General features: G+C 28.3%; 54 protein-coding genes, 3 tRNA genes and 1 pseudogene (2 of these 58 running past the window's edge). 27 read left to right on the top strand and 31 right to left on the bottom strand.

The annotated features are described in order from the left end of the window. A protein-coding gene (locus bpSLO_RS01110; RefSeq protein ID WP_025407473.1) for an insulinase family protein crosses the window boundary here: on the bottom strand, positions 1-106 show its 5' portion. 2813 nt of this gene lie to the left of the window's left edge; the window shows 106 of its 2919 coding nt (coding positions 1-106); its start codon is at positions 104-106; the stop codon falls past the left edge of the window. Between the two features lie 12 nt (positions 107-118). Then, complete coding sequence (locus bpSLO_RS01105; RefSeq protein WP_025407474.1) at positions 119-835, bottom strand: hypothetical protein; 717 nt, start codon at positions 833-835, stop codon at positions 119-121. A 150-nt stretch (positions 836-985) separates the two neighbouring features. On the opposite strand from bpSLO_RS01105, the gene serS reads away from it, so the two are divergent. Continuing rightward, a complete protein-coding gene (serS, locus tag bpSLO_RS01100) occupies positions 986-2260 on the top strand; it encodes a serine--tRNA ligase (protein ID WP_025375261.1) in 1275 nt (424 codons plus the stop codon). Here the strand turns inward: serS and dusA are convergent. Further along, on the bottom strand, positions 2250-3257 hold the full coding sequence (gene dusA / locus bpSLO_RS01095) for a tRNA dihydrouridine(20/20a) synthase DusA (protein ID WP_025407475.1): 1008 nt from the start codon (positions 3255-3257) through the stop codon (positions 2250-2252). The genes serS and dusA overlap by 11 nt on opposite strands. A gap of 80 nt (positions 3258-3337) precedes the next feature. On the opposite strand from dusA, the gene bpSLO_RS01090 reads away from it, so the two are divergent. From bpSLO_RS01090 to bpSLO_RS01070, 5 genes are read left to right on the top strand one after another with little or no spacing between them, the layout of a single operon-like run. Continuing rightward, positions 3338-4030 carry an SIMPL domain-containing protein gene (locus bpSLO_RS01090; RefSeq protein ID WP_025407476.1) on the top strand — a complete coding sequence of 231 codons (693 nt, stop codon included), beginning with the start codon at positions 3338-3340 and terminating at the stop codon, positions 4028-4030. Between the two features lie 20 nt (positions 4031-4050). Continuing rightward, positions 4051-4752 (top strand): 6-phosphogluconolactonase, encoded by a 702-nt coding sequence (locus bpSLO_RS01085; protein WP_025375258.1) that lies wholly within the window; start codon positions 4051-4053, stop codon positions 4750-4752. Then, positions 4739-5950: a flagellar motor switch protein FliG gene (locus bpSLO_RS01080; RefSeq protein WP_025407477.1), complete on the top strand. Its 1212-nt coding sequence runs from the start codon at positions 4739-4741 to the stop codon at positions 5948-5950. Before bpSLO_RS01085 ends, bpSLO_RS01080 begins: the two co-directional genes overlap by 14 nt. After that, entirely contained in the window at positions 5950-7731 is a 1782-nt protein-coding gene (locus bpSLO_RS01075) for an alanine--tRNA ligase (protein ID WP_025407478.1), read from the top strand. Before bpSLO_RS01080 ends, bpSLO_RS01075 begins: the two co-directional genes overlap by 1 nt. A 16-nt stretch (positions 7732-7747) precedes the next feature. Beyond that, positions 7748-8569: a ZIP family metal transporter gene (locus tag bpSLO_RS01070; RefSeq protein WP_025375255.1), complete on the top strand. Its 822-nt coding sequence runs from the start codon at positions 7748-7750 to the stop codon at positions 8567-8569. On the opposite strand, the gene pstB is transcribed toward bpSLO_RS01070, so the two are convergent. The 4 genes from pstB to bpSLO_RS01050 form a co-directional block, all read right to left on the bottom strand. Continuing rightward, positions 8570-9334, bottom strand: coding sequence for a phosphate ABC transporter ATP-binding protein PstB (pstB, locus tag bpSLO_RS01065; protein ID WP_011772173.1), 765 nt, complete (start codon positions 9332-9334; stop codon positions 8570-8572). After that, positions 9335-10876, bottom strand: coding sequence for a phosphate ABC transporter permease PstA (gene pstA / locus bpSLO_RS01060; RefSeq protein WP_038447935.1), 1542 nt, complete (start codon positions 10874-10876; stop codon positions 9335-9337). Continuing rightward, positions 10873-11781, bottom strand: a complete 909-nt coding sequence (pstC, locus tag bpSLO_RS01055; protein WP_025407480.1) for a phosphate ABC transporter permease subunit PstC — start codon at positions 11779-11781, stop codon at positions 10873-10875. Before pstC ends, pstA begins: the two co-directional genes overlap by 4 nt. An 83-nt stretch (positions 11782-11864) precedes the next feature. Then, complete coding sequence (locus tag bpSLO_RS01050) at positions 11865-12716, bottom strand: substrate-binding domain-containing protein (protein WP_172797960.1); 852 nt, start codon at positions 12714-12716, stop codon at positions 11865-11867. A 119-nt stretch (positions 12717-12835) separates the two neighbouring features. Between bpSLO_RS01050 and efp the strand changes: the two genes are divergently transcribed. After that, entirely contained in the window at positions 12836-13414 is a 579-nt protein-coding gene (gene efp, locus bpSLO_RS01045) for an elongation factor P (protein ID WP_025407481.1), read from the top strand. Continuing rightward, entirely contained in the window at positions 13392-14048 is a 657-nt protein-coding gene (locus tag bpSLO_RS01040; protein WP_025375250.1) for a hypothetical protein, read from the top strand. The genes efp and bpSLO_RS01040 overlap by 23 nt, the downstream gene beginning before the upstream one ends. 2 nt (positions 14049-14050) lie before the next feature. On the opposite strand, the gene bpSLO_RS01035 is transcribed toward bpSLO_RS01040, so the two are convergent. The 7 genes and pseudogenes from bpSLO_RS01035 to bpSLO_RS01005 form a co-directional block, all read right to left on the bottom strand. Then, a tRNA-Ile gene (locus bpSLO_RS01035) sits at positions 14051-14124 on the bottom strand. Between the two features lie 99 nt (positions 14125-14223). Beyond that, positions 14224-15264, bottom strand: coding sequence for a hypothetical protein (locus tag bpSLO_RS01030; RefSeq protein WP_246989725.1), 1041 nt, complete (start codon positions 15262-15264; stop codon positions 14224-14226). 20 nt (positions 15265-15284) lie between these two features. Further along, positions 15285-17123 (bottom strand): DNA mismatch repair endonuclease MutL, encoded by a 1839-nt coding sequence (mutL, locus tag bpSLO_RS01025; protein WP_025375248.1) that lies wholly within the window; start codon positions 17121-17123, stop codon positions 15285-15287. Continuing rightward, positions 17120-19477, bottom strand: a complete 2358-nt coding sequence (locus bpSLO_RS01020) for a tetratricopeptide repeat protein (RefSeq protein WP_246989723.1) — start codon at positions 19475-19477, stop codon at positions 17120-17122. The genes mutL and bpSLO_RS01020 overlap by 4 nt, the downstream gene beginning before the upstream one ends. Before the next feature lie 919 nt (positions 19478-20396). Beyond that, a pseudogene (locus tag bpSLO_RS08060) lies at positions 20397-21056 on the bottom strand (tetratricopeptide repeat protein); the annotation flags it as partial. 76 nt (positions 21057-21132) lie between these two features. Beyond that, a complete protein-coding gene (locus tag bpSLO_RS01010) occupies positions 21133-22818 on the bottom strand; it encodes a BB_0208 family protein (RefSeq protein ID WP_038447941.1) in 1686 nt (561 codons plus the stop codon). Then, positions 22819-23649, bottom strand: coding sequence for a UTP--glucose-1-phosphate uridylyltransferase (locus tag bpSLO_RS01005; RefSeq protein WP_025375244.1), 831 nt, complete (start codon positions 23647-23649; stop codon positions 22819-22821). An 85-nt stretch (positions 23650-23734) separates the two neighbouring features. Here bpSLO_RS01005 and rsmD point away from each other — a divergent pair, with 85 nt between their 5' ends. After that, entirely contained in the window at positions 23735-24280 is a 546-nt protein-coding gene (rsmD, locus tag bpSLO_RS01000; RefSeq protein WP_025375243.1) for a 16S rRNA (guanine(966)-N(2))-methyltransferase RsmD, read from the top strand. 5 nt (positions 24281-24285) lie between these two features. On the opposite strand, the gene bpSLO_RS00995 is transcribed toward rsmD, so the two are convergent. From bpSLO_RS00995 to bpSLO_RS00970, 6 genes are all read right to left on the bottom strand, one after another. Then, positions 24286-25830: a hypothetical protein gene (locus tag bpSLO_RS00995; RefSeq protein ID WP_025407483.1), complete on the bottom strand. Its 1545-nt coding sequence runs from the start codon at positions 25828-25830 to the stop codon at positions 24286-24288. 210 nt (positions 25831-26040) lie between these two features. Further along, positions 26041-26113: transfer RNA gene (locus bpSLO_RS00990), tRNA-Phe, on the bottom strand. Between the two features lie 333 nt (positions 26114-26446). Continuing rightward, on the bottom strand, positions 26447-27418 hold the full coding sequence (hflC, locus tag bpSLO_RS00985; protein WP_025375241.1) for a protease modulator HflC: 972 nt from the start codon (positions 27416-27418) through the stop codon (positions 26447-26449). A gap of 1 nt (position 27419) precedes the next feature. Further along, positions 27420-28352, bottom strand: a complete 933-nt coding sequence (hflK, locus tag bpSLO_RS00980) for an FtsH protease activity modulator HflK (protein WP_025375240.1) — start codon at positions 28350-28352, stop codon at positions 27420-27422. A gap of 25 nt (positions 28353-28377) precedes the next feature. Further along, positions 28378-29619, bottom strand: a complete 1242-nt coding sequence (locus tag bpSLO_RS00975) for a hemolysin family protein (protein WP_025375239.1) — start codon at positions 29617-29619, stop codon at positions 28378-28380. Between the two features lie 93 nt (positions 29620-29712). Further along, positions 29713-29785: transfer RNA gene (locus bpSLO_RS00970), tRNA-Cys, on the bottom strand. Positions 29786-29932: 147 nt separating this feature from the next. Here bpSLO_RS00970 and bpSLO_RS00965 point away from each other — a divergent pair. Both bpSLO_RS00965 and bpSLO_RS00960 read left to right on the top strand, forming a co-directional pair. After that, positions 29933-31447: a UDP-N-acetylmuramoyl-L-alanyl-D-glutamate--2,6-diaminopimelate ligase gene (locus bpSLO_RS00965; RefSeq protein ID WP_025407484.1), complete on the top strand. Its 1515-nt coding sequence runs from the start codon at positions 29933-29935 to the stop codon at positions 31445-31447. Positions 31448-31451: 4 nt separating this feature from the next. Beyond that, the gene (locus tag bpSLO_RS00960) at positions 31452-32546 is read left to right on the top strand and encodes a D-alanine--D-alanine ligase (protein ID WP_025375237.1); all 1095 of its coding nucleotides are present in this window, start codon (positions 31452-31454) and stop codon (positions 32544-32546) included. Here bpSLO_RS00960 and bpSLO_RS00955 read toward each other — a convergent pair. The 4 genes from bpSLO_RS00955 to prfA are packed head-to-tail and all read right to left on the bottom strand — an operon-like array spanning position 32543 to position 38680. Then, positions 32543-34786, bottom strand: a complete 2244-nt coding sequence (locus bpSLO_RS00955; RefSeq protein WP_025407485.1) for a hypothetical protein — start codon at positions 34784-34786, stop codon at positions 32543-32545. The two genes, bpSLO_RS00960 and bpSLO_RS00955, sit on opposite strands and share 4 nt — an antisense overlap. After that, positions 34776-36779, bottom strand: a complete 2004-nt coding sequence (locus tag bpSLO_RS00950) for a RelA/SpoT family protein (RefSeq protein ID WP_025407486.1) — start codon at positions 36777-36779, stop codon at positions 34776-34778. The genes bpSLO_RS00955 and bpSLO_RS00950 overlap by 11 nt, the downstream gene beginning before the upstream one ends. Next, positions 36763-37596 (bottom strand): peptide chain release factor N(5)-glutamine methyltransferase, encoded by an 834-nt coding sequence (gene prmC, locus bpSLO_RS00945; RefSeq protein ID WP_025375234.1) that lies wholly within the window; start codon positions 37594-37596, stop codon positions 36763-36765. Before prmC ends, bpSLO_RS00950 begins: the two co-directional genes overlap by 17 nt. Before the next feature lie 10 nt (positions 37597-37606). Beyond that, positions 37607-38680: a peptide chain release factor 1 gene (gene prfA, locus bpSLO_RS00940; RefSeq protein ID WP_246989718.1), complete on the bottom strand. Its 1074-nt coding sequence runs from the start codon at positions 38678-38680 to the stop codon at positions 37607-37609. Positions 38681-38976: 296 nt separating this feature from the next. Between prfA and bpSLO_RS00935 the strand changes: the two genes are divergently transcribed. Continuing rightward, a complete protein-coding gene (locus bpSLO_RS00935; RefSeq protein ID WP_246989715.1) occupies positions 38977-40119 on the top strand; it encodes a tetratricopeptide repeat protein in 1143 nt (380 codons plus the stop codon). Continuing rightward, positions 40116-40913 (top strand): TatD family hydrolase, encoded by a 798-nt coding sequence (locus bpSLO_RS00930; RefSeq protein WP_025407488.1) that lies wholly within the window; start codon positions 40116-40118, stop codon positions 40911-40913. The genes bpSLO_RS00935 and bpSLO_RS00930 overlap by 4 nt, the downstream gene beginning before the upstream one ends. 90 nt (positions 40914-41003) lie before the next feature. Here bpSLO_RS00930 and bpSLO_RS00925 read toward each other — a convergent pair whose 3' ends face one another. Both bpSLO_RS00925 and bpSLO_RS00920 read right to left on the bottom strand, forming a co-directional pair. Then, a complete protein-coding gene (locus bpSLO_RS00925) occupies positions 41004-41750 on the bottom strand; it encodes a hypothetical protein (RefSeq protein WP_025375230.1) in 747 nt (248 codons plus the stop codon). After that, positions 41750-42412 (bottom strand): hypothetical protein, encoded by a 663-nt coding sequence (locus bpSLO_RS00920; RefSeq protein ID WP_038447947.1) that lies wholly within the window; start codon positions 42410-42412, stop codon positions 41750-41752. The genes bpSLO_RS00925 and bpSLO_RS00920 overlap by 1 nt, the downstream gene beginning before the upstream one ends. 176 nt (positions 42413-42588) lie before the next feature. On the opposite strand from bpSLO_RS00920, the gene infC reads away from it, so the two are divergent. From infC to tsaB, 6 genes are all read left to right on the top strand, one after another. Beyond that, a complete protein-coding gene (gene infC / locus bpSLO_RS00915) occupies positions 42589-43149 on the top strand; it encodes a translation initiation factor IF-3 (protein WP_025375228.1) in 561 nt (186 codons plus the stop codon). 16 nt (positions 43150-43165) lie between these two features. Then, entirely contained in the window at positions 43166-43363 is a 198-nt protein-coding gene (gene rpmI, locus bpSLO_RS00910; RefSeq protein WP_025375227.1) for a 50S ribosomal protein L35, read from the top strand. 21 nt (positions 43364-43384) lie between these two features. Continuing rightward, complete coding sequence (gene rplT, locus bpSLO_RS00905) at positions 43385-43732, top strand: 50S ribosomal protein L20 (protein ID WP_025375226.1); 348 nt, start codon at positions 43385-43387, stop codon at positions 43730-43732. A 202-nt stretch (positions 43733-43934) separates the two neighbouring features. After that, a complete protein-coding gene (locus bpSLO_RS00900) occupies positions 43935-44195 on the top strand; it encodes a hypothetical protein (RefSeq protein ID WP_025375225.1) in 261 nt (86 codons plus the stop codon). Next, on the top strand, positions 44192-44620 hold the full coding sequence (gene tsaE, locus bpSLO_RS00895) for a tRNA (adenosine(37)-N6)-threonylcarbamoyltransferase complex ATPase subunit type 1 TsaE (protein WP_025375224.1): 429 nt from the start codon (positions 44192-44194) through the stop codon (positions 44618-44620). Before bpSLO_RS00900 ends, tsaE begins: the two co-directional genes overlap by 4 nt. After that, positions 44598-45263, top strand: a complete 666-nt coding sequence (gene tsaB, locus bpSLO_RS00890; RefSeq protein ID WP_025407490.1) for a tRNA (adenosine(37)-N6)-threonylcarbamoyltransferase complex dimerization subunit type 1 TsaB — start codon at positions 44598-44600, stop codon at positions 45261-45263. The genes tsaE and tsaB overlap by 23 nt, the downstream gene beginning before the upstream one ends. On the opposite strand, the gene csrA is transcribed toward tsaB, so the two are convergent. Genes csrA through bpSLO_RS00865 form a run of 5 tightly spaced genes read right to left on the bottom strand, consistent with a single transcriptional unit; the run spans position 45248 to position 49555 of the window. Continuing rightward, positions 45248-45484 (bottom strand): carbon storage regulator CsrA, encoded by a 237-nt coding sequence (csrA, locus tag bpSLO_RS00885; RefSeq protein ID WP_025375222.1) that lies wholly within the window; start codon positions 45482-45484, stop codon positions 45248-45250. The two genes, tsaB and csrA, sit on opposite strands and share 16 nt — an antisense overlap. A gap of 2 nt (positions 45485-45486) precedes the next feature. After that, on the bottom strand, positions 45487-45879 hold the full coding sequence (fliW, locus tag bpSLO_RS00880) for a flagellar assembly protein FliW (RefSeq protein WP_025375221.1): 393 nt from the start codon (positions 45877-45879) through the stop codon (positions 45487-45489). 1 nt (position 45880) lies between these two features. Next, complete coding sequence (locus tag bpSLO_RS00875; RefSeq protein ID WP_025375220.1) at positions 45881-47155, bottom strand: flagellar hook-associated protein 3; 1275 nt, start codon at positions 47153-47155, stop codon at positions 45881-45883. 3 nt (positions 47156-47158) lie between these two features. Further along, positions 47159-49042 carry a flagellar hook-associated protein FlgK gene (flgK, locus tag bpSLO_RS00870; protein ID WP_025407491.1) on the bottom strand — a complete coding sequence of 628 codons (1884 nt, stop codon included), beginning with the start codon at positions 49040-49042 and terminating at the stop codon, positions 47159-47161. Between the two features lie 18 nt (positions 49043-49060). Beyond that, the gene (locus tag bpSLO_RS00865) at positions 49061-49555 is read right to left on the bottom strand and encodes a hypothetical protein (protein WP_025375218.1); all 495 of its coding nucleotides are present in this window, start codon (positions 49553-49555) and stop codon (positions 49061-49063) included. 135 nt (positions 49556-49690) lie between these two features. Between bpSLO_RS00865 and mnmE the strand changes: the two genes are divergently transcribed. From mnmE to bpSLO_RS00825, 8 genes are all read left to right on the top strand, one after another. Continuing rightward, positions 49691-51085 carry a tRNA uridine-5-carboxymethylaminomethyl(34) synthesis GTPase MnmE gene (mnmE, locus tag bpSLO_RS00860; RefSeq protein ID WP_025407492.1) on the top strand — a complete coding sequence of 465 codons (1395 nt, stop codon included), beginning with the start codon at positions 49691-49693 and terminating at the stop codon, positions 51083-51085. A gap of 8 nt (positions 51086-51093) precedes the next feature. Further along, the gene (mnmG, locus tag bpSLO_RS00855) at positions 51094-52956 is read left to right on the top strand and encodes a tRNA uridine-5-carboxymethylaminomethyl(34) synthesis enzyme MnmG (protein ID WP_246989811.1); all 1863 of its coding nucleotides are present in this window, start codon (positions 51094-51096) and stop codon (positions 52954-52956) included. After that, entirely contained in the window at positions 52953-53576 is a 624-nt protein-coding gene (gene rsmG, locus bpSLO_RS00850; RefSeq protein ID WP_025375215.1) for a 16S rRNA (guanine(527)-N(7))-methyltransferase RsmG, read from the top strand. Before mnmG ends, rsmG begins: the two co-directional genes overlap by 4 nt. A gap of 70 nt (positions 53577-53646) precedes the next feature. Then, entirely contained in the window at positions 53647-54639 is a 993-nt protein-coding gene (locus tag bpSLO_RS00845) for an AAA family ATPase (RefSeq protein WP_025375214.1), read from the top strand. Positions 54640-54654: 15 nt separating this feature from the next. After that, positions 54655-55536 carry a DUF58 domain-containing protein gene (locus tag bpSLO_RS00840; protein WP_025375213.1) on the top strand — a complete coding sequence of 294 codons (882 nt, stop codon included), beginning with the start codon at positions 54655-54657 and terminating at the stop codon, positions 55534-55536. After that, the gene (locus tag bpSLO_RS00835) at positions 55533-56435 is read left to right on the top strand and encodes a hypothetical protein (protein WP_025375212.1); all 903 of its coding nucleotides are present in this window, start codon (positions 55533-55535) and stop codon (positions 56433-56435) included. The genes bpSLO_RS00840 and bpSLO_RS00835 overlap by 4 nt, the downstream gene beginning before the upstream one ends. After that, a complete protein-coding gene (locus bpSLO_RS00830; protein ID WP_025375211.1) occupies positions 56419-57420 on the top strand; it encodes a vWA domain-containing protein in 1002 nt (333 codons plus the stop codon). Before bpSLO_RS00835 ends, bpSLO_RS00830 begins: the two co-directional genes overlap by 17 nt. Continuing rightward, on the top strand, positions 57417-57671 hold the 5' portion of the coding sequence (locus tag bpSLO_RS00825; RefSeq protein WP_025375210.1) for a vWA domain-containing protein. It continues 735 nt past the right edge of the window; 255 of the gene's 990 nt are visible here — the first part of the coding sequence; its start codon is at positions 57417-57419; its stop codon lies off the right edge, out of view. Before bpSLO_RS00830 ends, bpSLO_RS00825 begins: the two co-directional genes overlap by 4 nt.

The following is a 57671-nucleotide window of genomic DNA, read 5'->3' as shown; positions in this document are numbered from 1 at the left end:
GTTCAAATATTTCTAGTCCACTTTCATGTTTAAAATAACACCCTTCAGTGTCATATTCTTCTAGGTAAGTTTTTGAAATTAAGTTGAAAATTTTTTTTCTTTTCATTTATGATTTATTTTATCCTTGTTTTATATATTTTTGTGCTTCTTCTTCACTAAATTCGAATATGTTTTCGGTATCTTTTGTGTCGTCTAAATTAAATACATAAAATGGGAATTTTATTATGATTTTTTTATTTTCAAAGTAAATTACTGCTTGCTGTAAATCAAATAGTAGTTTATTTGAGTATGTTTGTTCAATTTTTTCTTTAATCCTTTGAGTAAAGTAGGGAAATGCTTCTTCTACATTAATAATTTCATCTATATTATAAATATAATCTCCATTATCTCTAATATAATAGCTTCTATGGTTTGTGATAGATGTATCATTAATTGTTTGAGTGGCACTTACTATTATTGTATAAATACCATATCCATGGTAGATCTCATAATCTATGTTTAAACTTGGTTTTTTAGACTCTTGTTTAATATTTTGAGCAGCACTCTCTAGGTTGTTGACTATTTCATTTGAATAATTTTCAACTTCATCATTGAATGTTTTTATTTTATTGTTTTTTGTTCTGTCATCTATTACTTTGGGTATTCTAATTTTATATTCAAAAAATTCGTTTTCTTCTTCTGCTAGAATTGATTGAATTATTATTTCATCTTTTTCGTTATAGAGTGTGTCAATTTCATTAAAGCTTATTTTCTTTGTTTTTTTTGTACACCCTATAAAAATCATTAGTAATGATGTTAAAATGAATAGTTTTTGAGATATTGACACTTTTACCATAAAGATATTTTTCTCCGTATATAAGTTTATTCTACTATTATTATAATTATTATATAATATTTATAATAATAATAATTGATGTGATTTGTTTTTCATTTTATTTTATTTGACTTCAATTATTTTTAGTTAAATCTATGTGGGAGTTCTGTGATGCTTGACTTGAAGTTTATAAGAGATAATTTAGAGCTTATTCAAAAAAATATTAAAGATAGAGGGCTTGAGTTAGATATCGATCTGTTAATTTCTCTTGATGATGAGCGCAAAAAACTTGTTACTAAGATAGGGGAGTTAAATGCTATAAGGAATGAAAATGCTAGCGCTATGAAAGGAAAAATAGATGATTCTAGTAGGCATTCTTTAATAGAGACTGGAAAGGTTTTAAAGTCTGAAATTGCGATATTGGAAGAAAAATTGAGTCATATAACATCTAAACTTTTGATTGAGCACAAGCGGATTCCAAACATTTCTGCTCCTGATGTTCCTGTTGGTGAGGGTGAGGATGGAAATATTGTGTTAAAAGTATCAGGAAGTATTCCAAATTTTGATTTTAAACCAAAGGATCATTTGGAAATTGGAATTGATTTGGATCTTTTTGATTTTGAAAGGGCACGTGAGGTTAGCGGTAATAAGTTTTATTATCTTAAAAATGAAGCTGTTTTTTTAGAGCTTGCACTTATTAATTTTGCTTTAAATAAACTTAAACTCAAGGGTTTTGATTTATTTATCACACCTGATGTTGCAAGGGAATTTATAGTTGATGGAATTGGCTTTAATCCGCGTGGCACTGAAAGTAATATTTATAAAATTGAAGATACAGATAAATATCTTATTGGTACAGCTGAGATTACTCTTGGTGGATATTATTATAATACTATATTAGATCTTAAATCTCCACTAAAGATGGCAGGACTTTCTCATTGTTTTCGTAAAGAGGCAGGAGCAGCTGGACAATTTTCTAAGGGACTCTATAGGGTTCATCAATTTAGTAAAGTTGAAATGTTTTGTTTTTGTAAGGGTGAAGATTCTGATCGTGTTCATAATGAGTTTTTGGCATTAGAAGAAGAAATTTTTACTGAACTTGAGATCCCGTATAGAGTCTTAAATGTTTGTTCTTTTGATCTTGGTGCACCAGCTTATAAGAAGTACGATATTGAAGCTTGGATGCCGGGTAGGGGAGATAAGGGCGAGTATGGAGAGGTTACTTCAACTTCAAACTGTACAGATTATCAGTCAAGGCGCCTTAAAATTAGATATAAGGATGATGGTCAGAGTAAGTTTGTACATATGATAAATGGTACAGCCTTAGCCTCAACAAGAACTATCATTGCTATACTTGAGAACTTTCAGGATGCAAAAGGCGGCGTACGAATACCTAAGAATTTGGTCAAATATACAGGTTTTGATTATATATCTCCTAAGAATTAGATTTTAAAGTATCTTCTCTTAAGTGTTCAATTGCGCTTAAGAGAATTTCATGATTTTTAAGATTTTTAGGAAAAGGTGCACTTAAGATTTGTCTAAATTTGCGAGCATTTTCTTTTGCAAATACTATTCTCATTATGTGTTTTAGTGTGGTATTAATTGAAAGGTGTTCGTTATATTCTTTGATATATTCTACCATTTTTAATAATACTTCTTCTCTTGTTGGAATTTTTTCTTTTTCTTCTAAGAATTCTCTTGAAATTTTGGCAATGAAATATGGATCTTTTGCTGCAGCTCTTCCAATCATGACAGAATCCACATAAGATAGATGTGTTTTTATGTGGTTACTACTGATAATTCCTCCATTTATTTCAATAAATATATTTTTATGATCTTGCTTCAATTGATATACAAGTTCATGTCTGAGTTTTGGAATATTTTGATTATCTTTAGGAGAATATCCATTTAGTATGGCTACTCGTGCATGAACGGTAAAATTTTTTATTTCATATTCTATAATTTTTTCTACAAATTGTTTGAGTTCGCTATAGTTTGTTTCATGATATTCTCTTTTATTATATCTTATGCCTATTCTGTGTTTGATTGAGACAGGTTTATTTGTGTTTTTTTTCATGGCTTGCAGGATTTTGCCTACCTGAGTTGGAGTTTGCATTAAACATGCCCCATATTTTGCATCTTGGACACGAGATGATGGGCAGCCAACGTTGAGATTATATTCATCAAAGTTAAATTTGTTTTCAAGAATTTCTATGGCTTTTGCGGCGTCGTTTTCACAGTTTGTTGCTATTTGAATTGCAATTGGTGAATCAGTGGGAGTTTGTTTTACAATTGTGTTTAACTTACCCATAATAATTGATTTTGCAGAAATCATTGGGGTATATAGAGTAACTTTTTTTGATAATAATCTTATGATATATCTAAAGTGTTCGTCAGTAATTGCTACCATTGGTGCTATTGCGATTTTTCGGTTTATTAACATGGCATAATATGTTAAAATAAATTGTTTAATTTGACAATATATTTGTTTATGGGTTTATAAAAAATTAGGAGTTGAAAATTATGTTGGCAAAAAAGTTATTATTTTTATTGTCATCTTTAGTTTTTGTGATAGCCTCAGTTATCATGTCTAGTGGTATAAAGAATATTGGAATAAAAAATGGAAATTACATTACTGTTAAGGGTTTAAGTGAAAAAGAGGTACTCTCAACTTCTTCAAGTTGGAATTTACGGTATGAATTAGGTGGAAATACTATAGATGAGATTAATAAGTTAAATAATGCAAATTTTTTGGCGATAAGAGATTTTTTTGTTAGCTATGGGTTTCATGAAGATGAGATAAGCATGAAAAATATGGATTTTCATATTGCAAACTATAGTGATACTCTTTATAAGTACAATGCGTATGTATCTTTAGGTATTTATACTAAAGATATTGATAAAATGGAGCAAGTAAGCAAAAATATTATTAAACTTTACAATAAAGGAGTACTCTTTACTGGTAATGGTGGACCAAGTTATTATTTTGATAAAATTAATGATGTTAAACCTGAAATGTTAGCAGATTCTATTAAAAATGCCTTGGATGCGGCTTTAGAGTTTGCACGTAATTCTGGTGCTGTTTTAGGAAAAATTAAGACTGCAAATCAAGGATACTTTGAATTTCTTCCAGTTGATAGAAGTTCCGAAAATCATGAGCGTTATTCAAAAAAGATATTAAGGGTTGTTACTACAGTTTCTTATTATTTAGATTAAATTTGTTGAAAGGAATGGTGATGGAATTTTTGTGTTCTAATAAAGAGAGTGATTTAAAGGGAAAATTTTTTGATTTTTTTTTAAAAAATATTAGTCAAGATGATTTTACTAGTATTGGGGTTTGTGGTGGTCGAAATATTATTTCTTTTCTCAATGTCTTTGATGAGCAAAATTATCCTCTTAAAAAATCTCATTTTTTTTTAGTAGATGAGCGTTGTGTTGATTTAAATAGCGAGTACAGTAATTTTAGGCTTTTAAGTGAAGGATTTTTTTCTAAGATGATGAATAAAAATTTAATCTGTGGTTCTAATTTTCATCCATTTATTTACAGTGAGTTCGATGAAACATCGTCTATTTATAATTATAATGTTGAATTTAATTCTAGATTTACAAGATTGGATCTTAGCATTTTGTCTGTTGGTGAAGATGGGCATATTGCTTCTCTTTTTCCTTCAAGGAAACTTTTATTTTCTGAGATGGAAGGATATCAATATGAGTATGATGCACCAAAGATTCCAAGTAAGCGAATGAGCTTAACTCCTAAGTCTTTACTTTTGTCTAAAGCTTCTGTATTACTCTTTATTGGTCATGAAAAAAAAACTGCTTTAGAAAATTTTTTAAGTTCAGAAATTTCTCTAAGAGAATGTCCAGCTAAAATTTTCAAGGATCACGCTCATTTATTGGTTCTTACAAATATTGAGGGGGTCTATGCAGGATCCTAGGCTTTCCAAATATCAGAATGCAAAAAATTTGGGAGTAAAGACCTTTAAAGAATTTGAAAAAAAAGAGTTAAATAATGATTTGCCTGAAATACAAGGTTCTCTGCTTAAGTTATGGGTAAATCTGATTAAGAGGGGCAAAAGAGAGGATTTCAGCAATTCAAGTTCTCTTAGCAAAGGAGTTGGGAAACCAGGATTTATTCGCAAAGAGAGTAAAATATCAAAAATAGCAAAATATTTCTTAGCTATTGGTCTTGAAAAATCATCAAAAATTATGGCTGAGCTTGATGATGCTGATATAATTGCAATTACTAGAGAAATTACTAAAATTAAGTACATTACCCCTGATGATAAAAAACGAATTATTCAAGAATTTGAAGATTTAGTAAAAAGTGAGAGGAAATATTTAAAAATTGATGATAAATTTACTTATGATTTATTAAATAAATCTTTAAGTAAGGCAAAAGCAAAAGAGATTTATAGAAAAGTTACAGGAGTTGATCCATTTTTGCCTTTTGATTACTTGTCTGGTATTGAGAATGAACAACTTTGGGCTTTAATTAAAGATGAAAATATTCAAACACTTTTGATAATATATAATTATTTAACCAAAGAACAGAAAAAATATGTTTTTTCTATGTTGGAAAAAGATATTAAGAAACAGTTTGTTAAGGAGCTTGCTAAGCCGAGACAGTTAAATATGGATATGATTGAGATTATCTCTGATAGACTTAAGAGTAGATTTGCAATCCAGGGTAAACTTAAGACAGAAAAACTTGATGGTTCTAAGATACTTGTTGATATTTTGAGTTATATGGATTCTGAGGATGAAAAAAATCTTTTGAGTAATATTGATATGAAAGTTTTAAATCCTGTTAAAGATAGTGAGATTAAAGAAAGAATATTTGATATTAATATAATACTTAGAATTACAGATAATGATATGCATAATATTTTAAGGGAATTTACAGATAACGATATTGCAATTATTATTAAAGATAAAAGTGATGAAATTAGAGATAAAATTCTTTTCAATGTTTCAAGAAGACGTAAAACTCTTATTTTAGAAGAAGAGTCTTTTTTGAAAGAGGTGAAAAAGAAAGATATAAAAGCAATGACTACGTCCTTTGTTAATTATATTAAGGAGTTAACTTTAAAGGGTGAATTAATGATATATAGAAAAAATGAGGAGTTTATTTAGTGAAACTTGATGAACTACGTAAAAAGTATATAGAATTTTTTAAGAGTAAGGGACATTGTGAGATTGCAGGCAAGTCTTTAATTCCTGATAATGATTCTACAGTTCTTTTTAATACAGCTGGCATGCAACCGCTTGTACCTTATCTTCTTGGCGAAATACATCCATCTGGAGATATGTTAGTTGACGTTCAGAAATGTTTAAGAACAGGAGATATTGATGAGGTGGGAGATCTGAGTCATTTAACTTTTTTTGAAATGCTTGGAAATTGGTCTCTTGGAGCTTATTTTAAAGAACTTTCAGTAAAGTATAGTTTTGAGTTTTTAACTTCACCTGATTACTTAAATATTTCAAAAGATAGGCTTTATGTTAGTGTTTTTGAAGGTGATGAGAGTATTCCACGGGATACAAAGACAGCTAGTGTTTGGGAAAGTCTTGGAATTACTAAGGATAGAATATTTTATCTCTCAAGAGAGCATAATTTTTGGGGTCCTGTTGGAAATGTAGGGCCTTGTGGGCCGGATACTGAAATCTTTGTAGATACAGGTAAAGAGAAGTGTTCTAATGAATGTGATATTACATGTTCTTGTGGTAAGTATTTTGAGATTTGGAATAATGTTTTTATGCAATATAAAAGGGATGAGAATGGAAATTATGAAGAGTTGAATCGGAAATGTGTGGATACAGGCATGGGTGTTGAGAGAACAATTACGTTTTTGCAGGGAAAGTCTTCAGTTTATGACACGGATGCTTTTAGACCGATAATTGATAAGATCGAAAAAATTTCTGGCAAAATTTATGGACAAAATTTAAAGGATGATAAATCTATTCGAATAATTGCTGATCATATTAAGGCCAGTTGTTTTATTTTGGCTGATAATTTTGCAGTTCTTCCGTCTAATATAGGACAGGGATATGTTTTAAGGAGAATCATTAGGAGAGCTATTAGGTATGCAAAAAAACTTGGGATGGAATCTCATGTTTTAGCAGATCTTGTTGATCCTGTTGAAGAGATTTATAAATCTTTTTATAAAGAATTAACAGAAAAGAAAGATTTTATTAAGGCTGAGTTAAATACAGAGGAAGAAAAATTTTTTAAAACTTTGCGTCATGGTGAACAAGAATTTATTAAATTAATTCAGCATTTATCATCGAAATTAATTCCTGGTGAGATTGCTTTTAAACTTTATGATACTTATGGTTTCCCTTATGAAATAACGGAAGAACTTGCAACTGAACATGGATTTAGTATAGATAAGACAGGTTTTGAAGAGCATTTTAGGAATCATCGAAAGGTTTCTAAGAAAGGAGGTGATAAAGTCTTTAAAGGGGGACTTGCGGATTGTACATATGAGACTACCAAGCTACATACAGCCACTCATTTGCTTCATAAGGCACTTCAATTAGTCTTAGGTGATCATGTAAGGCAAAAAGGTAGTAATATTACTGCTGAGAGACTAAGGTTTGATTTTAGTCATCCTTATAAAATGACGGATGATGAGATAAAGAGGGTTGAAGATATGGTTAATTTACAGATAAAAAATAAATTATCTGTAAAGCGAACTGTAATGAGTCTGGATGATGCCTTGGCTAAGGGTGCTATGGCTTTATTTGGTGAGAAATATGAAGAGATTGTGAGTGTGTATGAAATTGATGGTTTTTCAATTGAAGTTTGTGGTGGTCCTCATGTTAAGAACACTAGTGAACTTGGGATTTTTAAGATACAAAAGGAACAGGCTTCATCATCAGGTGTAAGGAGAATAAGAGGCATTTTGATCAATTAATATTGGAGGATACTTTATGTTTAAACATTTAGGTGATTATTTATTAACTTTACATCCTATTTTTTTAGGATTTTTAGGTTCTACTTTTACTTGGTTTACTACGGCCTTTGGAGCGGCTGCTGTTTTTTGTTTCAGAAAAGTAAACAATAAAATAATGGATGCTATGCTTGGCTTTTCAGCAGGAATTATGATTGCTGCTAGTTTTTTTTCACTTATTAAACCAGCAATAGAGATGGCGGAAGAGCTTGGTTATGTTGCATGGGTGCCAGCAGTTTTTGGTTTTCTCTTAGGAGCATTTTTTATATATATTGTGGATGTATTTGTGCCAGATCTTGATAAACTAGCATTTATTGATGAAGATTTAACAAGACATGGTAAAAAGGATTTTTTGCTTTTTACGGCTGTTACGTTGCATAATTTTCCGGAAGGACTTGCTGTTGGTGTTGCTTTTGGAGCTTTAGCTTCTTCTCCTGATATTCATACTTTAGTTGGGGCTATGATTCTTACATTAGGAATTGGTATTCAAAATATGCCAGAAGGTGCAGCAATTTCTTTGCCTTTAAGACGAGGTAATGTTCCTTTATGGAAGTGTTTTAATTATGGTCAGATGTCAGGTTTGGTAGAAATTGTTGGAGGATTTTTAGGATCTTATGCAGTTTATACTTTTACTAGGATTCTACCCTTTGCTTTATCTTTTTCTGCAGGGGCAATGATTTATGTTTCAATTGAACAATTAATACCTGAAGCTAAGAGAAAAGATATTGACAATAAAATTCCAACCATATTTGGAGTTATTGGATTTGCTTTAATGATGTTCCTTGATGTGTCTTTGGGGTAATTAGCCAAACTTGCCAGTAATATATTCTTCTGTCTTAATATTTTTAGGATTGAAAAATAATTCATCTGTTTGGCTTTCTTCTTCAATGTATCCATTTAGGAAGAATGCAGTTCGATCAGATATCCGTCCGGCTTGTTGCATATTATGAGTTACAATTATGATCGTATAGCTTTCTTTTAAATTTATTATTAGCTCTTCAATTTTGCCTGTTGAAATTGGATCAAGAGCAGAAGTAGGCTCGTCCATTAATATTACATTTGGTTCGATTGCAAGAGTTCTTGCGATGCAAAGTCTTTGTTGTTGTCCCCCTGAAAGGCTTAAGGCATTTCTATTAAGTTTATCTTTTACTTCATTCCATAGTGCAGATTTTATTAGGGATTTTTCAACTATCTCATCAAGTTTTTTTTTATCTTTAATTCCATGAATTTTAGGTCCATAACTTATGTTGTCATAAACTGACATTAAAAATGGATTAGGAGTTTGAAAAACCATTCCAATTTTTCTCCTAAGTTCCAGTACATCAAAGTTGTTTGAGTAAATACTTTTACCTTCGTACATAACTTTTCCTTCTATTTTAACGCCTTCCACAAGATCATTCATTCTGTTAAGTGTTCTAAGAAATGTTGATTTTCCACAACCTGATGGACCTATTAAGGCTGTGATGCTATTTCTTAGTATTGATATGTTAATATTATTTAATGCTTTAAAATCTGTATAAAATAAGTTTAGATTTTCTGTTTTAATAATTGCTTTGTCTTGGCTCATTTACTTAATCCTATATAATTTATTGATTAGAAATTTTGATGTTAAATTTATTAAAAGTATCATTATTATAAGTATTGATGCTGTTGCAAAACCTTTGTCTAAATATCCTTCTTGAAATAATAATAGTAGATGTACAGTTAAACTTCTTGAAGGTTCATTTAGAGAACTTGCAAGTCCTAAATTTGTTCCCATTGTAAAAAGGAGTACAGCAGTTTCTCCAAGAGCACGTCCTATTGCAAGCACTATTCCTGTCAATATGCCTGGACTAGAAGCGGGTAGTAAAATTTTGATTATAGTTTCTGTTTTATTGGCACCTAGAGCAACTGAGGCATATTTGTATGATTTAGGAATTGATTTTAGTGCTTCCTCAGTTGTTTTAATAATCATTGGTAATATCATTAAAGAACTTGTTATTGCTCCTGAGAGTATTCCCATGCCAAAGATTGGAACAAAAAAGATAAGTCCAAAAAGTCCAAAAATGATAGCAGGGATGGATGATAAAATATCAACACTCATAGATACTGTTTTATAAAATATTTTATTTGAAGTATATTCTGCAAGCATTATTCCCGTACTAATTCCTATTGAAATTGATATTATTGCTGTTAATAGTATGACGTAAAATGTGTTGAAGATTAAATAAGAAATACCCCCGTATTTTCCAGAATTTCTTGGAGTAGATAATATAAAATTTAAGTTTAAAGGCATGTCTTTTTTCATATAGTATAATTTGAGAAAAGGAGCATCACTTTTATAGAAAGAATGCCAAGGTACAACTGCAATTGTGCCTTCATGTTCTTCTACTGTTTTTATTGCATTTTGATCATAATCTGAGTATTTTATGATATTTAATTTAATATTTTTAGATATTAAGTCATTCCAGTCTGTCTTTTTGATGAGTAATTTTTTAATCTGATTAAGGCTTAGTATATTAATAATTTCATTTTCACTTTTTTGTAGTGTTTTTTTGCCTACTAAAATAGACATTGATTTAATTTTTAGGGATTTAATTTCTGAATATTTTTTAAAATCTAATTTTTCAAGCTCTTCTTTTGTTAAGTAACCAATAGCCCCTGTTGTTTTGTTGACAGTTTCTATTATCTTTTCATTTGATTCTACAAGCTTTATATACCTGTTATTAAATTTATTGTCTTTGGTAAAAGTTTGTAGTATGACTGTACTTGCAAGATTTGACTGTGAACTTGCAATTGGAACTATGTCAATACTTTGATCTGATATGCTTCCCCAATGTGAAATTTTATTATTGTATATATTGTAGATATCTTGCGTAGTAATTTCTTCCGCTTTTATGCTTTTATTAATAATAAATGCAATTTTGATTATTTTGTTTTTCAATTTGAATGGTAAAAAGTGTTTTGTTTCATCTAAAAATAATGTTTGTTTTTTGCTTGTAAAGAATAGTGAATTGTATATTATATACGATATTAGAAAAAATAATAGTGTTATTAAAAAATAAGCAATGAATTTGATTATGCAAAATGAAATTTTATTGAATAATTTATTTGTTTGAATTGTATTCACTTGATTTTTAGCCTTTTAGATGAAGATAAAATAAAGTGTTTAATTGAATTTATTATTATGACTAATAATAGCAAGACCAAAGCTGTAGAAAATAGGGCCTCTTTGTGTGTTCCAGATGCATATCCAATATCTATTGCAATGTTTACCGTTAGTGTTCTAATAGGTGAGAATATATTTTGTATAAATAGAGGTGAACCCCCACCAACCATTAAAACTGCTATTGTCTCACCAATAGCTCTTCCAATTGCTAGTATTACTCCTGCTAAAATTCCTTTTCCAGCTGAAGGAATCATCACTTTATATATTGTTTGCCAATCTGTTGCAGCTAGTGCAAGAGATGCTAGTTTATATGATTTTGGAACAGCTTTAAGTGATGTGTATGAGACGCTAATTATTGTTGGGAGTATCATTATGCTTAAAACTATTACTGAGGTTATTAAATTATATCCTAAGTTATCTTCTCTTCTAAAAGTGTTCTTTATAAGGGTGGCTATGAATGTGCTTCCAAAAAATCCATATACTACGCTTGGGATTCCTGCTAAGAGTTCTATTATGGTTTGTAATGTCTTTTGGTAAATGCCTTTGGTTTTCTCAGACAGGTAAATTGCAAAACCAAGTCCAATTGGTAGTGCAATTAGGACAGAAAAAAATGTTGTTAAAGCTGAATTTATAATAAAAGATAAAATTCCGTAAGATTTTTGTAATCTGCTAGTAGGATCCCAGTTTGTGCTGAATAGAAAATTAAAAACTTTAATTTTATTATTAAGCAAGGGTGCTAGTCCATTTTTAATGATGAATAAGACTAGTAATAATATTGTCAAGGTACTAATTGTTGCGGATGTAAAAATAAAACAGTTGAAAGCCAATCTAACAATATTTCTTTTTGTCTTTAAAGTTAATTTCATGCTTTAAAAGAGTTCCCCTATAGAAATCGAATTTTGTTAAATTTGTATTTAACTTAAATTCTTAAGACAATTTTGTCATGATTTTAGTTATTTTCAGTTGTATGAACCTTTATGAACCCTTGTTCTTCAACAATATCTTGTCCATTTGGACTTAGCATAAAGTTAATAAAATCAAGTATGTTCTGATCCTCAGAAATACTGTTTGTGATCGCTATTAGCCTTCTCTTTATATTATATTTGTCCTTTGTTATTGTTTCTTTTGTAGGATATATGCTGTTTATTGAGAGTGTATGTAGCCCTTTTTCTATTGCACCTCTTGCATATCCAAAACTAATGTAACCAATTGAGTGGGGTGTGAGACTTATTTTTTCAATGACTTCACCATTGGATTTGACCATAATACTATCTTGTCTGAATTGAGCTTCTTCAGGATTTTTTAATATTTTATCAAGAACCAGTTCTTTTATAGATGAGTGAGAGCCTGATGATGAATCTCGGTTTATGAAGTTAATTTTAGCATCATGTCCACCAACTTGTTGCCAATTTCTAATATTTCCATTAAGTATTTTTACTAAATCTTCTTCTGTAATATTTGTGATTTTGATATCAGGGCTTGTAATGAATATTAAAGCGTCATAAGCAATGATTGTAATTTTTGCTCCTTGAGCTATTTCTTCTTCAGTTGCCTCTCTTGAAGAGATAGCCATTTTATAAATACCATCAAATAATCCTTTAATGCCAACACTACTGCCTTGAGCATCATAAGTGACTTTAAGTTGATTGTTTATTTTTTGATATCGTAGGATCATTTCATCCATAATAGAGGTTGTCGAGGTAGATCCACCAATTGCAATGACATTTTCTTTGTCTTTGTTTGTACAATTGCTAAATAAAAAAGCTACTGAAATAGTAAAGAGCATTTTGATAACCTGCATTAAATTAACTCCTTTTACAACTATATATAATATCATTAATCTTAGATAAGTCAATGAATAGTAAATATTTTGATTTTTTGATATAAGTTATTATATACATTAAGAATTTGAGGTAGTAGATGGGTACAATTAAATCGGGAGATATTGAAAAAGGTACTTTTTTGCTTTTTAAAGGCATGCCACATATTGTTCTTGAGAGAGAGTTTTCAAAAATGGGTAGGGGAGGTTCTATTGTAAGATTGAAGCTTAAAAATCTTAAAAACAAGTCTGTTGTTAAGGAAACTTTAAAGGGTGCTGATACAGTAGAAGAAATTGAAGTGTTAGAAGTTGCTTCTCAGTATCTTTATAAAGAGAATGAAAATCTTATTTTTATGGATCTAGAAACTTATGATCAATTTGATGTGAACTTAAGAGAGATTGCAAATATTGAGGACAAGGTTATGTTTTTGCAAGAAGCTGAGATTTATTCTCTTGTTAAATGGGGTAAAGAAGTTATTGATCTTAAATTGCCTCCAAAAGTTGCATTTGAGGTTATAGATGCTGAGATTGCTGTGAAAGGTGATACTGTAACTAATGCAATGAAGAATGTTACCCTTCATACGGGATTGGTGGTAAAAGCACCTCTTTTTATTAATGTTGGAGATAAAATTTTAGTTAATTCCGAAACTAAAGAGTATGCTGAGAGAGTTAAAGAGTAACATATTGTTATTATTTTTTATTTTTTTTTGTTCTTGTGAGATGAACTATCCTGATATCAGGGAAGTTGATTATGTAATTAATTATTATTTCGCTAAAGATAAATTCGATTATTTTATGACTTTTGATTTTGCCGTTAAAGTTTTAAATTCTAATGATGTGATTAAATTTTTTGTTGAAAACATGGATAGTAAGGAGTTTATTGAAGTAGCTAAGGATAAATATACTTCTTCTTTTATAGGTTCTGTTCTTGGGAAAAATGTTCTTTATTGTAAAGATTTAAGGTTTAATGTTTTTGATAAGACTTTTGAAAATTTTGTGGCACAAGTTCATCTTATTGATTCTGGAATGAGGGTATATAGTAGAGATATTGTTATAAATTTAAGCTTGTCGGAAGAAGAATTGACTTTAATTCATTATTATATGTATAACTCGAAAGATAAGCTTAAGTTAAATGAAATTAGTGGTAATAATTTATATTTGATTAAGACTCCTAAGGATGAAATTGATTTTTTCTATTCAATTGTTAAAATCGAAGATTTAATGAATATTCAGCTGGATGATGATAACTTGGATGCTTATTTAGGGTTTTATTATGTGGGCAAACATTCTAATTTATTTTTTAGATTAAACTAGTTTGGGCCTACCAGGACTTGAACCTGGGACCACCCGATTATGAGTCGGGTGCTCTAACCAACTGAGCTATAGGCCCCATATAAGTAAAGACAAGCTAAAAAAGTTCTTAAAAGTGATTAAATACTTTTTATGCCAATTAAAGCTTAGAAATACCTTAAATCATTATATTGATTTTTTATTGATTGTCAAGTTCGTCAATTTCATTTTGTATGATTTCTATTTTTGAATTTAATTCGTTTAATTTGGCCTCAATTGATTCTTTATTTTTGATGAGTTGTTGCATTTTTGATTTCACTTTTACAACTTCATCTATTTTTATTGCTTTTATTAAATCTGCATTCAATTTGGATATCTGTTGATTTATATTTTTTATTGTTTCTAACAATGAATTAATTGTTCCAGTTTTATTTAATCCCTTTTCTGTTTTTGACATCTCAACAAATTCTTCTGCAATTTTTTTTAAAATTAATTCTCTATTTGTTTGAACAGCATTAATAGCACATTCTATTTTATTCTTACTATTAATGTTATCTTTTATACTTTTATGTTTTATTTCATTGTTTATTTTTACAATTTCTGTTTGAATTTCATTTATTAACCTATATTCTTCAACAGTTGCTTTGCTTAAGTCTTTGTTTTCTACAAATTCATCAATTAAATTTTCTAAATTGTCTGAAAATAAATGTTCTTTTAATATTTTTTTCTCGAATTCTTTTGACATTTTTTCTATGTTTATTTTATTTATGATGTCTTTTAGCATTAGTGTAATGTTTATGATAAGTCTTTTGAAGAAATTAATTTTTTCATTGAGTTTTATTATTTCTGTTGTTTTGTATTTATGCTTTTCAAGTGTTGATTTGGTAAAATTCATTTTGTATTCTAAAATTGTTGAAAGATTATTTGGATATTTGTTTATTATTATTTCAGTAATTTTTTTAAGTTTTTTTTCGTATGCTTTTAGGATATGTTTTTTGCTTTTTTTATAGTCTTTGACCTTTTTATATAATTCTTTTAGTTTACTCTCATTATCTTCTATTTTATTTAGGCTTGCTTTAAGCTGAGATATTTCTTTTTCAATTAATTTTAAAGATGTGTAAGATTTTAATTTTTTAAGCTCTATTACGTTACTGTTTTTAAGTACCTTGCCAAGTTCAACTAATTTTTTATCTCTTTGTGGGATCAGTTCTTGAATTTTGGATTTAATATCTTTTATCATAAGCGGCTTCCATGTTCATTTTATTTTCTGTTAACACTTTTTTCAAGCTCAAATTTAGAAATTTTATGGTAAATTTTTCTTCCATGTGGGCAGTATTTTAGTTTGAGATTGAAAAATTCATTTATTAAAAATTGACTAAATTCAAAACTTATTGTATCATTGCATTTAATAGCTTGTCTACATGCAATAGTTGCATATAAGTCAGTTTCCAGAGAATCAATTGTTTTACTTTTTCTTGTCTTAAAAAATTGGATGATAACATTTTCATATTTGTTGCAGATATTGGGAATTGATTCGAGTTGGTAGGTTTGTTCCTTTATTTTGGTAACTATAATATCTAATTTTTTATATTCTTCCAATTCACTTGCTAATATTTTATCTGTATCTTCACAGTCTACTTGAAATTCAATTGGTATTAGAAGTTTTTGGGTAATTTTTTCTGAATTTATTAAAGTTTGATATATGACTTTTTCATGAAGTGCATGCTGATCTATGAAGAAAACCTCATTATCTTTTTCTACTATTAAAAATTCTGAAAATAGTTGTCCCCTATATTTAAATTCATGTTTTGCTATTGGTCTTTGAAAATCATTTGGCATTGTAGGATTTTCTAGGAGAATATTTTGGATATAGCTTTTGAATGATGTTTTATCTTTTTGAATTGGGTTTTGACTTTCAAATTTTACCTTGTCTTCTATTATGTTTGTTATTTTATTGTTTTGAGGTTTATCTAGAATCAATGATTCGTTTTGTATGATTTTATAAGCTTGAAAATCTGAATTTGTTGGATCATCTTCAGGGTGTAATAGATGAGCATCATTTGTTATTTGCCTTTTGATTATTATGTTATGGTAGTCTTGTAAAATCTCTTTTCGTTCTCTGTCAAAAAATTCGTTAATATTGCTTGAAACTTGCTTAGGAAGAAATGGTAAGTTAAAAAATCTTACTTCTTTTTTTTGAGGATGTATATTAAAATCTACGTATCTGGGATCTATTTCTAGAAATAAATAACATATTGGGAAATTTCTATTAGTTAGTATTCTGCTATGTCCATCAATTATTGCTTCAGATAGATTGTGCTCTTCAACAGGTCTCCTATTGAGGAATATTTTTATGTTTCGTCTGTCTTTTCTTGAAAAATTGGGTGGAGCAAAAAAGATTTTCATTTGTACATTTTCGTATTCTGTTTCTATTTTCCCAAATTTATTGTTTTCTATTATTTCTCCATATACACTCTGAACTCTATTTATTAAGCTTTCTTTAAAGTAAACTTTTCTTAGTTCATTATTTAGACTTAATTTAAAGTCAATACCAGGATGAGTAACAGCTTTTTCTTCAAAAACTTTTAAACACATTTTTGTCTCAATAGAGTCTTTTTTTAAGAATCTTTTTCTTGCTGGGAAATTGTGGAATAGATTTGTAACATCTACTATTGTTCCATTTATTGCGGATTGTTTTTTAAAATATTTTTCAGTTCCATTTTCAACTTCAATTTGGTAGCTGTCTTCTCCTGTAGTTGAACTTGTGATTGTAAGATTTGAACAGATGGCAATACTTGAGAGGGCTTCCCCTCTAAATCCTAGTGTTTGGATTTTTTCAAGGTCTTTCTCTTCATTTATTTTTGAAGTGGTATGGGGTAGGTAACATATCTTTAAATCTTCTTTGCTTATTCCACTCCCATTGTCTGTTATTAGTATTCTTCGAATCCCACCTTCTTCAAGAAAAACTTCAATTTTATCTGCTCCAGAATCTATTGAATTGTCAAGTAATTCTCTTAAAATTGAACAAGGTCTATCTATTGCTTCTCCTGCTGCTATTTTTTGTACTAGACTTCTATCTAAAAATTTTATTTTATTCATTTGCCTATAATCTTTATTATTGTTTTATTTTGTTTGTAATTGGGAAATTTGTTGATAACTTCTTTAAGTATTTTATCATTCCCATTATCATTATATTCTATTATGCCTAATGCATGTAGAGCTTCTGGGTTGTTTGGATTTATTTTAATGTATTCTTTTAATTTTTCCATAGCTCTTTTATTATCTTTAATAGCAATTAAGGCAGTTGCAAGATTGTATTTTGCTTCAAGACTTGAGTGAGCTTCTGCTTTTTGAAAAGTTTCTATTGCTTTTTGATAGTTTCCTTGATTTTTATAAAGTATGCCAAGATTGTTTAGTGCTAATAAATGATTTTTATTGCTAATTTTCTCAAGGATTTCAATTGCTTTTGGTTCATTGCCTGACTTTTCGTATGATCTTGCTAGATTGATATGAGCCGTAATATTTTCAGGATTTTTTAAAATTACACTATTGTAGAGTGGTATTGCTTCATTATAATTTGCTTTAGTCAAATAAATAGATGCTTTTAAATATAAATACTCAGATTTTTCTGGATTTATGTCAAGGGCTTTATTGATGTTTGTTAGTGATTCATTAAGATTATCATTTTCAAATTTTGCTATTGCTAGATTATAAAACATGATATCGTTTTTTTCTTTTATCGAAGTACTTGCTTTGTCTAGATATTTTTCGCTGTTTTTAAAATCCCCGATATGGTTTGCAATAATTCCTGCTTTTAAAGCATAATGAGGATTTTTTGTAATCTCATAAGCTTTTTTGAAACTTAAAAAAGCATTTTGTTTATTATTGTTTTGTTCTTCAGCTATTCCTTTTTTATAGTAGGCAGTATCATAATTTTGGTCGATTGTAATTGCCTTTTTAAAAGCTTCAATTGCTTGTTTTGGTTTATGTGACAATATTAAGCTTGTTCCTTTATTTGTATATGCTTTTTTGTGCTTTGGATTTAATGATATTGTTTTATCAAATGCTTTTATTGATTCTTCATATTTTTTAAGTTTAAATTTCATTATTCCGACTTTGTAGTGATCCTCTGCTTCGTTTGTAATATTTGCAATTTTTTCATAAATTGCTTCAGCTTTTTTGAAATCTTTTTGTTCCTCATTTGTTGATGCTAGCATTTTAAGAGATTGTAAGTCTATTGAGGTTTGACTAAGATGGTTTGCATGTGTTTTAGGTTTTTCTTTCATTTTTATTTTATTATCTGTTAAGTGATCTTTTGTGGGGAATTTTTCTTCTTTGGGTTGTTTTTGTTTGAAAAGCTCCTTTTTGAAAGGAGCTTTTTCTATACTTATTGAATTTGGCTCTATATCTTGTTTTATTAATTTAATTAATAGATTGGCCGCTTCTTGGGTCTGTAGTTTATCAATTAAGTCATTAACTTTATTGAATTTGTCACTCAATCCTTTTTTAATGAGCTCATTAAGTCTTTCTTTGGCAAGTGAGGGATCCCCGGTATTAATGTTATCTAATATTTCATAAAGTACTTTTTTTATTACATAACTATAAGGTCTCTCTATTTTTTCGATTATTTGATTTTTATGAGTATCTTTTCTGTTTGGGATCTCTTTTTTAGTTTTTGGTTTGAGAGAGGGAGAAATTTCGATAACTTTGTCAATTTGTTTTGTTTTATTTTCCCTAGAGTCATCTGTATTTTTTTGTATAAGTTTATCTTCATTTTGTTCGTGTGTTTTGATAACTTGTTTTGTAGTGTTGAACTGGGTGGTCTTGGTTTGATTTAATTCTTTGTTGAGATTTTCTTTTAGTTTTTTTAAGTTAAATAGATTTTTTTTATTCTCAATAGATTTATCGTTGTTTGGAGTTGATTCTTGTTGTTTTGTTATTTTATTTATGTTTTTTCTTAAGTTCTCAGGGACTGTGTTTTGATGAAATTCTAAAATGTCTTCGTTTTCAATTCCAGTATCATCTTTTCTATCAGCATAATTTTCTATTTTTGTAGTATCTTTTATATATCTATTGTTAAAAGCAATTTCAGAATTTTCATTATTCATAGGTATTAATTGTTGTTTTCCTTGTATTTTATCTAATATTTGATTAGCTGTATCTCTTTGTAAATCTTTTGATTCAAAAGGACTATTATTTGCAAGTTCGGAAAGAGTGTTTTCAAGCATTGCAATATCTGTATTTTGTGGGTATTTATCTTTTAGAATTTTTGTTATTGAGTGTGCTTTTTTATAATTTCTATCCATAATGCTGTTTTTTACTTCATTCAGCATTATTTCTTGATTGTTTTTATTTAGGCGTTCTTTATATACGTAATAACCAAGTCCTCCAAATGAAGCAATAAGTAATATTATTAAAATTATTAGTGTGGGTAAATTTTTTCTTTTATTCATCTATGTTCAACTCCTCTTGCCAATTAATTTTGTCTAGTTCAATTAAAGAATCTGTTTTTAAATTATCTTCAAATTTGCCTTTTAACATTGTTTTTTTCTTTTCATGTTCTTGTTTATTTTTGTTATCGTTTTTTTTCATATGCTCTTGTGTGTTTTTGTTATCGTTTTTGCTCATATGCTCTTGTGTGTTTTTGTTGTCGTTTTTCTTCATATGCTCTTGTTTATTTTTGTTATCGTTTTTGCTCATATGCTCTTGTTTATTTTTGTTATCGTTTTTGCTCATATGCCCTTGTTTATTTTTGTTGTCGTTTTTCTTCATATGCTCTTGTGTGTTTTTGTTATCGTTTTTGCTCATATGCTCTTGTGTGTTTTTGTTATCGTTTTTGCTCATATGCTCTTGTGTGTTTTTGTTATCGTTTTTGCTCATATGCCCTTGTTTATTTTTGTTGTCGTTTTTGCTCATATGCTCTTGTTTATTTTTGTTATCGTTTTTGCTCATATGCCCTTGTTTATTTTTGTTGTCGTTTTTCTTCATATGCTCTTGTGTGTTTTTGTTATCGTTTTTGCTCATATGCCCTTGTTTATTTTTGTTGTCGTTTTTCTTCATATGCTCTTGTGTGTTTTTGTTATCGTTTTTGCTCATATGCTCTTGTGTGTTTTTGTTATCGTTTTTGCTCATATGCTCTTGTTTATTTTTGTTATCATTTTTGCTCATATGTTCTTGTTTATTGTTGTTATCGTTTTTACTTATATGTTCTTGTTTATTTTTGTTATCGTTTTTGCTCATATGCTCTTGTTTATTTTTGTTATCATTTTTGCTCATATGCTCTTGTTTATTTTTGTTATCATTTTTGCTCATATGTTCTTGTTTATTTTTGTTATCATTTTTGCTCATATGTTCTTGTTTATTGTTGTTATCGTTATCTTTTTGCTGTTCTGTGGCAATGTATTCACTTCTATTTTTAAGACTGTTGTCAAGTTCTTCAAGAGCGGCTTTTTTATTTCTTAACAGAGCTATCATGTGGAGAATAGCATTTTTTTTTTCACTTTCATATCTTAATGTAATAAATTGTGAATAATCATGGATTGCCATAGTGTATGAATCCCATGCATTTTTGTAATTTTTTTCTTTAAAATTAATTTTTCCTTGTTCAACGTAAGAATTTGCTCTATTAAGAAGTGCTTTGTCATAATTGGGCATATTTTTAACTGAATTGGAATAATATTTGATTGCTAAGTTATAATAACCCTCACCTCGTTTAAACATTATGTTACCCAGTTCAAAATATAACTTATAATCAATGTCTCCTCCTATTGCAATTCCATCAAGCAGAGCCCCTTCTGCTTCGGTTAGTTGATTATTTTCTCTATAGGCTATTGCTAGAAAGTAATAGCCGTTTTGTACTTTTGGGTATTTCTGAATGGCTTCACTTAGGATTTTTATTGCTTGTGAATAATTTTTATTTTTTATCTCTTCTTGTCCAATTCTAATTAATCTTTGAGAGTATGCCAAATTTGAATTAAGTAATAAAATAAGCAAGACAATCAGATTTTTGAGCAATAATAAACATTTATTCATATCTTTTATGAGTACTATTTTATTACTTTAAGATAAATATTTCTATATTTCATAGTGTCTTAAAATCAAATTTATTTTATTCTTTAGTTAAAAATGTAATAAATTTCATTATTTCTTCTTTTTTTTCGGATGACATTGTTTGTTCTTCTTTTAATGCATTTGGTTTGGAATGACAAGTAATATAGCATATGGCAGGTAGTAATGTTTCAGTTTTAAATTCTTCTAGTTTAAATAGCAGTTCTAGTTTAATATTTTTATGTAATATTTTAAATACCCTTGTTCTTAAAATTAATGATTTGACAAAAATGTATGATTTACGATAATTTAATCTGTAAGGACTTATTTCTTGCATTTTTATTATTTCTTGAGGTATTGAAATTTTATCTTTATCGAGGTGTATCATTATTTCTGATATGAATTCAAAATGTTTTTTATCAATATTTGGATAAAAGGATAAAAAATATACAAATATTTGATTTTGAATTTCAAGGTTTTTGTTCTCAAAAAAGTTTTTTATATCTTTTGAGAATTGTGCCTTATCATTTTTATCTGCATAAATGTAAAATGCAATCCATCCGTATGTATCTATTTTTGTTGAGTTGTCTTTTATATAATTTATTATATTTTGTAAAAATATTCTTTTTATATTTTTATTTTGAAATATTTTTGAACTTTTGTATGGATTGAAATTCATTTTTTCAAAAGATACAAAAAATTCTTCTGCTTTAAATTTTGCTATGATGATATCTTTGATATTGGAACTTAGGTTGAGCAGTTTATGCGTTTCAAGATATTCAATTGCAAAGATGAAATCTTCCCATTCATTTGGTACTTTGTCTTTAAAAAACCATTCCAGGTATTGTTGTATTGCAGTTTTTTCAAGTGAAAATAAATAAGTTTTTAAAGTGTTTTGAAAATCGTTAGGGGTATATTTCATAAATTCACTAAAAAAGTAGTTAAAATTAGAATTTTTATTTGATCCTTTGTAAAAAATTTCATTAAGACTGAAAGTCTTAATTGTTTTTAGGTATTTTAGAATCTCATCATACTTTAGAGTTAAAACTTCATCTATTATGTATCTGTAATTTTTTGTTAAAATTTTATTGAAAAGTGATTTAGATAAACATCCTACTGGCCAGTAGGTTAAAATGAGTAATTTTTTTAGTTTTATTACTCTACTTTGTTTTTTTCCTAAACTTGATTTAAATAATCTTTGAAATGATTGATTATATTTTAGTATGCGTTTAATTTTTTCTTTATTTCTATGTTTTACAGCTATTAATATATCTATTGTTGGTTCTAGATTTTCTATTTTCAAGTTACTAGAGAAATTTAATATTAGTTGTTTATATAATTCTTTTTTTTCTTGTGTGTATTTGCTATTATTTTGTATTTCAATTATTTTTAAAAAGTTGGTGGAATTTAATTTATATGTTATCCCAGATCTTTTACTGATAAGATTTGTTTCTTTTTTTATTTGTAATGAATTTTTTTCTCTAATTATTTCTAGTATCCAATTTTTTATTTTTTTGTCTTGTATTTTCTCATAATAATATTCTTCAAGTGTGATATTGATTTTATTTTTTTTAAGTTCATAATCTTGACTTATTTTTATAAGATTTTGAATTTCTTCTTCATTGAGCTTGTAAAGTTTTGATAATATGCTATATCTTAAAATTTTTTCTTCTATGTTTATATTTATATATTTTTTTAATATGCTAAGAGAATTATAAAACTCTTGATATTTTGGTGCTATCTTCATTTAGTTCCTTAGTGAATTTTTAATGATTTGTAATAATTTATCATCACGTTTTGCAATTTTGATTATTGCTTCTAAATATCCCCCAATATCACCTATATCAAGTCTTTCGCCTTCTATTTCTTTGTATAATACTTTGTTCTCAGACATGAGTTTTCTTAAGGCATAAATATGATGATATTCTCCTTTTTGGTGAATTTTAAATCCTTCTTCTAAAAATTTGAAAAATTCATGGGTATATAAGAATCTTCCAATAGATGCTTTATTGCTTGGTTCTTTTCCAATTTCTGGCTTCTCTACTATGTCTTTGACATGAATATTGTCTTTATTTAATTTTATTACTCCATATCTGTTAATGTCTTTAGGATTTTCAATAACAGATAATATGTTTTTTCCAGTTTTTTTATGCATTTCTATTAATTGTGTTGTTAAGGATGGTGATCCAACATGTAAATCGTCAGGGTATGCGACTATTACATTTTCAGTACCTATCCAGGGTTTTGCATGTAGTAGAGCGTGACCTGTGCCCATCATTTCATTTTGCCTTATAAAGCTAATATTAATATCTTTAAGTTTGATTTTTTCTAGCAAGTCTTTTTTACATTCTTTGGTAAATACAGTTTCGAGTTCAATTTCTCTATCAAAATAATTATCCAAAACACTCTTTCTTCTTGAAGTTATGATTAGTATTTCTTTGATTCCAGAATTAGTAAATTCTTCAATAATATAATCAATTGATGGTTTATTTAAAATTGGAAGCATTTCCTTTGGAATAGTTTTTGTGATGGGTAAGAACCTTGTTCCATATCCCGCAGCTAAGATAATACCTTTCATGTTTTGTCTCTCTTAATTAAAATTATATCAAAAATTAAATTATAAATATTTAATTTTTTTTGAAAATGATTTAAAATCTATTTTTATGCATGTAAGTGCAGGTAAGTATAAGGGATGGAATGTTGCTTTTCCTAAAATAGGTGGTGTGCGTCCTGTGATGGCTATTGTTAGAGAAGCATTTTTTTCCATTTTTTTAAATCAGATTTTAGGATCAAATTTTCTTGATGTATTTGCAGGCACGGGAATAATGTCCCTTGAAGCTCTAAGTAGGGGAGCTAATCTTGCTCATCTTGTTGATTGTAATAAATTTTCTAAAAATGTTTTGATTAAGAATTTTGAAGTTGTGAGTGAACCTTACAAATTTTTTTTCAGGAAGGCTGAATTATTTCTTAAAAAGAGTGATCTTTTTTATGACTTTATTTATCTTGATCCGCCTTTTGGATATTCTTTTAAAGATAATTTACTTAAAATAATATCAGAAAATGAAAGTTTAAATAAAGATGCAAAAATTATTATTCATTATCCTTCGAGAGAAAATTTGGACAACAATATTTTAAGACTCTCTAAATATGATTTTAGAAAGTATGGGGGGTCAAAACTTGATTTTTTTAAAGTTAAGTCTTACGTTTAAGCTTATTAATCTTGCATAGGAGTCAAAAGTTGAAATTCATCACTTTTAAGTTCTTCAATGTTGTATCTTAATTCAAATTGATCTGTATTTTTAAATGGACTTGTCTTAATTTCTCCGTTTTGTCCCTTTATGATAATTTCTCTAGATTCAAGGTTTAGGAGTATATCTCCAATTTTGTAAGATTTGTCCTTGTGTTTGATAATGGACATAATGGGCAAAATACCTATTGTATACTTCAAAACAACTGCTTTAAATAAAGGTTCATTACAATCTTTTATGTATACATCTACTATTGCTCCATAATCGAATGGTGCAAGGACTTTTAGAAAATTTTTTAGCATTTCTACGTCAAATTTTTTGTTTTTTAAGTATTCTTCCGGGTTATCTTTTGTCCAATAGTATTGTTCACTGTTTTCAGTTAAAAATTTAATAGCTTCTAAAGGATTAACGGGTTCTTTGATTATAATTGGATTAACCATTTCATCATAAGTATCTATTATGCAAAAAATTCTAATAAGCTCATGGGTAAATTTTTTTGTTGTTGTTTCTGCACGATTTTTGATGTTAAGATAGCTTTTTTGTCCATTTATTATCATCTTTGTAATAGCAGAAATATCTTCTCTCATTCTGAATAGATTTTTAGAAATATTAATACTTTGTTCTAAAATTTCTATTTTAGACATATATTTTTCTTTTGTGTCTTTGTTTTTAAAACTGATCTTTTCTCTTAATTTTTGTAATATTGTGATATGCATGAGTCCAATTGGGTGTAATAGTACTCCAAGTGCAGCTTGCAGTATAATGTCATTATCGTAGAAAAATTCTGTGAATTCTGTGTAGTGCGATTTGTCGATAAAGAATTTTGATGTTGATCGTGGAGCATCTTTGGTAGCCCTTTCTTTATTTAATTGTGCAATACTTTTTAAAAAGTAGATCGTAGTATCAATTGCATGTATCAATATGGAGTCGCCTTCTGTTTTTATTTGTTCCCTGCAAAATTCATAATCTCTTCTGATTGAATGTAGATATAATTTTTTTATTGTTTTTGTATTATTAAGATTGTCTTTGTCTATAATTTTTTGGAAATCAAAATAATCATAGATTTTTAGTAATATCTTTTGAATAGATATTATTTTGTGTTTTGGTAAAATCTTAAAACTGCCCTCAATTATTTCCTTAAAGTAGATAGGATCGGGTTCTTTTTCCATTAGTGTATTTAAGTTAATTAATGTTTTTCTTCCAGAGATTGTAAACATTTTATCTTTTTCTGAAAATGGTTTATATATATCTTTTAATGCTTCTATTAGCTCTTCCTTTAAGGAATTTATTTCATTGTTGAGAATTTCTTCATTAATTGTATTTATTAGTTTGTCATGTGGAATATTTTCGTAATTATTTATTACTGGTATGTGTAAAACGTTACCTTTATTTAAAAATGTGATTATTTTTTCATTTACTCTTGTACTTAATTTGGCCATATTTCCAATATTTGAAAAAATTATATCCTTTTCTGTTAAATCTTCTACTTTTTTTATTTCTTTGAAAATCATTGAGAGCCCTCTTAAAAGCTTTAAGTATTTTTGTCTAATACAATTGAATGCACGAGTCAGGAATTTTAACCTATGCTTTATCAATTGAGGTGAGATGCAGCTATACTTATTATATAATTTTATATGGCCTCTTAACAGCTGAGACCTAAAGTTTATTCTTACTTTTTTTAAGTGGGCTGCATTGTATAGACAAAATCTTTTAACTTATATTGCCACCGAGGAGAATCGAACTCCTGACACAAGGATTTTCAGTCCTCTGCTCTACCAACTGAGCTACAGCGGCTAAAAATTTTTTTGTCATTGTAATTTTTTATTAACAGAAGTAATTTTTTCATAAACAAAGTTTTTTGTCAATAAAAAATTATTTGTAATTTTTTGAGTGAGTAATTTTTTTGTCAATTTTAGTTATTATAAAACATAGTAAATACTATTTTCAGTCTTTGGAACATTATAATGAAGTATATGATAAAGATAATTGTATATTTTTATGGTGATAATTATTGTCTTAACTTTTACAATGTTTTTACTAAAATTTGTTATTTGTGAAATTATCTTTATTTTTTAGTATTTGCTGAAATGGGGCACAATATAATTAATTATTTGCCCCATTTATAATTCATTTTTTATTATGCAAATATCTAAAAAAATCCATATTTGTTGAGAATATTTTTCGTTTGTCTTTAAGTGTTGTTTTATAACTCTCTAATGCTTGCCAAAATTTGTAAAATTCAACGTTTTTGCCATAAGCATTTGCATATATTTTTGCAGCCTCATGATCTCCTTCAGCTTTAATTTTAGCTGCTTCAGCTTTTGCCTCACTTAATAACTTTAACTTTTCTTTCTCAATGCTACCAAGAATTTCTGTTTGTTCAGCAATTCCTGTACTTCTTTGTTCTTCTGCAATTTGTTGTCTTTCTGAAATCATTCTGTTATGTACAGAGTCAATTAAACTTGGATCATAACCAATTTTTCTAATAAGAACGTCGACAATTTCAATACCAATGTCTTTTGTGTTTTTGTTGGAAACTTCAATTATTTCATTTTCAATTGTTTTTCGACCCTTTGTGATCTTGTAAGTTGTGTTATCTGTAATTTCTTGTGGTGTTAAAACTCCATCAGATAGACGTTGAATTGGATCATTTGAACTTCTGATGATTTCAAGCAAAGGATACTTGGCAATAACACCTCTGACTGCAGGTTCAATAGCTGCATTAATTATTATAGAAGCTCTATTCATTGTTTTAATTGCTGTATAAAATTGATTAATGTCTACAATTTTCCACCTAGCAGTTGTATCTATCCAGATTAATTGTTTTTCTTCTCCTCCTGTTGGAATTCTTTGAGGTTCTCCATCCCATCTAAGTATGTTTTTGGGAAATATTTGTACATTTTCAATAAATGGAATTTTATATTTAAGTCCTGCTGTGTTTTCAGTTCTTTCAATTTTACCAAGTCTTGTGGTTATTGAAATTTCGTTTTCTTTTAAAATATAGAGTGGTTGCATTATAGCTAACGATATTAAGCCAAATATTAATGTAAAAGCTAAAATCTTAGCAATAGAGAATAAAAATTTTAGTATGTATTTCATTTTATTTAACCTCCTTAAATGGAAGGAAATTATTTAAGTTTTTGTCAATTATTTCAATATTGTCTTTATTCTCAAGAATTTCCTTCATTGCTTCGTTATAGATTCTCTCTTTTGTAATTTCTGGATCTTTAATGTATGCATTTAGGATTGCATTAAAAATGGAGGTATCAGCTAATGCGGTATTTATTCTGTTTTCCTTATATCCCTTGGCTTCTTCTATCAGTTTAAGGGCTTCTCCTCTAATTTTTGGGATTATTTGGTTAAATTTTTTTCTTCCCTCGTTAATGAATTTATTTTTATCCTGGATTGCGATATTAACATCTTCAAATGCCTCATAAACTTTTCCCTTTGGTGGCATAGCATTTCTGATTTGTACTTGAACAATATCAATGCCTAAATCATATGTTTTTATGATTTCATTCATAGAGTCTTTTACTCCTTCTGAGACACCAACTCTATTATCATTAATTATTTCAAAAATAGTATTGTCCCCAATTAATCTGTTCATTGATGATTTTGCAATGTCTGTTATGGTTTTTGCAGGATCTTCTACTTTAAACATAAAAGAATATGGGTCACTGATTTTGTATTGTACTAACCATTCAACCCTAATTATATTTAAGTCACCAGTAATAATTATCCCGTCATCTTCGTTCAAGTTAGGTCCTGTGTTATTATCTGTATTAAAACCAAATTTAACTTCTTGTACGATCTTTACTGGTACAATTAATTTTTCTTCAATTAATGGAATTTTTATATGTATGCCTGGTTCAAGTATTCTATTTAACTTGCCAAGACGAAGAACTATAGCTTCATCAGATGGTCCCACCACAAAAATATTTGCAATGGTTATTAGTAATGTTATTACTAATATAATTAGAATTATCATATATTCATATGTTTTGTTGAAAAATTTTAAGATATCATTTAACATCTTGTCTCCTTTTTGTTATGCATTTTTACTCCTTTTCAAATTTTGTAAATGTTATTTTTTTTATTTTATGATTCTGGATTTCCTCTATTAAATATTCTCCATGTTCTGTGCTAACCTGTTCTCCACCCGTGGGTATTTTATCAAGTAAATCCATTATGTATCCTCCAATTGTGTTTATATAATCTTTGTGTTGAATCTTTATTCCAACTGTTTCTTCAATCTCATCAAATGTGGTTTCGCCCGATATTAGGTAGATATTTTCATCTTTTTTAGTAATGAGTTGTTTTTGTTCTTCAAAATCATATTCATCAAATATTGCACCAAAGATTTTCTCTACTATGTCTTCTATTGTAAGTATTCCTGCAAATCCTCCATACTCGTCGATAACGATGGCCATTATTTTTTGTTTTTGTCTCATGATATCTAGTATATCTTTGATCCTTTTGTTTTGTTGTACAAAAACAGCAGGTTTGACAAATTTAATAATGTTTTGTTCAAGTTTTTTTTTACTTATTTCGATTAGGTCTTTAGTTATTAAAATTCCTATTATTTGTTCTCTATTTTGACCTTTATATACAGGAATTCTGGAATATCCTTCTTTTTTAATTAGTTTGATCTTATCTTTTAATTGTGATGTGCTTGAGAGTGAGAATACTTCTGTTCGATGTGTCATAACCTCAGAAGCCCTAACTTCTCCTATGTTTAACATTTTTTGCATGAATATTCTGTCATCATTTTCTAAAATTCCTAATTTTTCGGCCAAAAATAACATATTTTTAATGCTATCTTTAGTCATTTTTTGACTTGCTTTTATTTTACATAGGTTTAGTAAAATTTTAACTATTCCATTAATTACATATATTGCTGGTGTGAATAAGATTGTTAATATTTTGAGTAAGATTGAGGTTGATAGAACTATGCTCTCATTATTTAAAATTGCGATCTGTTTAGGAAATATTTCTGAGCATATAAGCACTATTATTGTTATGATTCCAGTTGATAAAGCAAGTGCATTGTTTCCATATTTGTCGAGGACAAATTTTGTTGTAAGAGCGCTTGCTGTTATGTTGGCAATATTATTCCCAATTAGAATTGTCGTTACAAGCTTTGATGGATTTTGGGCTAAGTTGTATACTACTGTTCCTAATTTGCCTTTTTTCTTGATGTCTTGAAGTTGAATTAGGCTTAATGATGTGTAGGCTGTCTCTGATGCTGAAAAAATTGCCGATAATATTATAAATATTAATATAATTGTTAATTCTAACATAAGTATTATTTTAATTTATCTTTAAAGCATTTTCTTTAGTTTTGTTTGTCTTTGTAAAAAAAAATTGCATTGGCTTTTTACTTAAGGATTACAAGGCGCCGACCGGAATCGAACCGGCGAATCAAAGTTTTGCAGACTTCTCCCTTAGCCACTTGGGTACAGCGCCATTCTAAACATTAGTTAGTTTATTAAAAAATATTTAAATTGTAAACAGTATCTTTTATAATTGAATAATTGTGATTGAACTTTTTTAAGTATTTTCTTTATATGTTTTTCTATAAAAATAATTTTTATTTTTGTAATATTTATGAATATGAATGAAAAAATGCTTAATAATGTTTTATCTAAGTTAGATAAGAATTTTGTAAAGGAAATTAAAGGGTCTTGTGAAGTAGAAATCTTGGGACTTACATATGATTCAAGATGTGTTTTATCTCATTTTGTATTTTTTGCTCTTCCAGGATTTCATTTTGATGGTCAAAAATTTATCAATTCGGCAATTGAGCGAGGTAGTAATGTTATTGTGCATACTAATGATATTGATGTTTATGATCCCAATGTGACATATATTAAAATTGATTCTTGTAATATAAAAAAATTTATGTCAAATTTTGCTCATGTTTTTTATAATGAGCCTTCAAAAAATCTTAAGATTATTGGCGTTACAGGAACTGATGGTAAAAGTTCTGTTTGTTTTTATATCTATACTCTATTAAAATCTATGGGTGTTAAAGTTGGTTTTATTTCAACGGTATTCTTTGAAGATGGAAGTGGAACGCTAGTTAAGAATCCTTATAGGCAGTCGACTCCAGAGTCAACAGAAATTCATTTAGTTCTTAGTAAAATGGTAGAAAACAATGTTGAATATGCTATTGTTGAATCGACTTCGCATGGTCTTGATATTAGAACATCAAGACTCATTGATATTGCGTACTCTGTTGCTGTTTTAACTAATATTAGTCATGAACATCTTGAATTTCATGGTACTATGCAGCATTATTTAAATGCTAAACTTAATCTTTTCTCTTCTGCAGATGCTAATGGTGGTTTTGGTATTATCAATATGGATGATAAAAATTTTTCTACCTTTTTAAATACTATTAATAGGGCTTATACGTATAGTTTAGAGAATAAAAATGCTGACTTTTTTGTAAGTAAGATTAATGAACAAATGGGTTTTACTGAATTTGAGTTTTATCATAAGAATGTTAAATATGATGCTAGAGTTAATTTGACTGGCAGTTTCAATGTCGAAAATGTTATGGCGGCTTTAATTGTTGTTAGTCAAGTTATGAACGTTGATGTTTCAGAACTTATTGATAAGCTTGTAAATATTGAGGGTCTTTTTGGACGAATGCAAGGTGTTAATTTTGGGCAGGATTTTTCTTTGATTATTGATTATGCGCATACACCCGGAGCTTTTCTTAAAATTTTTCCTATCTTTAAAAGACTTTCAAAAAATAGATTGATTTCTGTTTTTGGTTCTGCTGGAGAGAGAGATGTTCTTAAGAGAAAATTGCAAGGAGAAATTGCAGATAAATATTCAGATATAATAATACTTTGTGATGAAGATCCAAGAGGTGAGGATAGTATGCAAATAATTAGAGATATTGCGGAAGGAATTTCAGGAAAGACTTTAAATAAAGATTTATTTTTCATTCCTGATCGAAAAAGTGCAATTGAAAAGGCAATCAATATTGCACATACTGACGATTTGGTGGTTACTCTTGGGAAGGGGCATGAAAACTCAATAATATATAAAGATCGAAGTATATTTTGGGATGAGCAAGCTGTTGTTAAAGATATAATTTCGAGAAATAGGAGTTGATTTGATGAAAAAAAATCTTATGTTAATATTTGGAGGAGTTTCTTTTGAGCATGAAATTTCTCTTAGATCTGCTTGTGGAATTTATTCAGCTCTTATGAAGCTTGATAAATATAATGTGTTTTCAAGTTTTATTGATAAAATTACTGGGGGTTGGTACCTATTAGATTCTGTTCCTGATGATCCTAAATTAATTAAAAAAGATAGTTCTGCTATTATTAGTTTAATTCCTGGTTATGGAATATTTGTAAATAATAAGGATCTTAAAATTGATGTTGTGTTTCCTATTATTCATGGGAGAACAGGTGAGGATGGTGCTATTCAGGGATTCTCAAAAATTATGGATATTCCTTGTGTTGGTTCTGGAATTTTAGGAAGTGCTATTTCTATTAATAAGTATTTCTGTAAGCTTTTGCTTAAAAGTTTTAATATTCCTTTAGTGCCCTTTATTGGTTTTAAAAAATATGATTATCTTTTAGATAAAGAGGGTATCAAAAAAGACATAAAGCAAAGTTTAGATTATCCTGTCATTGTTAAACCGGCTATGCTAGGTTCTTCAATTGGAATAAGCATTGCATATAATGATACTCAGATTGAAAAATGTATTGAAGAAGCTTTTACGTATGATTTAACAGTTGTTATAGAGAAGTTTATGAAGGTAAGGGAGATTGAATGTGCTGTTATTGGAAATGAGCAGATTAAAATATTTACTCCTGGTGAAATTGTTATACAGGATTTTGTATTTTATGACTATGATGCTAAATATTCCACTACTCCTGGAAATTCGGTTGTCTTTAATATTCCTGCTCACCTTGATACCAAACATTTATTAGACATTAAAGAATATGCATTTTTTACTTATAAATGTTTGGAGCTTAGGGGTATGGCAAGGATTGATTTTTTGATCGAAAAAGATACTGACTCAGTTTATGTTAATGAAATAAATACAATTCCAGGATTTACAGATATTTCTATGTTTGCTAAGATGTGTGAACATGATGGTCTTGATTATGGATCTTTGGTTGATAAATTGATAGCTTTAGCTTTTCAAAGTTATGCAAAGAGAAAGGAGAGGATTGATTTTCACCGTCTGGAAAACTAATTTAGTTTCAAATTTTTTAAATTTTCAATTTCCTTGTCATTTTGAAGTTTAAAAAAGGGATTTTGATTGTATTTTGCAGATTTTGGAAGTATTCCAGAATATTTTATTGCGTATGAATAGTCTATATTAATGTTTTTAATTTCTTTTTTTGTTTTTTGATCATATATTTTTACGTAGTTTTTATTGATATCAGAGTAAGCAAAAACGTCATATTTAATTTTTTCTTGAGATTTAACCGTAAAAGTTATATTTGTTGTATTTGATTTAATATTATTTATTGTAAATATTATATTGTTGGATGCTATTTTATATGGTGTATTGCTTTGATATATGATAAGTTCAGATGCATTTTTTAAAAATAGATTAATTTGTTTTGTAATCTTATTTGTGGTAATTTTAATGTCATAAGTAGTTCTCTCAGCTACATCTATTTTTTGAAAAAATAAATCTATTAAGTTTTCTTGTGTTTGAATTTCCTTTTCTGTGTATTTTTTATTTTTTTCTAAGCTTAAATTAAAATCTTTTGTTGAAATTTGAATTGTATTTCTGTTGTCTTGTAGGTATTCTACGCTAATTTTGTTAGTTTTTTCTGGGAAGCTTATTATTTGATCTATTTTTATTGTTGAAATTTTTTCTATGTCGTGTGATATTATGGTAATGGCGATTATTAGAAAAAGAATGATAGATTCAATCTTTTCAAATTTTGTAAATTCTTGTTTTATTGTCTCAGTTTTATGTTTTAAATGTTCTACAATGTTGGTAAGTATTGCTGAGAAAAGTGAAATTGATATGAAATAGCTTAGTGCAATCGGTCTTGCCGTCATTAAGGTTGTTTGTATTGACGTTATTAGCATGAGATTTGTTATCCAAATAAGCATTATTACTATCTTTTTTAGAATTTTTGTCTTGTTAGGAATAATTAATATTAGTATATTTTTTAAAATTATGATTAAAATAAATTCTATTTTGATATATAACATTATAATAAGTTCAATTATAGAGATTGATATTGCTAAATATTTAAGTTCTTTAAGGCTTAAATGTATTTTAAAGTTATATGTGAAATAAGATATAAGATTGAAGTTAAATAATGTTAGAAAAAAATTTACTAGATATATTGGATTTATAATCTTATAGTCTATGAAATTTTCATATGCTGTTAACATTTTATTTGTAATTAGAGTAGAAATATATGTGCTTAGGAATAATATGAAAAATAGTTTTATGATTTTATGGTAATTTTCTTTTGTTTTTCTAAGTATGATACTAGTTTTTTTAAATTTTGTGATGAACACTAATATAATGAAATTGCAAATAGCATATATTATTATGATAAGTGTATTTTCATTTATTATCCACTTTTTAAATGGCATATTTATAATGATATAGTGTAGTTCATTTTCACTTTGATTATTTTTTTTAGCTTTGATTGTCTCTTCAATTGATTTGTAAATGTCACAAAGATTATTATTTTTTACATGTTTTAAGAGTGAGCATTCTTTATTGTTGCTTATTATTAAAATTGGAATTTCTTCTTTTAAATACAAATTGTATATTTCATTGATATGTTTGTCATTTATTTTTGATACGTTAAAGTTTACTTTATGATTTTCAAATGTTTTTATAAAATTTTCTAAAAAGCTTAAACTTGTTTTTGAATTTATTATGTTTGATTGATTTTTAAACTCTATTAAGTTGTTTGATTTGTCTTCATTTAGCATTAAATATATTGTATTTATATTTTTGTCAAGTACATTATTGTTTAATAACAATCTACTGCTTATTGTTGATATTTGTTTATTTGAGTCGTCTTCTATAAAATAAATGTTTAGGTTATTCTTTATCTCTTTGTTCTTGAAATTATTTATTAGTGTTATTATAATGGCAATTGCTAGGTTATTTTTTAGATCATATTGTGATTCTATTGGGACAATGATATTATAGTTAGTTTTTTCTGTGCCTTTTATTTTTACGTGAATTGTTTTTTGCGAGTATCCAATAAATCCAATTTCTTGGAGTGAGTGTTCTTTGTGTTGAATCTTATTTTCTAGAAAATATTTTTTTATGTAATCATAAGTATTTTCTATTCGTTTTATCTTTTCTAAAGATCTGTTTAGTTCATTAATTTTTGTGATATGTTTTCTTATTTGTTTGTCACATTGTTCTATTTCGTCTGCTTTTATTATTTTATGTGAAATGAATGTTTGTATTAGTATTAAGAGTAATGTCTTAATTATCATAATTTTTTATGTCTTCTTCTACTTGCATTATTTGAAGTACGTTAGGATTTTCTTTAAGTGAAGTAAAAATCATTGATACGTTTTTTGCATTTGATGAGATAATAATGTTAATTATTCCATATCCATTTCCGCAGTCTTCTATTTTTTCACTAATAAGTCTTACGTCAAAAGTTGTAAAAAGATTGTCTAAATAATTAAAAAGACCTTTTAAATTATTTAAGAATATTATGATATGATATACTTTCCTTGTTGGTGTTGCTTCCCATTCTACTTCTACAAGATGACTTTTTTTCTGATGTGTAATTTCTCTACAATGTTCTTTGTGAACTACTATTGTATCTTTTTGTATTATCCCAATGATATCTTCACCTGTTAATGGATTACAGTCAGGGGATATTGTAATGCTTTTTATTTTGGATTTTGTTAAAGATTTAAACAAGCTGAAGAGTCTTTTCTGTTCCTTATTTTCTCCAATAAGGTATGCAATTATGTTATTGTCTACAAATATTGTATTGTCATTTTTGTTAAGCCAAGATCTAATTTTTGAGCGTGCTTTTTTTGTTCTAACACTGTTAAGCCAAATTACATCAGGTTTTGCCTCTGGAGAGGTAAATATTTCAACAATTTGTTCATTTTTTAATGGTTTGGTTAGTGAGCTAATTTTACCATTAATTTTTGCATAAAGTGCTTGATCCCCAATATCTGTATGTATTGTGTATGCGAAGTCAATTGAGTTTGAGCCAAATGGAAGTTCTACTATTTCTCCTTCTGGTGTATAGACATATATAAATGTGTTTAAGAGTTCTTTGTGTATGTCATGCATTGAGTATTGATTTTTGTTAACCGATTCTTGTTGCCATTTTTTGATTCGGTTGATAAATGATATATCATCAGCTTTTAATTCGACTTGTTCTTTGTAAAGCCAGTGAGCCGCAACACCATATTTAGCAATTTTATCCATTTCTTCTGTTCTAATTTGTATTTCTATCAATTGATTATCTTCAGGTATTCTGACAGTGGTATGTAGAGATTGATATTTGTTTTCTTTAGGGATTGCTATGTAATCTTTTAGTCTTCCAGGTATTGGTTTCCAAACTTTGTGTACAATTTCTAGTATTTCATAGCATTCTTTTTGTTGTTTACAAATTATTCTTATTCCCAAGGTATCAAAGATTTGAGAAATATTATTATTTCTTGTTTTCATTTTTCTAAATATTGAGTAAAAGTGTTTTGAACGTACTGTGATTGTGACATCGATGCCAATTTTTTTAAGTTCTTTCTCTATTATCAATTTTCCCTTATATAATTTTTTTTCCCTTTCTATTTTTGTTGCGGATAAAAAATTTTTGATTTCTTTATATTCTTTTGGATAAAGATATTTTAATGATAAATCCTCAAGATATATTTTAAGAGATGAGATACCAAGTCTTTCTGCAATTGGTACATAAGTGGCAAGACAGTCTATTGCAATTCTTTCCCTCCTGTTTTTAGGTAAGTGAGAAAGGGTTGCCATATTATGTAGTTTGTCTGCAAGTTTGATTATTATTATTCTAATATCATGAGTCATTGCAAAAAACATTTTTGAAATGGTATTTGCTTCTTTGATTGCTCTTGTTTTATTGTGTAGGTCGTGAATTTTGGTTACCCCATCAATTAGACTGAAAATTTCTTGATCAAATTCTTTAATTATTTCTTCCTTTTTGACACTTGTGTCTTCAAGAACATCGTGTAGTAACCCAGCTATTATTGTTTTAAAGTCTAGTTGAAATTTTATAAGAAATAATGCAACCATTATTGGATGGATGACATATGGCTCTTTACTTTCTCTATATTGTCCGTAGTGTAATTGTTCTGATATTTCAAGAGCTTTAAATATTAATTTTTTTTGAATCTCATCTTGATAAATATTATTGACAGTCTTTATAAAAATATTTTTTAATTTATCAATATCATTTATTTTAAGTAAGTATGCAATTTCATAGACTTGTATCATTCTTTATCCTTAAGACCAATGCTCTTTCTCTGCTTTCAATGTCATATATAGTTTTTAAATAGTCAAACCCTTCCTGGATTGCAAAATTTTTTAAAGATTTTGTTTGCCAAGGAGCCATTTCTATTATTAAGAGTCCATTTTTGGCAAGCTTGTATTTTGCCTGTCTTATTATTTTTTTTGGAATTTCAAGCCCGTCTTTTCCAAACCCTAAAAGAGCCACTCTTGGTTCTTTTATTAATTTTTCCTTTATTTTTAGTTCATCTTTATTTAAATAAGGAGGATTTGTTATGATTAGCTCAAACTCTTTATTTATGTATTTTAACAGATCTGAATGTTGTATTTCTATATAATTTTCTAATTTTAGTTTTTGTGTATTTTTTAATGATACTTTTAAGGCTTTATTTGAAATATCCGATAGTGTTACTTTGCACTTAAGATAATGTGCAATTGTTAAGCCAATGCATCCACTTCCGCAACATAAATCTAAAATTTTATTTAAATTGTGCTTTTTAATTTGAATTAAAGCTTCTTCTACTAAACATTCTGTATCTTCTCTAGGAATTAGTACATGTTTGTTTATATAGAACTCAATACCCATAAATTCTTTTGTTTTAAGTATATAGTTTATGGGTATGCCTGATCTTATTCTGTTTATTTGACACAATAATTTATGTTCTTCTTGTTTTGTTAAATTTTTATTTATATTTGCAAGAATTAATTCTTTTCGACTCTTTAAGATTTTTTCAAGTAGTAATAAAATCTCAAGAGTATTTAAATTATGTTGTTTTGAATTTTTTATTGCTTCATTTATTGTCATTAAAATAATATTATATTGGGTTATCTTTTAGTGCTTGTTCTTGTAATTTTAGGGCTAGTGTGTCGAGAAGAAGGTCAAGTTCTCCTTGCATAATTTCTTCTAGTTTATAAAGACTGATATTTGCTCTATGTTCTGTTACTCTATTTTGTGGAAAATTGTATGTTCTAATTCTTTCAGACCTATCACCTGAACCTACTTGTTGCTTTCTGTCGTTTGAGCGTTGTTCTTGTTTTTTGAGGTCTTCAAATTTATAAAGCCTTGCTCTTAATATTTTCATAGCCTGATCTTTGTTTTTGTGCTGACTTCTTTCATTTTGACATTGTACCACAATTCCTGTCGGCAGATGTGTAATTCTAACGGCAGAGTCTGTTGTGTTTACATGTTGGCCCCCAGCACCAGAAGATCTGTAAACATCTATTCTTAAATCTTTTTCATTAATTTCAATGTCGGTTTCTTCAACTTCAGGCAATACAGCAACGGTTGCTGCTGAGGTTTGAAGTCTTCCATTGGATTCTGTTATAGGAACTCTTTGAACCCTATGTACCCCGCTTTCATGTTTTAATTTTTTAAATACCTCTTTACCTTTTATTTCAAAACTTACTTCTTTAAATCCACCAAGTTCAGTTTCGTTAAAGTTGATAAGCTCTGTTTTCCATTTTTTTTTCTCAGAATATTTTGTGTACATTTCGTAAAGATTATGTGCAAAAAGTGCAGCTTCTTCTCCTCCTGTTCCAGCTCTAATTTCAATAATTATATTTTTACTGTCATTTTCATCTTGGTGCAAGAGTAATATTTTGATTGTGTGTTCAACTTCATCTTTTTTGAGATTTAAATGAGCTAATTCTTGTTTTATTAATTCTTTCATTTCTAAATTTTCTTCTTCGGACAAAATTTTTTGATTCTCATCGATTTGGCTTATTATGTTTTCATATTCATCTTTTTTTTCTTTGATTTTTTCTAAATAGTTATATTCTTTTATTACTTTTGCATATTCTTTTTGGTTTTTAATTAAATTTGTGTCTTGTAATTTTTCTTCAAGTATTTTTATTTTGCTTTCGATGGGACTTAATCTTTCTAAAAACATCTTAATTTTCTCCTAATAAAGTAGTATTATTTTATCCTACTTTTGAATTTTTTTGTTATAATTGGTCATGAATTTTATTTTATAGGCTTTATATACAATTTAAATAAATAAGTTTAAGTTTACGAATTTAAGTATATTTTTTTAATTTTTTATATAATATGTTTATTGAGATTGGATATTAAAGATTTATTAATATCTTGATATGTTTATATATAAATATGACTTATATGTTTTTTTAAATAGCATATATGAAGTGAATGTTATGTCTTTAATAAACCAGTTAAGAAGGGGTATTTATGTTAGACAAGAAACTTTTAGGTGAGTTTGGGGATATCTCGCAAATTTCTGATAATGAGCTTCTTGATGTTACTGAAAAATCCAAAAGGGGATATCAGTTGATAAAGGAAGAGAGACTTCCTGAAGCAGAGGCATTGTTTAATGATATCTTACAAAAGGATTATAATAATAATTATGCTCTTGTTGGACTTGGAGACATTGAAAGGAAGAAGCGAAATTTTGATAAAGCTATAATTTATTATCAAAAATGCCTTGCTAAACATTCAAATAATAATTATGCACTTTTTGGATTGGGAGATTGTTATAGGAGTTTAGGTGATTATAAGAAGGCTACAGATGTATGGGAAGAATATTTGAAATATGATCCTGAAAATATTACGGTTCTTACAAGAGTTGCTTCTTCTTATAGGAAATTAAAAAATTTTCAAAAATCTAGGCAATCGTACTTAAGAGTATTAGAACTTGTACCTGATAATGATTATGCTCTTGTTGGTATTGGACATTTATATTATGACTTTAAGGAATATAAAGAAGCGTTGAAATATTGGCTTAGGATGTATGAAATAAATCAGGTTAAGATTGATGTTCGTGTTTTAACTTCAATTGGAAATTGTTATAGGAAATTAAAGGAATTTAGTAAGGGAATTTATTTTTTTAAAATAGCTTTGGAAATTTCTCCGAATAATTTTTATGCTATTTTTGGGCTTGCTGATTGCTATAGAGGAAGTAAAGAGTATCATGAAGCCTTAAAATATTGGCTTACAATAATAGATAAGGATCCAAAGAATAATTTGGTTTTAACAAGAGTAGGTGATACTTACCGGTACTTGAAAGATTATGAAAATTCACAGATTTATTATAAAAAAGCCCTTGATGTTGATTTTGACATGTTTGCTATACTTGGTCTTGCACTACTTCAAAAGGAGCAGGGGCAGTATGAAGAAGCATTGTCAGCTATTAAAAATCTGATAAAAACCAATCCTAAGAACTCAATATTGTATGTAAATGCTGCTGAATGTTATGAGGCATTAGGGCAAATTGAAAGTGCTGTAGATATTTTGTCAAGTTTCTTGCAACTTGGAATGAAGAATGTTACCATTATTGACTATATTAATAACCTTAAAAAAAAGATGGATGCATGAATCTTAATTTTGAAAGATCTATTTTTTTAGAAAAGTTGATAGATACCCACGTTCATTTTAATGAACTTAAGAAAAATTCTATTGATATTCATTATCTTATTAATGAATGTTTGAAGAATGGATTTTCTTATTTTCTTGATATTGGATTGCATCCTAGTGATTTTTATGAGAGAAAGCAACTTTTAAATACTTATCCTAATATTTCACTAACAGTTGGCATACATCCTTTAAATAAGGCTTTAAGAGATGATTTTGAATTAATTGAGAGTATTTTAAAAAAGGAAAACGTTGTTGCTGTTGGTGAAATTGGACTTGATTACTTTAAGGGAGATAATAAAAGTGAGCAGATTGAAGCTTTAAATATTCAGTTAGATTTGGCTAGTAAATATAAAAAGCCCGTCATCTTGCATGTAAGAGATGCTTATGATGATATTTACAATATTATTAAATCTTCCAATTTTATAAATAGGGGCATATTGCATTGTTATTCAGGTAATTATGAGTATGCTAAAAAATTTATTGATTTTGGATTTAAGATATCTTTTGCAGGTAATTTAACTTTTAAAAATTCAGAGCCTTTAAGAGGAGTGTTAAAGAAATTAAATATTGAAGATATTTTAATTGAAACAGACAGTCCATTTTTAGCCCCAGTTCCTTTAAGGGGCAAGATTAATGCGCCATGTTTTTTAGGATATACGTGTCTTGAGATTGCAAAAATTAAAAATTGTGATGTGGATAGCGTTATAGTTGCGTTGTATGATAATTTTAAGGATTTATTTAATGATTTGATTTAACAATTATTTTCTCTCATTAGTAATAGTATTTTTTGTTTGTCAAGTGTTGCTTATCAATTCAGTTAAATGTATGTTGATTTGTAATCAGATTTATATTGTTTTTTCATAGATGTTGAGTTCGTATTGAAAATCTTTATTAATTTTTTTTGTTATTTCAAGCAAATCGAGTTCATTCATACTGATTATGTATTTTGTGTTAATTTCTTTTAAATCTTTTTTATTACTTCCAATCAATATGAATTCTATTTTTTTAAAAAAAGATGATTCTGATAATTTTTTTAAAAAAACGTGATTATTTCTCATTGAGAATAGGATCACTTTTGTTATTTTTGGAGTAATCAAATTTTTTAAATACAGAATATTTTTGTCATCTATTGTAGTAATGTTTATATTTTTTTCTTTTGCACTTTTTTCTAAGTGTTCTGAATCTGTTTGATTTAGTGAGTTGTCTTTCATTATTAATGAGGTTGTTAAATCTATTGAGGGAGAACTGAAGATAAAATCTATTGCTTTTTTTAATGAAAATTTTACTTTAGATAGATAAAAAGTTTTTTTTTTAATTTTATTGATATTAAATATTTCATTATTTGATTTATGTGTTAAAAGTATCTTTTTTACATTATTTAGTTTGTCTTTAATAATTTCGATGTCTTTTTCATTGATAAAGAGTGTTTTATCTTGTATGAATGGAGAATTTTTAATTTTGAAAAAATACTCTGTTGCGTCTGAAAAAATTATGATATAACTAAAATTTTTATCTGTGATTTTATTGTTCTTACAACTAAAACATAGAATTAAAATAATTGTAATAATAAAAGTCTTTATTGTATGTATCATTATTTTACAGTTCCAATGGCTTTCTTGTTTACGATTGTGATTCCTAGTAGTATTATTAATGTTATTATAGCGTAAATTTGTGCATTAGTTAAAATTAATACTTTTAAAAATGTTATAATTGCTTCTAAGATCAAGATAGGAGCAAAAATTAATTGATATCCATTTATGTTTTGTGTTATATGAAGACGTATTCCTTTTTCGCATATGATTGCTGTGAATATTAATTCTAATATATGTAGAAGAGGTATTTTAATATACTCATATGTACCAAAAACTTTACTGTTTGTTATGATAAGTGCTAAATTTTTAGAGAGTATTAATCCAAATGCAAAATATATTAAAAATATTGGATTTTTTTTAAGCAATGAGTTTGGATTGAATGTAAAAAAAAATGTGAATATAAATAATGGAAAAACATAGTAATATATTTGTTCTTTAATAAATATTGAATATGCTAAACTGAATTTTGTTTGGTAATTTATGATCAAGCTTTTATATAATATAAATTCTTCTATCAGATATAGTAAAGAAAAAATGGTTATTGCGAATAATATTGATGTTGCATGGATATAATTTTGCTTAATTAACTTTAATTGAGGATGTTTTATTATCATGTATATTTTAAAAACTAAAGGTAGGCTTGTTAGTAAAAATATATTCATAATAAGTAAATTTTACTTTTAAATGACTTATTAATCAATTAAATTTTTACTTTTTAGAATTTTTCAAAATTCTTTTATTATTGTGTTTAAGAGATATGTGTTCGAATTTACTTTTTAGAGAAGGTATATTAAAATTAGTTATTGATTAATGCTGTTTGAGGAGTGAGTATTTTTAAATGATAAATAGAAGTTCCGGTAAGGATAGGGATAGGTCAAGATCCGGTGATAAAGAATTGAGAATTAATCATAAGATTAAGGCCCGTGAGGTTAGGGTTGTTTTTGATAATGGAACTCAATCTGTTTTGCCAATTGAAGATGCTATTAAATGTGCTAGGGATGCTGAGCTTGATTTGGTTGAGATTTCTCCAAATTCAGTGCCTCCTGTTTGCAAGATAATTGATTATGGGAAATATAAATTTCATCAGGAAAAGCGTCAAAAAGAGCAAAAAAGAAATCAAAAAATAATTAAGCTTAAAGAAGTTAGGATGCAGCCAAAGATAGATACTCATGATCTTGATTTTAAGTATAGAAATATTTTAGGATTTCTCAAAGAGGGTAATAAAGTAAAAGTTACTATAAGATTTAGAGGACGTGAACTCGCTCATACTCATTTGGGTTATGGAATTTTAGAGAGTATTCTTGAGAGGGTAGGTGAGTCTAATTATGTTTTGGAGTCCCCAGCTAAGATGGAGGGCAAAACAATGTTTTTAATTATTGCACCTAAGTCTAAGAAATAGTGATAAGGAGTTGTAAATGTCAAAAATGAAAACATGTAAAAGTGCAAAAAAAAGATATGCTTTTACTTCAAAAGGTAAAATTAAATATAAGAAGCAAAATTTAAGACATATTTTAACAAAAAAATCTTCAAAGAGAAGAAGGAAGTTGGGTAAGTCAGGTTTGGTTTCAAGTTTTGAGATTAAGAGAATCAAAACCTTATTGCCTTATGCTTAAATATTGATTTAAGGAGATTATATGGCTAGAGTTAAGAACGGGATAGTTCACGTTGCAAGACGAAAGAAGATCTTAAAGAAAACCAAGGGTTTTTGGGGTACTAAGAAAAGTAATTATAAGAAAGCTAAAGATACTCTTCGTAAAGGCATGATGTATGCTACAAGAGATAGAAAGAATCGTAAGAGAGATTTTAGAAGTTTATGGATTGTAAGAATTTCTGCTGCTTTAACGGGTATGGAAATTAACTATTCAAAGTTTTTTGAAAGTTTGAAAAAGTCTAATATTAAGCTTAATAGAAAAATTTTATCTAATTTAGCAATTGAGGATATTGAAACTTTTAAAAAAATTGTTTATGAAATAAAAAATTAAAAACTTCCTGGGAAGTTTAATTGTAGGGATTAGAGTTATTTTTTGCGACATCTCACTAAATTTGGGGATTTAAGTATTTTTTTAACGGATAATTGCATAGGCGGATTAAAAGTTAAAAATGAAAGTCCCATCTTTGAAAATAGCGCTAAATGAAATATTCCTATGTTGGCTTCTCGGGATTTTATTTAAAGGAATATTATTTGTGAAATTTATTTCTCTTGATAATATCAGCAAGCAAGATAGTCATATATATTATAGGAGAGTGTATTTTGCTGACGCTTTTTATGAATATAAGGGTTCTAGTGAGACTAAGAAAGTGAAGTTTACAATAGAAGTAACTCCTTTAGGTGAGAAACATATCACTATTGATTTTGTAGACCCTTTAAATTATCCTGTTCTTAGTTTAATGGTTGCAATCAAGAGGCATGTTATTGATCTTGATATAAAGGGTGAGCTTTCTTGACATTATCTTTTGAAACAGAAAAGGAAATGATAAACTTTGCTAAATCTTTTTTTAGTCCCTTGCCTATTGGTAAGATATTTGGTCTTTGTGGTGATATGGGAACTGGGAAGACAACCTTTTTAAAAGGTTTGGCTTTAAATCTTGGCATTTCTTACTTTACAAGTCCAACTTATAATATTGTTAATGTTTATGAATTTGTAGATTTTAAGTTTTATCATATTGATTTGTATCGTTTAAATATTTTAGATGAGTTTCAACTTATTGGTGGAATGGAGCTTCTCTTAGATATGTCAGCTATAATAGCTATTGAGTGGCCAGAGATCATTATTGATATTTTGCCAAAGAATAGATTGATGTTTTTAACATTTAAAATAAAAAGTACTAGTAGGATTTTAGAATTTAGTGATGAATACCCTTGCAATTGAATATTCATATAAAACTTTGTTGATTCATTTTGAAATTAATGGTGAGGTCTTCGCTATAATTAAAGGTAAAGATAAAATTAATTATACTCTTAGTATTCCAAAATTATTTAATGATTTTGTATTAGAGTGTGGTATTGATCTAAATAAACTTGATTTACTTATTAATTCTTCTGGTCCTGGTTCTTTTACAGGCTTGAGAATTAGTTTAAGTTTTATTAAGGGGCTTTCTTTAGGTCTTTCAATTCCTTTTGTTAATGTACCTACTTTTGATGTTTTTGCGAGATTGGTTAATAAAAGCGTAGATACGATAACTTTAAGTTTTACAGCAGGTAAATATTTCCTTGGGTGTTATAAGAATTCTAAATTTTGCGGGAAAATTTTTTGTTTTTCTGAATCAGAGTTATTTGAATATTTAGATAGTCTTGACTTAAAATTTGTTATTGTGGGTAATGGTATTGAATTTATTTATGAAAAGCTTAAAAATAAGTTTGAGATTATCAGTGATATGGATTCTTTTGGTTCAGTTTTGACAAAGCTTGGCAAGTTTAAGTATTTAGAAAACATGAAAGGAGATGATATTTTGTCAGGACCTTTTTATGTAAGACTTAGTGATGCAGAAATTAAATCTTATTTACTAAAATAATCAAATAAATTTTTAATTCTATGTATATTATTCTTATCTTGTAAGATTGATTTTTTGTTTTCTTCTTTGATGATGTCATAGATTTCAGATCTAAGTATTTTGATATTTTCAGGGGCTTTTATAGCTATTTTAACGCTATCTTTTTTTATTTCTAATATTGAAATTTCAATGTTAGAGTCTATTTTTATGCTTTCGTTTGCTTTTCTTGATAATACTAGCATATTTATTCCTTAAAGACTCTATATCTAAGATAATGCTCTTCATTTGTAGATATGGCTTGTTTCCCAATTAATTTCTTTTTATTTAATATGATTGGAGCTTTTAAATTAGCCGTTATTTCTTTATAGTTTTTTACATGCATGTTAATTATACATAGTATGACTTTTTCGTCTTCATTTTCTGTTTGGATATCTAACCAATCTTTTTCCTCTATATTTGGCAAATATTTTTCTAAAAAATTAAAGGGTGATGTTACTAAAAAATTTATTTCTCCGTTTATCGATTGCATTATAGAGAAAGGTTTGTGTTCAGAATCTTTGATTATAAATTCTTTAATCTCTTCAAATCCCAGTATCCCTTCAGGAAAGTTAAATTTTATACTAATTTCGTTTTTCATTTTATTTTAGAAAATCTAATAATGTTGTTTGCATGATCCTTGCGGAAACCCCTAAAGATACTTGATAAGCTAAACTTGTCATGTTAAGTTCCGTTATTGCTTTTGTGACATCAAGATCGGTATATTTAACCATATCATCTCTCATATCTATTATTTCTTTACTTATTCTTTCATAACTTCGATCAAGCCTATTTTCTTTAGTTCCAAGATCAGCTAATGTTGCAAAAATTTTATTTAAACTTGCATCAATTTCTGCTAAACTTCTACTTCCAATAATTTCTTCTTTATTTTCTTCTAGGTTATCTCTTAACTCAATTAAGCTATCAAAAATTGTTCTATTTCTAACCTCAGTATTGTTTGCAATATTATAAGGAGGTTCTTTGGTATCATTGTTTTGAGTTAGAATACCTAGTTCTTGTAGTACTGTTGAACCTTCTTCTTCTGTTATCCATATTTGGTGAGGTATTGTTGTTTGTATAACCATTGAATTTAAAATACGATCAAGAGTAGCTTCAACAGGAGCAGATGATTCATTTATCTTGGCAATAATGTCGGCAGCGGTATCCCCTGCTGTTAATGCTATTTCAATGTTATCAATATAAATTTTTGTGTTTTCCTTGACAATAAATCCATTAACATTTTTTGATGATGTTATGTAATGATTGTGAGAAAAAAATATTTCGCTTCCTGGATAGTTATTTGGGATATAAATTCCATTATATATTTCAGTTGTTTGTTCTGCTTGATTTCCATTGTAGTCTATTCTTACTATTTGAGTTTCTGCTTTGTCTTGAGTTAGTTTGTTCATCCTGTTTTCTCTAATTACTTTGAATGCTTCATTATCAATTTTAGTTCCTGCAAATATGCTGTATCCATCTGCTCCTTTTACATTTGCTATTGCAAGGACATCTTCAAGTATTGCATTTATTTCTTTTGCTATTATCTTTTTATCATCAGCTTTGTATGTACCGCTTGCACCTTGGACAGTTATTTCTTTTGCACGAGTTAAAATATTTGCAAGGGATTGTAAATACCCTTCCATATATCTTAATTTTCCTTTGGCGCTGTTGATATTTTTAACATAGGTATTAAGCTTAAATATATCACTGTCTAATCTTATTGCATGAGTGACACCTGTTGGATCGTCTCGCAAATTTGTAATTCTTTTGCCACCTTGGTATAGGCTTCCTAAAAGTTTTGTTATTTTTACTTCTTTGTCTGTTGAAGATGTTTTTAAGTTATCATATGTCAAAGGATGACTTACTCTGTTTATCATATATTATACCCCCATTTTATTTATGATTGTATCTATTAATTCTGCAGAAACGGTGATGAATTTGCTTGCGGCGATAAATGATTGTTGAAATTCTATCATGTTTGCTAATTCTTCATCTTTATTTACACCAGATATTGATAGTCTTAAATCAGTTAAACTTTTAAGTATTTGTTCTTGACTATTTTTTGTAATTTCTGCTGTTTGTCCTTTGATTGCAATATTGGAAGCTGTGTTTGCGAAGTAGTCATTTAGTGTTGCATTCTTTCCAATCATTATTTGTGAGTTTACAAAAGATGCAATACGTAATGCTGCCTTATTGTCTCCAATAGGAGCGTTGTTTGTTGGAGTTTTAATTCCCGATACAATCTTTGATGGATCTTCTGCAATTTCTCTAGATACTTTAAGCCATGCAGCTGGATTTTTGAGAGGAGCTATTGAGTAGCTAGCTGTATTTATTAGTTGGTTAGTAGTATTAACGTCTTGATAGTTATAAGCACCCTCAGTTCCCGATGCATTTAAAATGCCTGTGTAACTTGTTAAAAATAGTCCAGAATCTTCAATATATTTAATTCTAAAAATAGCACTGTCGTTTTCTTCTTCTTTGATTGCCTTAATTTCAAATTTTCCTTCTGCATTAATTCTTGCAGTGACTTGTGAGTTGGAGTTATTTATTTTATTTATTACGTCTTGAACGGTATCTGTTGCATTGTAGGGTATTTCTATAAAATCATTTTTATTGATTGCTTGAAATTTGAGTATTCCTGAAAATCCTAGATTTTCTTCTGGAAAAATTTCATTTGTACTATTTATTTTAAATATATGAACAGAATCAAATTGACCATCCCCATTGCTGTCATATCGTCCACGCTCATCGGTTAGCTTGTATTCTTGGTCGAAGAAAATTCTTCCGTTTTTTTGATCAAGACCGTGTCCTGACACATGAACTTCATTGACAAGCTCTGTGATATTAATTGCCATGTTATCTATCTCATTAATTTCGTTTTTAATTTCGTTATCTCTTACATTAATCAGAGCCCCTAATTTTCCCGTATTAATATTAGCCGGTTCCCCATTATTCCATAAAACATTCCATTTAGTTCCTGTAGGGCCATTGGCTGCTTCCAATATAAATTCATTTGCAATTGCACCTTGAATGAGATGTTTCCCTTCTACATAAATTAAGAATTCATTAGGGTCTCGCTTATTTTCTATGGAGATACTAATTAAATTGCTTAGTTTATCAACTATTAAATCTCTTTCATCCATTAAATCATTTGGATGATCTTTCATGGCGATTGCTTTTGCAATTTGCCTATTAAGATCACTGATATTCCTAAGGTAGTTATTTATCTCTTCAGTAGTAATTTTTACTTCATCATTTGCCATTGTGTATATTCGTTTAAGAGAATGAAATCTGCTGCTTACTACTTCTGCAAAAGATTGTCCGCGTTCTAATATAATATTTCTTTCAGCTAGTCCTTGGGGCTGTTTTGATAAATCTTGCCAGCTATCCCAAAAATCATTTAATCTTTTTCTGATTGATTGTTCTTCCGGTTCATTATATACATTCTCAAGCAGAGAGATAAATTTGTCTTTTGAACTCCAATAGCCAAGTCGATGTGATTCTTCAGCTATTTTTATATCAAGCAAGTCGTCTCTTACTCGCTCTATGGATTGAACCATTATTCCTTGACCTAGTTGACCAACTTTATTTGCTCTATTTAATTGAGGAGCATAAATTGGCATTTCAGTTTTCATTATAACTCTTTGTCTTGAATATCCGGGTTTTGATGTGTTAGTTAAATTATGTCCAATTGTGTTCATAGCATCTTTGTGTGCAAATAAACTTTTCTTTCCAATTTCTATTCCTGAAAATGTTGAATCCATTTAAAACTCCTTAAGTAGTTAAAGTTTTTTGTTTATTAAAACGGATGCTTCATTTAAGTTTCCGCTTCTTGGTCCATAAGGATTTTTATAAGTTATATTGTCTACACTTTCTTGAGCATCTTTAAATATTAGATCTAAAATACCAAGAGATGTTTCTGTGTAGCTTGATATTAAGTAATTTAAGTTTTGGATATTCAATATCCCTATTCTTAATCGATGAAAATAATTATATATCTCTTTTTTATAAACCGAACACAGTTTTTCTATAGTCATGTAAGTTGATTCAAATTTTTCAAGATCTGTAAATTTTTTCCAAAGTTCATCCCTCTTTTGTTCTATATCTTTAAATTTTTGAAGATAAATGTTTGTTTTATTTATTGCTTCTTTAAACATTGTTTCGTTTTTTTCATCAAGATATCTTTTTATATTTAGGTACATATCATATATATCTTCTACTAAAAGAACTTCTTCTTGTAAAGTATTTTTCAGTTCGGTTTCTAATTTGGTCTTCATCTTTATAAAATAAATTATAAGTGAAATTCATAATATTTACAAATTTAGGTCATTGATCTTATGTATTGTATTTTTGAATTTTTTCTTTTATTTTTAGCCTTTGCCATTTATGCTATGTTATAATTTTTATAGTCTATGAGCAAGCTTTTTCAAAGAGAAGATGATATTGTTGCACTTGCTACTCCTTTACTTAGTAGTGCTTTGTGTGTGATTCGTAGTAGTGGGGTTTCTTCAATTGAAAAATTTTCTAAAATATTCTCAGATCCTAAGCGACTGCTTGAGGCGTCTGGTCATACCATTCATTATGGATATTTAATAGATAAAGAAACTTGTGAAAAATTGGACGAAGTTGTTGTTTGCCTTTATAGAGCCCCAAAAAGTTTTACAGGTCAAGATTCAATAGAGGTTATGGCTCATGGATCCCCTATTGGTATAAAGAGAATTATAGGATGTTTTTTGAAAGTGGGATTTAGAATGGCTGAGCCTGGTGAATTTACTCTTCGTGCTTTTTTGGCTGGAAAACTTGATCTTACTAAGGCAGAGGCAGTAAATGAGCTAATTTCTGCTAAAACTAATAAGACCCATGCTCTTGCTGTTAACAAGCTTTCAGGTTCTTTGTTTGCTAAAATAGATTTAATCAAAAAAGATATTTTAAATTTTCTCTCAGCACTTAGTGTTCATCTTGATTATGAAACAAGTGAATATGAGATTGTCATTCCTTTTGAGGTTATTTCAAAAAGCAGAGATGAACTTAAAAGATTGATTGATTCTTATAATACTTCAAGGAAACTGGATCATGGAATTGCATTGGTTTTAGCCGGTTCTGTTAATGTTGGCAAATCTTCTCTTTTTAATTTGTTACTAAAGGAAGATAGGGCTATAGTTTCCTCTTATGCTGGCACTACAAGAGATTACATTCAAGCAAGCTTTGAATTTGATGGTATTTTATTTAACGTTTTTGATACAGCAGGACTTAGGGAGACTAGTGATTTTGTTGAACAGTTGGGTATCGTTAAAAGTAATTCTTTAATTAAGGAAGCATCTTTAGTTCTTTATGTTATTGATGTGAGTGCAAGATTAACAAATGACGATTTAAAATTTATTGATTCTTATAAGGGACATTCTAAAGTGATTTTTGTTTTAAATAAGATGGATTTAGAACCAAATAGACAAACAGTTGAATTTTTTAATTCAGGTAATATAAATTCATCAAATTTAGTAAAGATTAGTACTAAGACTTTATTTGGTGTAGATTCTCTTTATGATAAGATAAGGTCATTGACATGCTTTGATTATATTGATATTGATGCTTATGATGTTATAGTATCATCAAGTCGCCAAGCAGAACTTTTAAAAAAAGCTTATACTTTAATTATTGAGTTATTAAATAAGATAGAAAAAGATATAAGCTATGATATGTTGGCGTTTGATGTTTATGAAGTTCTTAATTTTTTAGGCGAAATAACAGGTGAGGTTACTAGTGAAGATGTACTTAACAATATGTTTAAGAATTTTTGTTTAGGAAAATAGATATAGATATGGATTTCGATGCTATTGTAATTGGAGGCGGACATGCTGGTATTGAAGCATCCTTAGCTCTTTCAAGATTAAATTTTAAGACGCTTCTAATTACTCAGAATTTAGATACAATTGGTAAACTTTCTTGTAATCCTGCTATTGGTGGACTTGCTAAGGGAAATATGGTGCGTGAAATTGATGCTCTTGGAGGAGAGATGGGATGCCTTATTGACTTTAGTATGATTCAATTTAGAATTTTAAATAAAAGCAGAGGGCCTGCTGTGCAGGCTCCACGTGCTCAGGCTGATAAATTAGTGTATCAGGTTAAGGCAAAAGAAACATTGGAAAGGCAAACCAATCTTGATCTTTTTCAAGATACCGTTAGTGACTTTTTGCTTAATTCTATGAGGAATAAAATCGAAGGTGTTGTTACAGAGAGAGGTAATAAATTTACATCTCGTGTTGTGGTTCTTACAACCGGAACTTTTCTTAGAGGTAAAATATTTATTGGTGAATATAGAGCTTGTATGGGGAGAATTTCTGAGCCTGCTGCTTATGGTCTTGAAAAAATTTTACTTGAACTTGGATTTGAGATGGGTAGACTTAAGACAGGTACTCCTGCTAGGGTTCATAGAAAGAGTATAAATTTTGCAAAAACAGAAATTCAATTTGGAGATTCTGATATCATTCCTTTTTCCTTTTCAAATACTAAGATAGATAAAGTTCAACTCTCTTGTTACATCACTTATACAAATAAAAAAACACATGAAATAATTAGTGACAATATGCATCTCTCTCCGCTTTATTCCGGTGAAATTGTTGGGAATGGTCCAAGATATTGTCCTTCAATTGAAGACAAGATAGTAAAATTCAAAGATAAAGATAAACATCAAATATTTATTGAACCTGAAGGCTTAAGTACTGAAGAAATGTATCTTAATGGTCTAAGTTCATCTTTACCCGAGGATGTTCAAAAAAGATTGATCAATAGTATTGATGGACTTGAAAATGCAGTTATTACAAGACCTGGATATGCTGTTGAGTATGATTATATTAATCCTATTGAATTATATGCAAGCCTTGAGACTAAAAGGGTTAAGGGACTTTTTGTTGCAGGACAAACTAATGGATCCTCAGGATATGAGGAAGCCGCAGCTCAAGGATTGATGGCTGGAATTAATGCAGCACTTAAGTTGCAAGGGAAAGATCCAATGATATTGCCAAGAACAAGTTCTTATATTGGAGTGCTTATTGATGATCTTGTTACTAAGGGTACTAAGGAACCTTATAGAATGTTTACCTCAAGGGCTGAACATAGGCTTAATTTAAGACATGATACTAGTGATAAGAGGTTGATTAAGTGGGGATATGAAGTTGGGTTGGTTAGTGAGGAAAAATATTCTAGATATTTTTTCAAGGAGAAGCAAGTAGAAGAAATTAAGGAACTTTTGAGGCAGAGGCGTCTTAAGGAAAGGGAAGCTAGTACTTTGCAGTTAAAGAAACATATTAGTAAAGATTTTTATCATATTATAAAAGATCCGTATATCAATTTAAGTGATCTTGTTGATATAGATCCTAAGTTGAAGGCTTCAAAAGTGATTCTTGAACAGGTTGAATTAGATATTAAATATGAAGGCTACATTAATAGACAAAGAGATTTAATTAGGAAAATGAATAACCTTGAGCTTATTAAATTACCCTTTGATTTTAATTATGAAATTGATGGTTTATCTAGAGAGGCTAGGGAAAAGTTTGTTAAAATCCAACCAGCTAATCTTGCTCAGGCAAGTAGGATTTCTGGTGTTAGAAATACAGATATTCAAGTTTTACTTATATATTTTTCAAGTCCTAAAAATAAGGTAGTGCTTGATTTGGCTTTATGATGAATGATTTTGAACTTTCTTTGAAAAGTTTAGGAGTGCCTTTTACTTCAAAAAGTATTGATAAATTAAGATTTTATATAGAAAAAGTTTTGTTATTTGGTACTAGGTTTAACTTGGTGTCAAATAATGATCGAAATTTTGATGCAGTGCTTTTACATGTTTTAGATTCTATAGCTGGATTGCCTATTATAAAAGATAAGAATCCACGGCAAGTACTTGATGTAGGTAGTGGAGCTGGATTCCCAGGGATTGTTTTGGCTCTTTTTGATAACTTTAGAGAGTATATTCTTCTTGAACGTAGCAATAAAAAGGCTACTTTTTTAAGGATGATTAGTTTAGAACTTGGTTTAGACAATGTTGAGGTATTAGAACGTGATGTTGATAAAGAGCAAAATAAATACGAATTTATTACAATCAGGGCTTTTAGAGATATAAGAGAATATGCAAGGATTTTGAAATTGATTTTAAAAGATGGGGGTTTGATTGTGGCTTATAAGGGTAAATTAAATAAGATTAAGTTTGAAATTAGTCATATTGAAAGCTTGTTTAACAAAATAGAAATAAAATCATCAACAATGAATGATAGTAAAGAGAGGAATTTTCTTTTGCTTTATAAGTAGTGATTTTATTTTTTCGTTTTATCGTTTATATTTTATTTTTGATGAAAAATTTTAGTACGATAGGAGTGGTATGAAAAGTAGTTTTCAAATAGATTCTGAAGTAGAGAATGCATTAGGTTTAATAAATAAGTTTAGAAGAGAAGTTTCAAGTAGAATCCTTGGTCAAAGAGAAATGATAGATGCTATTTTGATGGGAATTTTGACTGAAGGACATGTTTTGCTTGAAGGTGTACCAGGACTTGCTAAAACATTGACGATTCAAACAGTTTCAGATGTTCTTGATCTTGGTTTTAAGAGAGTGCAATTTACCCCGGACCTTTTGCCTTCTGATCTTACAGGTAATATGGTATATAAGAGTACGACAGGAACTTTTAAGGTTAGAAAGGGGCCTGTATTTTCAAATATTATTTTAGCGGATGAAATTAATAGAGCACCTGCAAAGGTTCAATCAGCACTTCTTGAGGCAATGAGTGAGCGTCAAGTAACTCTTGGCGATGAAACACATAAGCTGCCCGATCCATTCTTTGTTCTTGCAACACAAAATCCAATTGAACAAGAGGGGACTTATAATTTGCCAGAGGCTCAACTTGATAGATTTTTGTTAAAAGTTAATGTGAAATATCCTTCTATTCAAGATGAAATTAAGCTTCTTAAAATATTCTCAATTGATGGCGGGCTTGAGAATATTAAAGTTGCAAAAATAATGAATGCTTATTCTTTAGCAGATCTCAAGCGTACAATTGGTAAGGTTAAGGTAGATGATAAGATAATGCTTTATATCGTTACTTTAATAGCAGCTTCTCGTGAAAATGATAAAAAAACTTATCCATTTACTAAATATATTGAATTTGGAGCATCTCCTAGGGCATCACTTAGTTTGCTTAAATGTGCTCGTGTTAATGCCCTTTATGAGGGGCGATTATTTGTTCTCCCTGAAGATGTTAAGGCTGTGGCTTATAATGTGTTAAGACATAGAATTACTCCATCTTATGAGGCAGAGGTTGAGGAGATGAATACTGATGATATTATTAAGATACTTCTCTCAGCTGTGGCACTTCCTTAAGGGTTTAAATTTCATATGCAATATGATAATGAATTAAATGCTAGCACTAAAACTAAGATAAAAGCTTTGAAATTTTTCTCCAGAAAAATGCTTTTGGAACTTAATTTTGGTGGATATCGTTCTATTTTTAAGGGTCTTGGTCTTGAATTTCATGAGTTTAGACCTTATGAAGAGACGGATGATGCTAGATTGATTGATTGGAATGTTAGTTCGAAAACAGATAGCATATTCTCGAAGGTTTTTAGAGAAGATAAGGGAATGAATCTTCATTTGCTTGTTGATAATTCTCTTTCAATGAGTCTGGGAAGCTTGACTAGTAAAAAGGAAATTCAAGATTTATTAGTTTCTATTTTTGCTCATATGGCATTTTTTAATAATGATAAAATAGGTATAACTTTTTTCTCAAGTGAAACGGATAAGTTTATTTCATCTCGAAAAGGGCATTCACATTTAGGACTAATTTTGAACGAGACAATAAATAGACGGCTTAAGAGGGGAAGTAATTTAACTTATGTATTTAAAAATACAGCTGAATATTATAAGAAAAGATCTTTAATTATCATTATTTCAGATTTTAAAGCCAGTGGTTATTTTAAATCTTTAACCGTTCTTAGTAAACGTCATAATATTATTGCAATAAGGCTTACAGATTTTTTTGATGAAAATCTTCCTCAATATGGAGTTTTAACTTATGAAGATATTGAAACCAGTGAAGATTTTTTAACTTCTGGATTTAGTAAAACAATATTGAATAGTTATAAAAATTATTGGACATTAGATAAAATTAAATGGAGAAAAGAATGCATAAAAAGAGGTATTAATTTTATAGAAATTAGTACGAAAGATGATGTTTTTAGAAAGCTAAAAGCTCTTTTAAAAAAGGAGAATGATTTTTGAAAAACACAATTGTCTTTATCATGTTTTTTTTGTCGTTTTATTTATTCTCTTATGAGATAAAAAATGAGATATTTATTCCAACACGTTATTATGTGGGAGATACTGTTGAGCTTAAATTTTCGTTAATTCTTGGTGAGAATGAAAAATTTATCCCTGCTGAATTTGAGGAAATTAAAAATGAGTTTGTTGAGGTTAATTCACTTCTTTACAGACCTGAGAGCGGGGAGGTAATAATATATTTTGTTTCGTTTTATGTCGGAAGCAATACTCTTCCGCGTATTTATGTTGGAGATATTATCAGCAATGATAAATCTTTTAAATTAATTCTCAATAATGTCAAAATAAATACTAGTAAGTTAATTGCAGATGATGATGTTCTTAAAATTCAAGATATAGAGGGAGTGCTTTTTCTTCCAGGAACAAGTACGTATCTTGTTATTTTTATTTTAGCTCTTGTAGTAGTTCCTTACTTTTTTATTAAATTTTTGAAGCTTGTCAAGCAGTTATTAGTGTTTTTAATAATGAAGCATAATTTAAGAAAACCTTATAAAGTGTTTCAGAAACAAATGATTATTTTGTCTAATTATATTAAGAGTGACGAAGAACAGGTTGTTTTTTATAATTTATTGAATTCATCTTTAAGGGTGTATTTATCTAAAAAAACAGGTTTTGATTTTAATGCAATTACTACTACAGAAATTTCTGAAATTTTGAAAAATTTTAACGTTCCTTATGAAATTCGTTCAACTTTTGTTAATATGCTTAGGCTTTCTGATTTTAGTAAATTTAGTGGAATCAATTTATCAGGTGGAAATCTATCATTTGTTTTAGATGATTTAAGGAAAGCAGCTTTTAATTTTGAAGAATTTAATAGAGGTGATAATGTTAACATTCAATGAGCCTTTATATTTATTTTTACTTATAATTCTTCCATTAATAATTTATTTTAGCCATTTTTTTAAGCGTAGAGGAGGAAAAGTTAAATTTCCAATATCTATTTATGGAAACTTTGGTTCTATAAAATTAAGGGATTATGGATTAAATTTGTTATATTTTATAACTTATGCTTTCTTTTATTTAGCAATGACAGTTATGATCTTAACCTTAGCAGGTCCTTCTATTTCGAAGAAGAAAACGACTTATCTTAGTAGTGGGGCTGATATTGTTATTGTTTTGGATATATCTCCTAGCATGGGTGCTATTGAATTTTCATCTAAAAATAGACTTGAATTTGCAAAAGAATTGATTAAATATTTTGTTTATCAGAGAGAAAATGACAATATTGGATTGGTAGCTTTTGCTAAGGAAGCTTCTTTAATAGTTCCACTGACAATTGATAGAGATTTTTTTTCTAAAAAATTAGACGATATTTATATTATGGATCTTGGAAATGGTTCTGCTTTGGGACTTGGTATTTCCATTGCTCTTTCTCATTTAAAGCATTCGGAAGCGCCTAAGAGATCAGTGATTGTTTTAACAGATGGGGTAGTTAATTCAGATGAAGTTTATAAGGATCAGGTAATAAATCTTGCTCAAGGATTAAATGTTAAAATTTACTCTATTGGAATTGGTAGCAGTGAAGAGCTTAGTGTTGGATTTAAATTGAGATCTGGCAGGTTTTATCAAGGTACTTTAAGAGAGATTTATGATCCTAGTATGCTTTTTGAGATTTCAAGTAAAACAGGAGGACTTTTTTATTCTGTAGGTGATGATTTTTCATTTAAACTTGCAATACAGGATTTTTCGAAAAAGGAAAATGTGGAGAGAAAGGTTAAAATTACGGTTGATAATGATGATGTTTACAATGAATTTTTATTGGTAATATTTTTCTTATTAATCCTTTACTTCATTTTGTCTAAGGTTTTTTTAAAAGAGGTGTTATGAGTATAGGCAATTATTATGCTTCTTACTTGTTTATAATTTTATTTTTAGTTCTTTTTTTATATATTTATAATTTTAGAAAAGCGCTTCCATTTTTTAAGACTTTAAGTCTTATGTATGTTAATAATGCTTACATTAAAAATTATTATATAAAAAAAATTCTTATGATGTTCTTTTTTGTATTGAGTCTGGGTTCTTTAATTGTTTCTATCTTGGATATTTCTTGGGGGCAAAAAGCTACTGAGGATAAAAGA

The sequence above is a fragment of the Borrelia parkeri genome, assembly GCF_023035815.1.
GTDB lineage: Bacteria > Spirochaetota > Spirochaetia > Borreliales > Borreliaceae > Borrelia > Borrelia parkeri.
The sequence above is the reverse complement of the archived record's forward strand: the minus strand, read 5'-3'. Positions and strand labels throughout refer to the sequence as shown.

Coding starts and splice junctions, on each gene's coding strand:
- bpSLO_RS01105 (WP_025407474.1), bottom strand. CDS start 835: ATGGTAAAAGTGTCAATATCTCAAAAACTATTCATTTTAACATCATTA.
- serS (WP_025375261.1), top strand. CDS start 986: ATGCTTGACTTGAAGTTTATAAGAGATAATTTAGAGCTTATTCAAAAA.
- dusA (WP_025407475.1), bottom strand. CDS start 3,257: ATGTTAATAAACCGAAAAATCGCAATAGCACCAATGGTAGCAATTACT.
- bpSLO_RS01090 (WP_025407476.1), top strand. CDS start 3,338: ATGTTGGCAAAAAAGTTATTATTTTTATTGTCATCTTTAGTTTTTGTG.
- bpSLO_RS01085 (WP_025375258.1), top strand. CDS start 4,051: ATGGAATTTTTGTGTTCTAATAAAGAGAGTGATTTAAAGGGAAAATTT.
- bpSLO_RS01080 (WP_025407477.1), top strand. CDS start 4,739: ATGCAGGATCCTAGGCTTTCCAAATATCAGAATGCAAAAAATTTGGGA.
- bpSLO_RS01070 (WP_025375255.1), top strand. CDS start 7,748: ATGTTTAAACATTTAGGTGATTATTTATTAACTTTACATCCTATTTTT.
- pstB (WP_011772173.1), bottom strand. CDS start 9,334: ATGAGCCAAGACAAAGCAATTATTAAAACAGAAAATCTAAACTTATTT.
- pstC (WP_025407480.1), bottom strand. CDS start 11,781: ATGAAATTAACTTTAAAGACAAAAAGAAATATTGTTAGATTGGCTTTC.
- bpSLO_RS01050 (WP_172797960.1), bottom strand. CDS start 12,716: ATGCAGGTTATCAAAATGCTCTTTACTATTTCAGTAGCTTTTTTATTT.
- efp (WP_025407481.1), top strand. CDS start 12,836: ATGGGTACAATTAAATCGGGAGATATTGAAAAAGGTACTTTTTTGCTT.
- bpSLO_RS01040 (WP_025375250.1), top strand. CDS start 13,392: ATGCTGAGAGAGTTAAAGAGTAACATATTGTTATTATTTTTTATTTTT.
- bpSLO_RS01030 (WP_246989725.1), bottom strand. CDS start 15,264: ATGATAAAAGATATTAAATCCAAAATTCAAGAACTGATCCCACAAAGA.
- mutL (WP_025375248.1), bottom strand. CDS start 17,123: ATGAATAAAATAAAATTTTTAGATAGAAGTCTAGTACAAAAAATAGCA.
- bpSLO_RS01020 (WP_246989723.1), bottom strand. CDS start 19,477: ATGAATAAAAGAAAAAATTTACCCACACTAATAATTTTAATAATATTA.
- bpSLO_RS01010 (WP_038447941.1), bottom strand. CDS start 22,818: ATGAAGATAGCACCAAAATATCAAGAGTTTTATAATTCTCTTAGCATA.
- bpSLO_RS01005 (WP_025375244.1), bottom strand. CDS start 23,649: ATGAAAGGTATTATCTTAGCTGCGGGATATGGAACAAGGTTCTTACCC.
- rsmD (WP_025375243.1), top strand. CDS start 23,735: ATGCATGTAAGTGCAGGTAAGTATAAGGGATGGAATGTTGCTTTTCCT.
- bpSLO_RS00995 (WP_025407483.1), bottom strand. CDS start 25,830: ATGATTTTCAAAGAAATAAAAAAAGTAGAAGATTTAACAGAAAAGGAT.
- hflC (WP_025375241.1), bottom strand. CDS start 27,418: ATGAAATACATACTAAAATTTTTATTCTCTATTGCTAAGATTTTAGCT.
- hflK (WP_025375240.1), bottom strand. CDS start 28,352: ATGTTAAATGATATCTTAAAATTTTTCAACAAAACATATGAATATATG.
- bpSLO_RS00975 (WP_025375239.1), bottom strand. CDS start 29,619: ATGTTAGAATTAACAATTATATTAATATTTATAATATTATCGGCAATT.
- bpSLO_RS00965 (WP_025407484.1), top strand. CDS start 29,933: ATGAATGAAAAAATGCTTAATAATGTTTTATCTAAGTTAGATAAGAAT.
- bpSLO_RS00960 (WP_025375237.1), top strand. CDS start 31,452: ATGAAAAAAAATCTTATGTTAATATTTGGAGGAGTTTCTTTTGAGCAT.
- bpSLO_RS00955 (WP_025407485.1), bottom strand. CDS start 34,786: ATGATAATTAAGACATTACTCTTAATACTAATACAAACATTCATTTCA.
- bpSLO_RS00950 (WP_025407486.1), bottom strand. CDS start 36,779: ATGATACAAGTCTATGAAATTGCATACTTACTTAAAATAAATGATATT.
- prmC (WP_025375234.1), bottom strand. CDS start 37,596: ATGACAATAAATGAAGCAATAAAAAATTCAAAACAACATAATTTAAAT.
- prfA (WP_246989718.1), bottom strand. CDS start 38,680: ATGTTTTTAGAAAGATTAAGTCCCATCGAAAGCAAAATAAAAATACTT.
- bpSLO_RS00935 (WP_246989715.1), top strand. CDS start 38,977: ATGTTAGACAAGAAACTTTTAGGTGAGTTTGGGGATATCTCGCAAATT.
- bpSLO_RS00930 (WP_025407488.1), top strand. CDS start 40,116: ATGAATCTTAATTTTGAAAGATCTATTTTTTTAGAAAAGTTGATAGAT.
- bpSLO_RS00925 (WP_025375230.1), bottom strand. CDS start 41,750: ATGATACATACAATAAAGACTTTTATTATTACAATTATTTTAATTCTA.
- bpSLO_RS00920 (WP_038447947.1), bottom strand. CDS start 42,412: ATGAATATATTTTTACTAACAAGCCTACCTTTAGTTTTTAAAATATAC.
- infC (WP_025375228.1), top strand. CDS start 42,589: ATGATAAATAGAAGTTCCGGTAAGGATAGGGATAGGTCAAGATCCGGT.
- rpmI (WP_025375227.1), top strand. CDS start 43,166: ATGTCAAAAATGAAAACATGTAAAAGTGCAAAAAAAAGATATGCTTTT.
- rplT (WP_025375226.1), top strand. CDS start 43,385: ATGGCTAGAGTTAAGAACGGGATAGTTCACGTTGCAAGACGAAAGAAG.
- csrA (WP_025375222.1), bottom strand. CDS start 45,484: ATGCTAGTATTATCAAGAAAAGCAAACGAAAGCATAAAAATAGACTCT.
- fliW (WP_025375221.1), bottom strand. CDS start 45,879: ATGAAAAACGAAATTAGTATAAAATTTAACTTTCCTGAAGGGATACTG.
- bpSLO_RS00875 (WP_025375220.1), bottom strand. CDS start 47,155: ATGATAAACAGAGTAAGTCATCCTTTGACATATGATAACTTAAAAACA.
- flgK (WP_025407491.1), bottom strand. CDS start 49,042: ATGGATTCAACATTTTCAGGAATAGAAATTGGAAAGAAAAGTTTATTT.
- bpSLO_RS00865 (WP_025375218.1), bottom strand. CDS start 49,555: ATGAAGACCAAATTAGAAACCGAACTGAAAAATACTTTACAAGAAGAA.
- mnmE (WP_025407492.1), top strand. CDS start 49,691: ATGAGCAAGCTTTTTCAAAGAGAAGATGATATTGTTGCACTTGCTACT.
- mnmG (WP_246989811.1), top strand. CDS start 51,094: ATGGATTTCGATGCTATTGTAATTGGAGGCGGACATGCTGGTATTGAA.
- rsmG (WP_025375215.1), top strand. CDS start 52,953: ATGATGAATGATTTTGAACTTTCTTTGAAAAGTTTAGGAGTGCCTTTT.
- bpSLO_RS00845 (WP_025375214.1), top strand. CDS start 53,647: ATGAAAAGTAGTTTTCAAATAGATTCTGAAGTAGAGAATGCATTAGGT.
- bpSLO_RS00840 (WP_025375213.1), top strand. CDS start 54,655: ATGCAATATGATAATGAATTAAATGCTAGCACTAAAACTAAGATAAAA.
- bpSLO_RS00830 (WP_025375211.1), top strand. CDS start 56,419: ATGTTAACATTCAATGAGCCTTTATATTTATTTTTACTTATAATTCTT.